This is a genomic window from Holdemanella biformis DSM 3989, assembly GCF_000156655.1.
GTDB classification, from domain to species: Bacteria; Bacillota_I; Bacilli_A; order Erysipelotrichales; family Erysipelotrichaceae; genus Holdemanella; species Holdemanella biformis.
Map to the genome: position 1 here is coordinate 101,567 of NZ_DS996850.1, position 40,738 is coordinate 142,304.

Genomic DNA, 40,738 nt, shown 5'->3' on the forward strand with positions numbered 1-40,738 from the left:
CTTTGTATTTAGGCATATACATTACAAACTTTAATCACAAAACGCATCAATGCATATAAATCTTTATACGTTTCCTTATTTATACGAACTGTACAATCATATATCTTTTTCCACATTATTCATTTTCTTATATGATAAAATAAAATATAAGGAAGAAGGTGCTCCCTATGTGGAATCGACAACAAGTTAAAGAACAAGCTAAACTCATTATGAAACGAAACTATTGGAAGATGTTTGTGGTAACTCTGCTTACAGGAATATTAACTGGTGGAAAAACAACGATTATTGAAAGAGTACAAGATTTTGCTTCAAACAATCTTTCTTATGATGCCCAACCTATATTCTATTCATCTAATTTCCAATATATATTTTATTCCTTTATTTCTGTTGCTAGTATTTTAGGAATCCTCTATACAATCTTTATTGGTAATGTTATTGTAGTTGGAAAAAATGGATACTTTATAAAGAATAATAACGAGAATCCTGAACTAAGTGAAATATTCAAAGGGTTTAAAGGCAATTATTTAAATGTGGTAAAAATCCTGTTTTTAATGGATTTAAAAACCCTGCTATGGCTATTCTTATTCATAGTACCTGGAGTTATTAAAGCTTACGAATATTCTATGATTCCATATCTATTGGCAGAAAATCCAAATCTTTCGGCTGATGAAGCCTTCTCTTTGTCCAAACAAATGACGACTGGACAAAAGATGGATCTATTTGTCTTAGATTTATCTTTTTTAGGATGGATAATTCTAGGCGCAATTTGTTGCGGAATTGGACTTCTATTTGTACAACCATATCCAGAAGCAACAAAAGCCGAAGTTTATTTAATTTTAAAACACAGAATATAGGAGGAATTATATATGTTTGAAAAAGTTGATATTCATAGTCTAAACTTCAATCCTTTTGATAAGATTGGAAAAGACTGGCTACTTATCAGTGCTACAAAAAGCGGTAAAACCAACACTATGACCGCTTCTTGGGGGACACTTGGTCACTTATGGAATAAGGATGTTGCGATAATCTTTATTCGACCACAAAGATACACAAAAGAATTCGTTGATGAAAGTGAGACGTTTACCCTATCTTTCTTTGATGATAAGCATAAAGAACTATCTTACTTAGGCACAAAATCAGGTAAGGATGAAGATAAGATTTCAAAAGTGAATTTCCATATTGAAATGGTAGATGGAAATCCTACATTTGAAGAAGCTAAAGAAGTCTTTATTTGTAAGAAGCTCTATGTTGGAAAACTCGAAAAAGAATATTTCTTATTGCCTGAAATTTACGAAAAAAATTATCCACTCGATGATTTGCACTATGTATATATTGGAGAAATTACAGATGTCTATTCAAACAAATAAAATTATTCATGTCAATAACGAACACATATTTGGTGCTACTACACTAAAAAATATTGCTCTTCCTGAAAAGAACAATACCGCACTCCATGTATGTATCGATCCAGAAGCTGTTATGATCAACCGCAAAAGATTAGCTGAAGAACTAAATATGCCTCTAGATAACTGGGCACTTCCTTGGCAAAAGCACACAAACAACATGGCCCACGTTACTTCTAGTGATAAAGGTAAGGGTGCCTATGACAAAAATACAAGCATTATGAATGTAGATGCCGTATATACGACAGAGCCAAACATTCTAATTGGTGTATTTACGGCTGACTGCTTAGGTATTCTTGTCATTGATGAAACAACACCATGCATATGTGCCATTCATTCTGGATGGAAAGGAACTACTTTAGAAATCACAAAAAAATGCTTGAGCGAATTAATCGAAAAAGATTTGATTCACCCCAAATCTTGTCACGTATATTTTTCTCCAAGTATTCAATTTGATTCTTTAGAAGTTGGCATGGAAGTTGTTGAACAAATGAAACAAATCAGCATTGATACAACACCTTTCATTCGTTATATGCCAAATGAAAAAGCCTATATTGATAATCAAGGTATCAATATTGAAATGTGTAAAGAATTAGGGGTTCCGGCACAAAACATTCATCCAAGTGTATATGATACAAAAAAAGAGCTCAATACATGTTTTAGCTATCGTAATGATAAACAAACAGGCGAACACTTTACCTTTGGATATATTAAATAAGCCCAAGCAATCTAGCTTGGGTTGTTTTGTCTTTCGCGAAGGCGATTATCTAAATTGACCTTACGATAGATTTCGGCATGCAGTTCATAAAAATCCATCGATTTCAGCATGTCCTTTTTTTCTTTCGAACAATCCGGTCTGTCTAAGTAGTATAGGAAATGCGAATCTTGACACATATAGATAATTACGGCAAGCCCACAATCGAGGACATACGTTCTGGCATAAACATTTTTTTGATTATGAACTAATTCTCTTGCGAAATCTTCTGGTTCAAGATGGACGACAGTACACATTTCTTATACCCCCTTTGACACCTGCATTATGTATGAATTATGGATTCTTCTCAAGAATCTAATTTCATTTTTTCGTTTTCCAAGTTTTTATTTAAGATTCAAAAAATTTTATCTCAATTTGAGTTGGCTACAAAAATTTTAATCTTTAACGCTATTTCTTGCCTCAATTCCATTACATTCATTTCTCTTAATTCTTCTTTTTTAGAAACATCGACATCAAGACAATTCAAATAATAAAAATCATCCCCATCATAATATCCATACACAATACCGGCAATTCCATTATCTAAAACAATCGGTGTGGGAATCAATTGTTTCTTCTTTTTCATCATTGCCTTCGCAAATTCAACCGGATTCAATCGAACTACCATATCTATCACACACTTTCTTTAGACAGTCTCATTATGCACAGAAACAATATTGAATTCATTACTCACTTTCAAATTATTTGTATTCCCACTTTTTATTCTGTTTTCAAAATATTTCGTTTATAATTTAATTGGATTCAAAAGAAAATAGGTGAAAACATGTCAAAGAAGAAAGAAGAAAGACAACTTCAAATTCGTCAAATTCTTGAAGGAAAAGAGAAAATAAAAGTCGCAGAACTTGCCAAATTACTTTCTGTTACTCCAGAAACACTACGTAAAGATTTAGATGAACTACAAGAAAGAAAAATATTAATTCGAGAACATGGATACGCCAAGATTCAAAGTTCTTCTGTCGAAACATTTGTCGAATTAAAAGCACAAAAAAATAAAGAAATGAAAAAAATTGTGGCCCTAGAAGCATTTAGCCGAATTGAAAATGGCATGATCGTATATTTGGATTCTGGAAGCACAATTTTAACGGCTATAAGTGCTTTACGAAACAAAAGTGACATCACCATTGTCACCAACTCTATTCTTGTAGCTTATGAATGTGCCAACATGAATTTAAACATCATCATGGCTGGTGGTTTATTATTTAATATAGGGAAAAGAACCTATGGACATTTCGCAACCGAAATCATCGACCATTTAAGCATTGATTTAGCCATCATGGGAACAGATGCTTTCACTGAAAAGAGTCATGGATTTACCACCATTTCAGCCGATGAACTTGGTTTTAAACGTCATGTTATGAATCAATCCGCAAAAAAAATCATGATCAGTGATGCAAGTAAAGTTAATAATAAGGCAGATATTGCGCCTTATGCCTTTTGTAAATTTAATGAGTTTGACGAATTCATCACAAACCATTTAACAGCAGAACAATATGATGTTGTAAAAACAGTCAAGAAAGTCACACAGGTGTAGCTTATGTCAAAAAAGAAAGATGAAAGACAATTCAAGATTCGTCAACTTCTGCAGGAACATCCAAAAATCAAGATATCCGATTTAGCTGATTACTTTCAAACTTCAAGCGAAACCATTCGTAAAGATATTATTGAACTTGAAAATTCTAAAATCATAAAAAAAGAGCATGGCTATGCGCTACTTTTAGAAGAACCTGATGAAATGCCCATTTCATTAAGAAATCAAGAATATATTGAGGAAAAGAAACAAATCATGAAGAAAGCCTGCACCTTTATCAAAGAAGGAATGGTTGTCTATTTAGATGCCGGTAGTACATGTCTTGCAGGTATTCCTTTTCTTCAATCCATTCATAATATTACGATTGTGACAAACTCCATCTTTGTAGCCTACAAATGCGCTAAACTAAACATGCACGTTATTTTAATTGGCGGAAACATTTCCAACAATGCCTATCGCTCTTATGGAAACTTTGCCAGTGAAACTATCGATTATATTCATATTGATGTTGCGATTTTAGGAACCAAAGGATTTAAAGACAACAATGGATTTACTACTTATGAAAATGAATATGAATTAAAGCGACATATTCTTCAACAAAGTGAAAAAATCATTGTGGTAACTGACAAAAATAAATTTAATGCACAACCAGAATACACATACTGTAAATTCAAAGAAGTGGATGTATTTATTTCAAATACATTAACTAAAGAGAATAAATCTCAAATCCAAGTAATCCCAGAAATAATAGAGGCAGAAGTTTAAACCCTTCTGCCTTATGCGTATGGATGATCAATTGTGAGTACGAAATAAATCTTTTTATCCGATTGAATATGCTTTAGAAGCATATCTTCTATTTCTTCTTGTGAATACTTTTCTTCAAACGGAATTACCAAATCAAACACCAAATTTACATGTGTTGGTCCTGACACAATTCTAAAATCATGAAATCCCCATTTTGGATCAATTTGATGAATAGCTTTGACTACTTTTGCACGGTACAACTCTGTTTCTGGATCATTTACCTTTACTGGATCCATATGTAAAACTAAATCAATATTCATATTTTCTTTAACTTCACGCTCTATATTATCAATATGATCATGCGTTTCAAAAATATCTTTTGAGGAATCCACTTCTACATGGGCACTCGCAAAAATCTTATTTGGACCATAATTATGTAGCATCATATCATGTACACCTAAAATTGCAGGATGTGCCATAATCCTATCTACAATATTGTGTACAAGTTCAGGATCTGGTGCTTCTCCAATTAAAGAATTAATCATATCTCTTAATAAGCCATAAGCTCCATAAAGGATAATTCCTGAAACTACAATACCCATATATCCATCTAGATTAAAGTGAAGAACTGGAGACAATAATGTAGATACAAGAACTGCCGTTGTTCCACATACATCACTAATTGAATCTAATGCCGTTGCTTCTAATAGACTTGAATCATATGTTTTAGAAAGTTTCTTATTGTATGCATACATCCAAAATTTAACTATGATAGAAATTAAAAGAATAATGACGGATGCAATTCTAAAATCAATACTTCCCGGATGAATCACTTTAGAAATACTTTCTTTTGCGGTTTCAAAACCAAGAACTAAAATCAATATACCTACAAATAAAGACGCAATTGTTTCCGTTCTTTCATGACCAAATGGATGATCCTTATCTGCTGGCTTATTTGCGAGATGAAAAGATAAAATCGAAATAATATTCGAACCCGCATCTGTTAAGTTATTTACTCCGTCAGCTTGAATAGATACCGAATGTACAATGGTACCAATCATAAACTTAATCACAAATAAAAATAAGTTACTAAATATACCCACAATCCCCGATAATTTACCAACATTTGTTCTTACATTGGCATCTTTTGTATCTTGATAATTCTTTATAAATCTACGCACTAAAAAATTCATTATTTACCACCTTCACGTCTCTAAAGTATAGCTTACCTAAAGACAAAATACAAAACGAAACAGGTAGTACAATATAACTTTCAAGTTGCAACTTCATATGAAATCGTATACATTTTATGTAATGGAGGTACATTTTATGATTAATAAAATTAAGGTCTTGGCTGCAGACGTCGATATGACTTTAAGTTCGAAAAGCAGTCCTTTACCTAAAATCACAATACAGGCTTTACAAGAATTGCATAATAGAGGCGTTAAGCTTGGCTTGGCAACCGGAAGAGAAATCACCGAAATGGAAAAAACAAAAGGAATATTTTGGAAATTAGGGTTTGAATTTGATTTCATAATCGGAATGAATGGTGGCATGATCTATGATCGAAACCTGGATAAGACATTTACAATGGACATGATGAGTATTGAAGAAATGAAAGAAGTCTTAACTTTCTTGATGCCAATCATTGAAGAAAATAAAGTGTCTATAAACGTTGAAGGAAATCAACTACACAACGTTATGAATATCAACGAGGATTTGTTAGATATGTCAAAACGAAGAAACATTCCACTTATTGATAAAACAGGTGATATTGATGGTTTTTGTGAAAAACCTGTTTATAAGTTCTTATTTAGAACAGACCCAGAAACAACGCAACTTATCCGTGATCAAGTAGAAGTACAATATAAAGGGAAATACCAAACTATTGAAACATTCCCAGGAACTATCGAATTAATGTATAGTGGTTTCTCTAAAGGTAGAGGTTTAGAAATGTATTGCGAATGGAATCAAATCCACTTAGAAAATACAATTGCGTTTGGTGATAATGAAAACGATAATTCTTTACTACTCACAAGTGGATGGGGAGTCTGCCTAAAAGATGGCAATCCAAACACAAAGGCATTAGCCGACAATATTACTGACTACGATTGTCTTGATGGTGGTGTAGGACATTACATATTTGATCATATATTAAACAACAAGGATGTGGAATTCTAGAAATCCACACCCTTTTCATTAAAATAACTCGCTTTTTTTATTCTCCATATATTATCTTTTATCCTGTATTCTTGCTATTAGTGTACACCAATTTAAAAGAAAGAAAACCCAATCAGCATAATGCGGATTGGGTTAACAATACTTAGTTATTAGAATGCAGTAATTTATTTGGAATATACATTAAACCTCGTTTAAACACATCCCAAAAACTCAATGATCGAAGCATTCGATCTGCAGGTACATATTCTCTTATAGCACGAAGTGTTTTTTTGTTGTCTTTTGTAGAGAAAGTAAAGTATGTTTTCTCATTTATGAAAATCACAAATCGAGAAATACTTTTGTTAAATAAGACACTCGCTTCTACTCGATCAATTGTATCCCATGGAATTTGAATACAATCTTCAACATTTCTTTCATTGTAGAATTCAAATGCTTTATTTCCAACCATGACATTTCCATTGGAACTCAATCCTGCAAAAGATGTTGCCTTGATTGTTAAATCAACTTTTGAATTTAATGATTGTGCCATATGTACCTCCTCAAGCTATTACATAATTCCGATTACACGACCAATAATACCAACTACGAATAATGCGATAATAATTGTGATTGGAGAAACTTTCTTCTTCAATAATTTACAGCATAATAAAGTTAATAATAAAGCTGCAAGACCTGGAATCAAAGAATCTAAGTTTTGTTGTAAAGTTGTAACTTTGATTTGATTTAAACCAGTAGCTCCTAATGAAGAATATTGTTCTAATGCACTCTTAATTCCGTCAGCATTTCCTTTAATTTGTGACCAATCAATGTATGCACCTTCAGATTGAGTAACACTTGAAACAACTGGAGTAAATGAAATACTTACCCAGCGTTGAACCAATGCACCAATGATAAACATACCTAAAATACTTGCACCTTGAGTAATTTTACCAAGAAGTCCACCAGACATATCTTCAGCAATTTTAGTACCTACATTGTAACCAAATTCTTGTGTATACCACATGAACGCTAAACGAATTACGTTCCATAATACGAAGAATAAGATTGGTCCTAAAATGTTTCCACTTAATGCTAAAGAAGCACCTAAAGCACCTAAGATTGGACGCATTGTAAACCAGAATACTGGGTCACCAACACCAGCTAAAGGACCCATCATACCAACTTTAACACCTTGGATTGCTGTATCATCTACATTTTCACCATTTGCTTTTTCTTCTTCCAAAGCAAGTGTAACACCCATTACTGGACTTGATACATAAGGGTGAGTATTATAGAACTCCATGTGACGTTTTAAAGCGGCAATTTGATCTTCCTTGTTAGGATATAATTTTTTGATTGCAGGAATGATTGAATAGCACCATCCACCATTTTGCATACGTTCATAGTTCCAAGAACCTTGAAGGAATTGATGACGCCACCAAACTTTTTTACGATCTTGTTTAGTTAATGTAATTTTTTCAGCCATTTTCATTTACCTCCTTCAAAATCCTAGTAATCATTCAAGATGTCGCCTAATGGATCACCAGAACCAGTATTTGATCCTCCACCATTATTTTTAGCAGCATCTTTCAAACCTAAATAAACGATTGCGATAACAACACCAATTACACCTAATGCAATTAATGTAAATTCACTTACACAAGCAAATACGAAACCTAAAGCGAAGAATGGCCAAGTTTCCTTTGTAGCCATCATGTTGATTACCATTGCATAACCAACAGCAGCAACCATTCCTCCACCAACTGTCATACCACCAGATAACCAAGCTGGCATTGCATTTAATACACTTGTTACAACTGAACTAGGCACGAAGCATAATGCAGCAGCAGGAATCGCAATACGAATACCTTGTAAGCAAATACCTACGATTTGCCAACGTTCAATGGCTCCAAAATCACCTTTTTCAGCAGCACCATCCATGAAGTGAACAACTGGAATTGCAAGTGTACGGCAAAGCATAGTTAAGAATAAACCAGCAACTGATAATGGAATAGCTACGGCAATTGCTGTAGAAATAGCAGTTGTAGTATCTGTTGTTCCACCATTTAAACCTAAAACCATGATAATTGCAGAAGCAACTGAAGCTAGTGCAGCATCTGGTGCAACCGCTGCACCAATGTTTGCCCAACCTAAAGCCATCAACTGCAAAGAACCACCTAACATAACGCCTTCTTTTAAGTGACCAGTAACCAAACCAATTAATGTACATGCTACTAATGGTTGGTGGAATTCATATTGGTCAAGAACCCCTTCCATACCGGCTAAGAAGGCAACAATTACAACTAAAATAACGCTAATCGCTGACATAATAATCTCCCTCTAAATTTACTTTAATTCTGTTTTTGCTTTTTTAAGAATTTCATCGAAGTTTTCAGGTGAATCCGTTGGAACCTTACGAACATCGATTTTAATTCCCATTGCTAATAATTCATCAAATGTTTTTACATCATCACTACCCATAGAAACGGCCTTTGTACATACAACCTTTCCTTGTGAGTGTGCCATTGAACCTAAGTTCAATTCTTTAATATCAACTCCACCTTTGATAGCCCTTAATGCATCTTGTGGTGTTTCAAACAACAACATTGCTTTTGTAGCTCCAAAACGAGGATCTTTTGCGACTTGGATCATCTTGTCAATTGGAACGACATTCGCTTTTACTCCTGGAGGAGCTGCCTGTTCGATCATGCTCTTTCTTAAATTGTCATGAGCTACATTGTCACTAACAACAATGATACGGTTTGGACCAACTGTCTTTGTCCAAGCTGTTGCTACCTGACCATGAAGTAAACGTGTATCAATACGTGCTAAGCCATATTTGATATGTCCATCTCCAAGTACTGTTCCTTCTGGAATAGCTCCTTGAGGTGCTGCACTTACTTCCGCTTTCTTTTCTTCTTTTGGTTCTAATTCTTTTGGATTGATCTGTACACCCTCTTGTGCAGTCTGCATTACGTGTGCTGCAATTTCGTGTGCCTTCTCCATTGAGAATCTAGAAGCATACGTTTCAATCAACATAGGCAAATTCAATCCTGTGACAATTGCCCATTTGTCTTCGTGACCATCTAACAAGGCACTTGCCTGATTGAATGGAGTTCCTCCCCATAGGTCAACTAAGAACAATACTTCTTCTTGATTTTCAAAAGAAGCGATCGCATCTTCCATCTTCTTTCGAATGTCTTCAGGTCCTTCACTAGGCATCAAAGTACAAGGCTTTACATTGGCTTGTTCACCAAAAATCATAGCTCCTGACTGGAAGATACCATTCGCAAATTCACCATGACTTGCAAGAATAATTCCTACCATATATTTTCATCCTTTCTTAGAAATTCAATACGCAAAAAAAAGACAGACATATACATTTAAACTGAAGATATACAATAAACCAATAAAGATTATATCTTCAATTAAAATAGTAAATGCCTGCCTAACCAGTTACACGCTATTGAATATTCACTTTTTACATCAAAAATGTACCACCATCTGAAAGCGTTGTCAACAATAAAATCAAGAAGTTATCGTACTCGATAAGATTCTCTCCAAGTGTAAAGCCAAATAACCCAACTCTGAATCCGGCAAATCTTTATGTAAGACATGGCTCAATTGTTCACATAAAACACGAGCCTGCTCATATGCGAATGGAAACTTTTCTTTTGTGAATTCTGTAATATCCATCTGCAATTCCTCATCATTATTCAGTCTCAACAACAAAAACTTAATATGATTCATTAAACGAATATATGACAATGAATTCGCATCAATACGAATATTTAAATCGGCCTGTAATTTCATGAAGAATTCACGAATCACACGCATAACTTCCATCGAATCTCCTACTTTATTTACCGATATAGCTGAGTGAATGTGTAAAGTAATAAAAGCAATTTCCTCTGCATTAATTTCTTCATGCGTATATTTTTCAATAACATCTTTTGCCTTTAATGCCACTGAATATTCATCAGGAAACATAAGTTGAATATCCATATTAAATGGATTGGATGGAAAATCTTTCTCTTTAATTCTTTTTACCGCAAAATAAATATGATCTGCTAAAGATAATAAGATATCATGTTCTACTTTACCAAATTTCTCTTTTGTTAAAGTAATAATCTCAGATGAAATTTCAATATACATTGGATCAATGTAATCAAAAATATTATTCGACTTCTGTTTCGCCTGATATGACTTTTGCATCTTATATTGCTTTGCATTTCGCGGAATTTCCACATTTTCCCCTTGCTTTTTACCAAATCCAATTCCTTTAGACATCACAATTATTTCTTCATTTTCTTTTAAAACCAAGATTGTATTATGATTCAAAATCTTTAAAATTTCACACATATATCCATTATCCCTTTACCCTTAACATCATATCATGACATTGCATTTTTCCATATTTCTTTTCTAATTCAGCACCATCTTTTATTTTTGTGAATACAACTATGATATTTTCATCCAACGCATTTTCTTTGATATACGTTAGATCTGCATTCCACAATACATCTCCAGCTTTTACTTTCTGGTTTGGTTTTACCAACAATTCAAATCCCCTGCCATTAAGTTTTGCCGAATCCGTACCAAAATGAATTAAAATCTGCGTATTATCATCAATTGTAATACCAATCGCATGTTTTGTTGGATAAACCATTGAAATAACACCATCACAAGGTGCTACAACCACACCATCACTTGGACGAATCATAATTCCATCACCCATTAGTTTATGGGCAAACATAGAATCCGATGCTTCCTCTATAGGCATTACTTCCCCATTTACTAAACATTCAAGTTCAAACTGTGTTTTTGTTTCCAAAACAACTTCTTTATCATCAAAATCATAACTTTCCGGCACATTCAACATATACTCATCCAATTTTGTTTTTATATTTGAAGCTTGTGGACCATAAATAATTTGAATCGCATTTGGCTGGCACATAATAGCTGCAGCCCCCGATTTTTTTAAAACCCCCTCATTAATTAAAGAATCATCTTTGATAGTCGCTCTTAATCTTGTGATACAACAATCTAAATCGGTAAAGTTACTACGTCCTCCTAAGCCTTGAACAATCATCTGGCTTCTTGGATCAATCAAAGATTTATCAAAACTAAAATCATACTTTTTCTTATCAAACACCTTAATACTCTCATCTCTTCCCGGCGTTTTTAAATCGCATTTAACAATCAGAAACTTAAATACCCCATAATACACAAAGAAGTATACTAAGCCAAGCAAAACCACAGTTATCCAATTTGTCTTCGCATTTCCTTGTAATATTCCAAACAACGTAAAATCAAGTAAACCTGCTGAAAAAGTAAATCCAATCGCAACCTGTAAAGCTTGTGCAATTACAAAACATGTGGCAGCTAAAAACACATGAACAACATATAACAATGGTGCCACAAACAAGAAAGAGAATTCAATCGGCTCTGTAATTCCTGTTAATGCACTTGTTAAAGCCGCCGAAAGCAATAAACTCGCCGTCTTTTTCTTTGCTTCTGGATTTGCACATTGATACATAGCTAAAGCCGCACCAGGCAAGCCAAAAATCATAAATATAAATTCTCCCGAGAAAAATTTAGTTGCGTTCACACTAAAATGAGTCACACTTGGATCGGATAATTGCGCAAAGAAAATATTCTGTGCACCAGATATCATTGAACCATTTACCATTTGTACACCGCCCAATGCACTCTGATAAAATGGCATGTACCAAACGTGATGCAAGCCAAAAGGAACTAAACTACGCTTAATAACTCCATAAATAAAAGTTCCAAAATAGCCAGAATCCGATATCAATCGGCCTAAATTATAAACGCCATGTTGTAATGGTGGCCAAACAAAATACATAAGCACACCTACAAATACATATGTAACAGCGCAAACAATTGGAACAAAGCGTTCTCCTTCATAAAAAGAAATCACACTTGGTAGTTGAATCTGATAAAACCGATTATGTAAATAACTCACACCAAGTCCAACTATAATTCCGCCAAACACACCCATTTCAAGCGACAACATACCGCATACCCAAGTAATGGATCCATCTAAAGCCTGGCCTGAAACTACACCATTCACTATACTTCCATCTAAACAAAGTAACGCATTAATCGTGGCATGCATCACAAAAAAAGCAATAATAGCTGCAAGTGCCGCGACTTCCTTTCTTCGCTTAGACATTCCTAAGGCAATAGAAACCGCAAAAATTAATGGTAGATTATCAAATAAAATTTTGCCCACTTGTTTTAATAAAATTAAAACACTATATAAAAAGGTTCCTTGCCCTAATACCGATTCTAAATGCAATGCAGCTATCGTTGTTTCATTGGTTAAAGAACTTCCTACACCCAAAAAAATACCTGCTACAGGAAGTACTGCAATAGGCAACATAAAGGATTTTCCCATTCTTTGCAAAAAGCTAAATACATGATGTTGTTTCATTTATTAACACCTCTACTGTATTTATGATGATAAATGACATTTGTCAAAAAGTCCATAAAAAAAGGTAATGCAGAATCATTATCTTGAAATCTTCATTACCCAATAGCCCTTATCACGAGCTACTTTCTCTACTTCATAGCCTTTTTCTTGTAAATAATTGATTGCACTTTGTGCACCATGCTGCTTGCGCATTACGATCCAGAAATGACCATCTGTAGCTAAATGTTCCATACATTGATCAAACAATGAATAAATCATTGCCTTTCCCGTACGAATCGGCGGATTTAAAAGAATGCAAGCATACTGGCCTTCATTTATACCAGACTGACATATTATCTTTGCCTTACGACGATACTTTTTCATGTTTGAATCAGCAAGCTGACAAGCTCTTTGATTCACATCAATCATTGTCATTTCGGTATACTTCCAATATTCCATTAAAATAAGCGCAATAGGACCAATTCCACAACCTAGATCTAAACATGAAACTGGTTCTGACTGATTGTCTAATACAGTTTCTAATAGGATGCGTGTTCCTTCATCTAGCTTATCTTTACTGAAAACTCCAGCATTCGAATTTAACTTATATGTAAAATCACGAAAATGTATCGTAATTTCTTCTGGTGCATCTTTTACAATATCATTTGTGAAATAGTGTGCCATACTACTTTGTACAAGCTTCTACAATCGCATCTGCATCAATTTTGTATTTTGCGAATAATTGAGCTGGTTTTCCACTTTCACCAAATACATCTTGAACACCGACACGAACAAGTTTGCATGCCGTTCCTGCTTCAGCTAATACTTCGGCAACAGCACTACCTAAACCACCAATAATTGAATGTTCTTCGCAAGTTACGATTTTATCGTGAGTTTTTGCAAGTTCAACAATCAATTCTTTATCGATTGGTTTAATTGTATGAATATTTACTACAGTTGGAGCTGTTTCCATTTTCTTAGCAGCCTCTAATGCTTCTTGAACCATCAATCCAGTCGCAACTAGAGCCACTTTTTCACCTTTTTGAAGGACAACACCTTTTCCTAGTTCAAATTTATAGTCATCGCCATTTACACTTTCAACGCCACTACGACCTAAACGAACGTAGCAAGGACCATCAATTTCAGCTACAGCCTTGCATGCTTGTTTAGCTTCATTGTAGTCACATGGAACGATAACTTTCATACCTGGAATGCCACGCATTAAGCTAACATCTTCAATACATTGGTGACTAGCGCCATCTTCTCCAACACTAATTCCAGCGTGAGAAGCACAGATTTTAACATTTAATTGAGGATATCCAATACTGTTACGGATTTGTTCAAATCCACGTCCAGTCGCAAACATTGCAAAAGTTGATGCATATGCAATTTTTCCACTAGCCGCAAGACCAGCTGCAACACTCATCATATTTCCTTCAGCAATTCCCATGTCAAAGTGGCGAGCAGGATCTACTTTTTTAGCTTCTCCACTCTTTGTACTACCAGCTAAGTCCGCGTCTAATACAACGACATTTTTATTTTCAACCATTAATTCTTTTAAAGCATCACCATAAGCGACACGTGTAGCTACTTTTGCCATTATTCTGCCTCCAATTCTTTCATTGCAGCATGGTATTGTTCTTCATTTGGTGCTACTCCATGCCATCCTTGTTGATCTTCCATAAATGAAACACCTTTACCCTTAATTGTTTTGGCAACAATTACAGTTGGCATTCCTTTTGTTTCACGAGCCTCTTTTAGTGCAGCACGCAATTGATCAAAATCATGACCATCTATATTGATTACGTGACAGTTGAAAGCTTCGAATTTTTTATCCAAAGGATAAACACTCATACCTTCATCTACATGACCATCAATTTGAAGGTTGTTGTTGTCAACAATAATACATAAGTTATCTAACTTATAGTGAGCTGCTGACATTGTAGCTTCCCATACTTGTCCTTCTTGGCATTCGCCATCTCCAAGTACAGTATAAATACGATGATCATTTTTATCTAATTTATTTGCCAACGCCATACCTACAGCACAAGAAATACCTTGTCCTAAAGAACCTGTAGACATATCTACGCCTTCTACATAATTCATATTAGGATGTCCTTGTAAACGTGAATTGATAGCTCTGAAAGTAGTCAATTCTTCTTCTGGAAGGAATCCTTTTTCAGCAAGTACTGCATATAAAGCCGGACTTGCATGTCCCTTACTCAATACAAAACGATCACGATTTAATGTATTTAAGTTTTCCTCATTAATATCCATTTCTTCAAAGTATAACTCTGTCAAAATGTCAGTTGCACCTAAACTTCCACCCGGGTGTCCACTTTGGGCACTATACACTTCTTTCACAATATTTCTACGAATATTTTTTGCGTGCAATGCAAGTTCCTTGTTTTCCATAATATTTAAGTTATCTCCTTTTTGCGCATACATTATAACAAACTTTTCATCACAATACACCCTTTTCAAAAATCAATTATTTCACAAATGCGTATCTTGCCAAACATAAGCTGCTTCATTGATCATTTCTATATCATTTTGTGAAATTCCAAGCAATTCTAAAACCTCAATCACATCCATCCCCTTTTCATACAACCTTTTAAAACAATCCATTCTCGCATTTGTCTGTTCTTGTTTGATTACTCTTTCTAACACTTCTTGAATCATATTTGATTGTGCATAATAGAACATACCATCCAATTTCATAGATAGTTTTTCATCTACATCCAAAAATAATTTCCTTAGTGTATCAATATCACATCCTCGATTCATTAAAAGTAAATAAAAATCACGGACCTGTAAGTTGTACACTCTTTTGCGAAACATTTCAAATTCTACATCTAATTTTTCCATTTTATATTCTCCTTTTTTTCTACACTCTCTTATACGTAAAAAAAAGGAGAAATTCACAAAAAAAGTGAGAAATTAATCTCACTTTTCAACTTCATAAATCATAGCACCAAAACTAGGTACGTTGACTTCAATCATATATGGCTGATTATGTCTTGCTAGACGCATAGCTTGTACTTCTTGAGGCGTATGGTCTTTTAAATTTCCATTATATTTATCCCACTCTGTATTTAAGATTTCCTTATATTTACCTTTACAAGGAACACCAAATTGTTGGTGATCATATGGATTTGTAGAGAAATTCATAATAATGACAAAGTCTTTCTTTGACCCTCTACGAATAAATGAGAACGTATTTTGTCCAACATTATCTGCATCAATCCAACAGAAACGACTCGGATCATAATCCTGATTGAAGAATGCATCATTTTCTGTGTAGATCTTACCTAAATCTTCACACAGATGTTTAAACGCATCATGCATTGGATAATCCAATAAGAACCAGTCACAACTCTTTTGTTCATCCCACTCACGCAATTGACCAATTTCATTACCCATAAAATTCAATTTTTTACCAGGGTGTGCAAACATATATACATATAAAGCTCTTGCCTGGGCAAATTTATCTTCATAGCTTCCCCACATCTTATCTACAATGGTTGCCTTACCATGTACAACTTCATCATGACTAAATGGCAAGATAAATCTTTCAGAATAGAAATAAGCCATTGAGAATGTAATATCGTGGTGATGCCACTTGCGATAAATTGGATCTCTTTTCAAATAAGACAATGTATCGTTCATCCATCCAAGATCCCACTTGTAGTCAAATCCTAAGCCTCCTGCATAACTAGGTTTCGTCACATTAGGGAAATCACTAGAGTCTTCTGCAATCAACATGATTTTTCCTTGATGTTCTTCATTCAACAAGTGATTCATACGCTTCATAAAATCACATGCACCTTCATTTACTCCATTATTTTTATTTCCATGCCAGAAAATCGCATTACTGATCGCATCCATTCTCAATCCATCTACATGATAAACGTCTATCCAGAAATTAGCTGCAGACATTAAGAATGAACGAACCTCTTCTTTCCATAAGTCAAAGTTAGCTGTTCCCCATTCACTGTTGGCATCTTCTGGTTTTGCATATTCATATAAAGGCGTACCATCAAACATGCCTAATGCATAATTATCCTTCACAAAGTGCACTGGAACAAAGTCCATGATAACACCGATACCCGCTTCATGAAGTGCATTCACAAAGTGCATCAATTCATGATTTGTTCCATAACGAGATGTACTTGAAAAATAACCCGTACATTGATATCCCCAAGAACCATCAAATGGATATTCACATAACGGCATAACTTCTACATGTGTAAAGTGATGTTTTTTACAGTGTTCAATTAGATCCTTTTCAATTTCATGATATTGTACAAATTCTTCGTTCTCATCCTCTTTTTTCCACGAACCAACATGCATTTCATAAATATTCACAGGAGAATCAAAACCCTTATTTCTTTGATTCAACCACTCTTTGTCAGTCCATCCATCATAACTTAAATCCGATATGATACTTGCCGTGTTCGGTCTTAATTCACTATAAAAAGCATATGGATCCATTTTATCTACCAATTCACCATTTGCCTGCCATACACGATATTTATAAGAATCCTGATTCTTTGCACCTTGCACAAAGCATTCCCAAATACCACGTTTATCTTTTTTCATTTTACTAGCTTGATCATCCCAATTATTGAATGTCCCAATTACTGATATATTTTTTGCGTTTGGAGCATATACTCGAAAGCGAACGCCATCCCCTTCTAAATGTGCACCAAAAATATTATATGCATGTATATCACGCCCTTCAAAAAAGGCTTTTGTCTTTCTTTGATCCATAATGATATAACCTCCGTACATATATTTTATACCGGAACGCAAGAAACTTAAAGCAGATTTTTTAGATTTTGAAAACGCTTACCAATACACAAAAAGATGCAACTATCGTTGCACCTCCATGAATTGATGTAATATATTCTCTAAATCTTCCAATGTATTCATTTGTGACATCTCATTCTTAAAGATTCTTGAACTTGGAAGCCCCTTTAAATACCAGCTAGCCAAACCTCGCATTTCACGAATAGCTACCTTTTCACCTTTTGTATCCGCTAATCCTTTGGCATGGTCCATACAAATCTCAATGCGATCTTCCATTGAAAATTCATGTTTCTGACCTGTAATCGAATCCACGCATTCTTGAATCAAAAATGGATTTCCAACAATTCCACGACCTAACATAACGGCATCACACCCTGTTTCATTCATCATACGATGAAAGTCTTCTACACTGCGAACATCCCCATTTCCGATAACCGGAATCGACACAGCATCTTTTACTTGTTTAATATAAGACCAGTCGGCTTTTCCTTCATACATTTGATTACGTGTACGTCCATGCACAGCTACAGCACTAACACCTACACTCTCCATAGCCTTCGCCATTTCAACACAATTGATATGATACGTATCAAAACCTAAACGCATCTTAACTGTTACTGGCTTACTTACATTTTGGACAATATTGGATACAAGCTCTTTGGCATAGTCAATATCCTTCATCAAAAAACTTCCTGCCTGAGCTTTGATTACCTTATTTACCGGACATCCCATATTAAAGTCAATAATGTCACAATCTGTTTGTGTATCCAAATATTTAGCTGCATACACAACCGTATCAATGTCATGACCAAACAACTGAAAAGATACTGGATGCTCATTTTCATCAATGGCACACATTTGTTTCGTCTTTAATGAATCATAGTACAATGCCTTGTCACTTACCATTTCATTACAAACTAAACCGGCACCAAAACGTTTCGCAATTCTTCGAAATGCGATATTACTAATACCTGCCATCGGCGCAATGACTACAGGATTTTCAATTTCTACATTTCCAATCTTAATCATGCATCTTACTCGCAATCGCTCTTAATTCTTCTTCTGTAAAATGATACGATTCATTACAGAAATTACATGTGATATCACAACCATGTTCTTTATCGGCCATTTCTAACACATCTGATTTTTTAATAGTACCCAAAGCTCTAGCCATACGTACCTTTGAACAAGGACAATCATATGCCACTGGTTGTGTTGTTAAAATCTTGGCATCTTCAAACATATCATTTGCCAAAGCTTCTAAACTTGAATCATCATATTCCTGAATCAAAGTACTCATTGGTTTCAACCCTTCAAGCACGTGTTCACAAATAGAAATATCTGTTTCTGTTGCATCTGGAAGCATTTGTAGAATCATAGCTCCTGCACTAGCAACACGACCATCTGTACCAATTAAGACTCCACAAGATACCGCTGTTGGCGTTTGTTCAGATAAAGTAAAGTAGTAGGCAAAATCATCCCCAATTTCACCGCTTTGTAACTCAACCGAACCAGAAAAGTTTTCTTCCATGCTCAAATCTTTCGTAACTGTTAAAGTTCCATCTGTACCTACAACAGCCCCTACATTTAATTTGCCTGGACGAATCAAAACATCCTCTACATGTGGATTTGAAACAAACCCACGAACATTTCCATTCGCATATGCATCTACCACAATCGAACCAATTGGACCATGTCCATTAATTGTGATTGATAACATTTCCTCTTCAGATTTCAACATAGCACCCATCATACTCGCTACGGACAACGTTCTTCCTAAAGCTGCACAAGCACATGGATGTAAATCAAAACGATCTTGCGCTTCCTGTACTAAATCAGTTGTGCGCACAATATATAAACGAACATGCTCATTTAAAACAAGAGCTTTTAAAAGTTGATCTTTCATAATATCCTCCACAATAAAATTCACTAGCACCATTCTACTGAATTCTTGTATCCATTTCAAGCCAAACTAAAAGCCATCAATCGATGGCTTAAGTATGTAATTAATCTTTTTTCTTAGTTAATTCATTGAACGCATCATCCAAATCCTTTTGATCTACACCAGTTGAAGTTTCTGGAATCTCTGGAACTTGAACTACTTCTTGTTCTGGTTTTTCCTCTTCTTCACTTGTTTCAACATTAGGATCTGTTAACTGTCCATAATTCATTAAGTTCGTGATTTCTTCATTTGTTAATGTTTCATGTTCATATAAATTATTCGCAATCAAATCCAACAAATCTTTATTTTCTGTTAAGATCTTACGACAATTTTCATGACACTCATCCACAATTGCACGAACCTCTTTATCAATTTCAGCTGCTACACCTGCAGAATAATCACTACCCTTTGTATAATCTCTTCCTAAGAAGACATTTCCTTGAGGATCCGCATATTGAATAGGGCCCAAACTAGACATACCATATACACGAACCATGTTCTTAGCGATTTCTGTTAATTTTTCAATATCATTTACGGCACCCGCACTAATTTCTCCAAATTGAATTTCCTCAGCTGTACGACCACCAAGTAAACCAGTAATCTGTGCAATAAACTCAGATTTTCTGTGGAAATACTTCTCTTCACGAGGTGTCATCAAGTTATATCCACCCGCATCTCCACGAGGAATAATTGTAACTTTCTGAACCATATCTGCATCTTCAAGCTTCAAACCAATAACGGCATGTCCTGCCTCATGGTAAGCCACAAGAATTTTATCTTTTTCAGTATACTTCTTACTCTTTTTCGCAGGTCCCATCATAACACGGTCAATCGCTTCGTCTAAATCTGTCATAGTGACCTTAGCTTCATTTTTACGAACCGCTAAAATTGCACCTTCATTCAAGACGTTAGCTAAATCAGCCCCAGAAAATCCTGGAGTACGTTTTGCCAAGTTTGCAAGTGAAACATCACTCGCCAATTTTTTATTACGGGCATGCACATGTAAAATAGCTTCACGACCCTTAATATCTGGCAAGCTAACCGTAACACGACGATCAAAGCGACCACTACGTAACAATGCTGGATCTAATACATCAGGACGGTTTGTAGCTGCAATTACCACAATACCCGCATTATCTGTCATACCATCCATTTCAACCAACAATTGGTTCAATGTCTGTTCACGCTCATCATTTCCACCGCCCATACCAGCTCCACGCTGACGTCCTACGGCATCAATTTCATCAATAAAAATAATACATGGTGCACTCTTTTGTGCTGTTTTAAACATATCACGAACACGACTCGCACCTGTTCCGACAAACATTTCAACGAAGTCCGAACCTGAAATCGAGAAGAATGGAACATTGGCTTCTCCAGCTACGGCTTTGGCAAGCAATGTCTTACCAGTTCCTGGAGGACCTACCATTAAAATTCCCTTAGGAATATGTGCTCCCATATCCGTAAATTTCTTTGGTGAACGCAAATAATCAATAATTTCTTTTACTTCTTCTTTTTCTTCTTCACAACCCGCAACATCTTTAAAACGAACTTTTACATTTGATTCAACACGAGCTTTTGATTTTGCAAATTCGAAGGCTTTATTGTTGCCTCCACCACCCATTTTTGCGAACATGAAATAGAAGAATACCGCTATAATTAAGAATGGAATAATTTGAGAAAGAATCGAAATCCATACACTGCCTTGATTAGGATCTTCTACAGTTAATTTTCCACCATTTCTCTGTAAAGACTTTTCTAACTTTTCAATATTCTTTTCTGTTCTTGGAACAATAACCTTGTATCCAACTGTCTTTGAATTCTGCTCATAAGTTCCTTCCAAATGGATTACAGTGGAACTAATTGTCATAGAACTCTTTTTAAAATCAACTTCATCTACAATTTTCTCAAATTGTGTATAATTCATTTGTACAGTACTGCCCTGTGAACTATAAAAAACTAATGATAATACAATTGATAAAATGAAGATGGTTGGTAAATAATTTAACCACTTCTTCATAATCTTCCTCCTACTGATAAATTTCCGGCTTTAAAACACCAATAAATGGTAGGTTACGATACTTTTGGTTGTAATCCAATCCGTATCCAACTACAAATTCATTTGGCACTTCAAAGCCAACATAATCCGCCTCAATTTCACAAACACGACGGCTTGGTTTATCTAATAATGTTACACAACGAACATCTAGACAACCTTTATTTTTAAACATCTTTTTTACTTCAACCAAAGTTCTACCTGTATCAATAATATCTTCTACAACCAAAATAGAACGGTTTTTACAAGATAAGTCCATATCCTTTAAAATACGAACATCGCCAATAGATTCTGTTCCATCGTATGAACTAACTGACATAAAATCAATTTCACATGGAAATTCAAAACGCTTGATCAATTCAGCCATGAAAGGAACACTACCCTTTAATAATCCAACTATGATTGGAGTATCTCCAGATTCTTTATAATCTGCTTCTATTTGATGTGCTAGTTCTACACAACGATTTTCAATTTCTTCTTCACTTAATAAAACTTTTTCAATATCTTGAGCTATCATATGGTGTTTTTTCTCCTTAAGTTACCTACACATTGTAACATAAACATTTAATCAAGACCATTTATTTTAAAATAGAACTGTTGATTTTGTGAATAATGCCCTACATCACAACCAAGTCCTGGTACAAAAATCACATTGCCCACATTATTTTCCACAACCAACCAATATTTTCTATATATCTTACTGATTTTTCGATCCACAAAAAACCGGTGTACATTCTTATTTCCAAATCGCATTTGAATTGTGTCATTTGCTCTAACGCGACGTATAACCAAAGGAAAGTCAGATGCATCTACACTAAACATTTCAATCGTCTTGCCCTCGTTTTTAACCACAAAATCCGCATAATCCTTAAATTCTAATTCATCCAATTTATAATACACATCTTTAGGACTAGGCATAAAATACAACTTACCACCATGTCTTTCCAATAAATAATTCTCTATTTCAATTAACACATTCCTTTTTAATTGAACACATAATTCTTCCATATATTTTTTTGAGAAATGATGATGCAAAGAATGAAATAAGAAAGTATCTAAATAAAGCCAAGCATCTTCTTGATCCAACAAGGAATCTACATCCTTGTTCCAATCCTTAAAAAATTCTTCTATGGCTTTTCTTTTTATTTGCCATACTTCATTCTCATTTTGAATTTTTAATATCCACGCTTCCTTTTCGTCTCGACTCATCTTTTCAATTTGTGTATGACGAATTACATTACGCGTATAATGATTGGTTAAATTTGACTCATCAATCCCAAAAGATACGCCATTCTCATTACAATATTGTTGCAATTCACTCTTCGTGAAATTAAGTAAAGGACGAATAATTTGATACCCCTGTCGTATACTCTTTTCTTTTAATCCATACCAGTCACAAATCATATTTCTATTCTTTTGAAACAAATATGTTTCAATCACATCATCCATCTGATGAGCTACATATAATATTTTTGCATCAAACGCATCCGCCACTTCTTCAAAAAAAGCATAACGAACATCTCTTGCCCATGCCTGAAAATTTCCTTTCTCATGTACCGGATAACAAACACGAACAGGAATATCATACTTTTCACAATAATCTTTGACTATATTCTCATCCCTGTCTGCTGTATCTCGATGTTTATAATTCACATGCGCAACAACAATGTCTTTGCCTTGTTTATTCAATTGATCTAATAAAGCCATACTGTCAGGTCCACCTGAACAAGCCACTACACATTTTGACATACGCCTATTATAGCATCATTTGTAAAACGCATTTCTTTATTTTATCAAACAAATATGAATTTGGATCAATATGCGCCTTAACATCGATCACACGAGCTGAATTGATCCATTTTGCATCATTCAAAAACAATACGCTCGATTTATTCAACCCCTCAATTTCTGGTAAACGCATTAAATGACGTTTCCCTACACGCAAGACAGGATCGTATGCCTTATGATATGCACTACTATTCCCACTCATAGGTACCACAAAAATTTTTCCATGCTTCATTGCCAGAACTAAGCCAAAATGTTGATAACCAACCTCACTTAAATAAGCTAAACCAAAATCTGTAAAACAAATATCTCCTACCTTTACATATACTTTTGCCTCTAGACTCGAATACATTTGTTTCCTCTGACAAAAGTTCAGTTTAGAAAGCATATAATCATAAACCTCACTTTCATTTAACCCTGATAAAAGTTTTTCCTCCGCAATTCTAGCTTGTGATGTGATCCTTTGCGTATATTCTGTTGTTTTATTATTTTTCTTTTTTTGCCATTCATTCGGTTCCATAAACCCTATTCTAACAACCCAATGTGAAAATAATATTAAAAGTAGGCATTTTAGCCTACTTTTTTAAAAATTTTTCTAGATTTTCTTTGAATACGATGCCACAACCCAATCAAAGGATGGAATTTTTCACTAATCATAGCCGATTTTTCAATAAATATTTCCACCGCTAACAAAATAGCTACCATGACAAAGAACCCAATATTTCGATTGATCATATACGCAAATGCACTCAGACCAAACAGTGACGTTAAACCACACATAATGATCACCGTATTTCGATGGCCAAATTGACGCATCAACAAATGATGAATATGACTCTTATCCGCTTCCATAAATTTCATACCCTTTAAAGTACGTCTTAAAATTGCAGAAAGCGTATCAATAATTGGTAACATCAACAATAAAATTGGCAATGCCAAAGTTAAAATGGTACTTGATTTAAACCCAAGCAAGGATATGGCTGAAATCATAAATCCCAAAAATAAAGATCCACAATCTCCCATAAAAATACTAGCAGGATGGGCATTATAGGCTAAAAAGCCAAACGTTCCCGACGCAAGAATAAAAGCTATACTCAACAAATCTAAACGTCTTTCAATAATTGCGATAGAACCAATGACAACAAGTACAATAACACTCATGCCACCAGCCAAGCCATCCAATCCATCAATTAAATTGACTGCATTGGTAATACCTGCCACCCAAATAATTGTAAAAACAAATGAAATAATGCCCGTATCAATTTGTATACCCAAAGGTAAACGAATAATATCTACAGAAATCCCAAAATAAATTAATACTAAAGCCGCAATGACTTCTAAAGTCAATTTTACCAGTGGCTTTATATCAATCAAATCATCAATCAGCCCTGTAAAAAACATAATACTGCTTCCAATTACCAATCCCTTAATTTGTAAATCTGCCTTCACAAATATAGCCATTGTGATAATAAAAGATAAATAAATGGCAACACCACCAATACGTGAAATTTTTCCATGATGAACTGTACGTTTATTTTCCTTCGCATAAGCACCACAATATATCGAATATTGTTTCACAATAGGTGTTAAAATCAAAGAAATTAAAAATGGTAATAAAATCATTCTATAATCAATCACGCTGACTTTACCCCCTTTAATGCATCTATCATATCGTATTGTCCACGTTTTGTACAAAGAACTGGACACGAAATATTCTGAGAAATAAATTGCGAAGGGCCAAAACAATCTGCCATGCCCCCACTCAATTCAATTCCATGCATTAAAAAATATTCCTGTAAAGAAGCTGGAAGAGTATCAAAACAATGCTTAACCCACAAAGAAATTTGCGATGAAACCATTTCAATGGCAGGCCATACTATACTTGATTCAATCTGAATTGGATGTAGGTTTTGCCTTGAATCAAAACCATAGCACATCAACAAAGTATTTTTCTGCTGCCAAAATGCATCACTTGCCATTTCCTTTAAATGTGCCGCATCCACTTTTGTGATAAAATAACCCGTCTTCATATAAACGATCCTTTGAATTTGTTCGTCTACTTGTGCTCCAGCATAATAAATCGTTTTAGATACAAGCACCTTATCATAAGCACATATATGAATTTCCGTATACGAATGCCCACTATGAACTAAAAAACAAGGATTTTCTTCTTGTAAAACTTCTAAATTTGAAATAAATTCAACCTTACGTACTCCACAATTTAAAAATGCCTGCTGCCAAAGCTCACGTTGTCTTTGTGACAATTCACTTGGAACACTGACAAGTACGCTAGGTCTTAATAAACCATCAAAAGCATGAAGCTTATCAAGTCCTTCATGAATCAAAGGCTCAATCGAATGAAGAATTTGACCATGAGAAATTGGATACTGAATTTGAATCGTATCTAGATCCTTATATAAATAAGCAATTGCCTGATCGGATACGCCAAGAACTTCAGATCCCTTTTGTGCGATTATCGTTTTCAAAACTATTTCTTTCTGTGTAGAAAAATCATAAAATCGTGCAAGATACGCCCCAATATCCAGGGCAATCCACTTATCAAGCAAAGCCATTATAGATTGTTAATTGTAGAATTGCCTGGCTTGATACATACGCAAGACAAAGCGATAATAGAAACATTAATATCTGCACTTTCTTAGGATTTTTTACACTACATATTTTTTCAAACTGAATACTTGAAATCGCATAAAAGCTTAAACCAAAACACGCAAAGAAAACGAAATAAGAAATTACTGAAGCCGCCATATTAGCCACCTACATGTATGATTTTGACAAAATCATACTTTTCTTTTAACTGTTCATATGCATTTAAAATCACATCTTCATCCACACTAAAGCCTAACATACTCGAACCTGATCCTGACATCAATATACGAACCAAACCAGCATCTTCCATATCCATTTTTACCTGATTCAATTCAGGCTCAATTTCAAAAGCGATAGGCTCTAATGCATTAGCCATAGTCTGATACAAAAGATCCATATTCTCTTCTCGAATACTCGACTCTACTAAATCCACATCCGGATGAAAAGGACGAGACTCTTTCCATTTAGAGAACGCATTCGCAGTAGAAATTCCAAAATCCGGTTTTACAACCACAACATCAAATTTCCAATCACTCTCAATTGGCGTAATCTTTTCGCCAATCCCTTTTACCCTTGCCCACTTATCATGAATACAGAAAGGAACATCTGCCCCTACCTGTTTTGTGATTTCATATAAATTTTCTTCTGTTTCTTCAATACCTTCCATTTTTAAAATAGCTTTACACACAGCCGCTGCATCAGCACTTCCGCCACCAAGACCTGCCTGAGCCGGAATATGCTTCTTGATTGATACTTTAAAACTAGAATCTAAATGATATGTATCCTTTAATACCTGAATCATCTTTGAAACTGTATTATTCTCAGGTAATTTCATACCTTCACATTCAACCATGTCACAATCGCTTTTCTCAATCTCAATCTCATCATAAATTGAAATAGGTGCCATGATCATATCTAAAGAATGATATCCATTGTCCATTCTTTCTACGACATCTAATGCTAAATTAATTTTTGCCCTTGCCTGTACCTGCATAAGTCACCCCATATAATCGAATAAAATCCTCCAATGTACATTGTTGCGCACGCGTACTTGGATCTATATTTACTTGTTCTAACAATTGTTTTGCCAAAGTCTTATCTTTCACAAAATTTTGAAAATTATTATAAATTGTTTTTCTTCTTTGCGTAAAACAAGCCTTCACTAAATCAAAGAAGTAATTTTCATCTTCTAAATGATACTTATGATGAAAAGAGAATTGAATAACCATTGAATCCACATTTGGACTTGGCCAAAATACTCTACGAGATACATCCATGACTTTTTTTACATCACAACGATATTGCGTAATTACACTTAACGCATTGTATTCTTTATCATTTTCATGTGCCAAGAAACGCTCTCCCACTTCTTTTTGCATCATAACCGTAATTCTTTCAATTTCTTCATTTGCCTCAAACAGCTTAAATAAAATTGGTGTTGTGATGTAGTAAGGAAGATTGGACGCAAACACAACCTTTTGCCCAGGCTTTCTAAATTCACGAATCTTTTCATCAATATCCACCTTTAGAATATCTTCCAACACAATCTGAAGATGATCAAAACCAATCTCATTCTCTAATACAACCGGTAATCTTTCATCAATTTCAAAAGCCACAACCTGATCACTTTTTTCACATAAAAATTGAGTTAATGCCCCAATTCCAGGACCAATCTCAAAAACCAATTCATCTCTTGATTGAATCGCTGCATTCGCAATTTTTTCAACAACCCCAGGTTCAATAATAAAGTTTTGTCCAAAACTTTTCTTTGTGAAAACCTTATATTTTTCTTGAATTTCTTTTGTCTTTTTTACTGTCGCAATCGCCTGTTTCATGAAAAAATCCTTTCTTCTATCTTTTTTCTTGTCATCTTCATCTGGTTTAAACGCTTAAAACATGTTTTTGCATTACAAGGACCAATATGAAAAGACTCACACACTTGAAAACGTAAAGCTTTGTTTCCAACTAAACCTAAATCAATAAAGTCTTGCCAACTTAATACTTCTTCTTTATTCTCAAACGTTACATAATTACATAAGGCATCCCATAAATCTTCTCTGTTCGCATGCTCTACGCCTACTTTTTTTGGTGTCTTTGCCTTTTCCTTATTAATAAACGCATGTTTACATCCTGGCACACTACCACCAATCAATCTACGAATATGTTCTCCTGGCGTATCAGGATCCGTAAAGATAATGACTCCTCTAGTCTTTTGAGCTTGTCTTACACGCTCAATCGTTTTTTCATTGACCTGATCCCCACCTGTTTCTATCGTGTCACAATCAAAAAAAGACTGCAACGTATTTGTGTCATTTTTTCCTTCAACGACAATAATTTCCTTAATATGTTGTTTCATTTGTCTCCACCACATGTTTCGATGTAAAACCAGCACCATGTACCTGATGTACATCATTCACAATAATAAAAGCTTTTGGATCAATTTCTAAGACGCTTGATTCCAATAATGGATATTGTTTTTGTTTAATAACACACATCAACACAGGTTTAGGTGCTTGTGTATATCCGCCGCTTCCATCTAGAATCGTTACACCACGATCCACTGTTTCCAATAGAATGCGACGAATCTGTTTCCATTCTGTTGATATAATCATAACATTTTTTGCGGATTGCATGCCAAGCATGACCGTTTTATCAATGGCCACACCACAAACAAATACAGACATAATACCAATCAAAGCTGGTGTTAAACCGTGTGTTACAACACCTAATAATACAGTTAAACCATCAACAATCATTACACTTGTTCCTTCAGGAATCTTAAAATATTTATGTAAGATCAATGCTAATATATCCATACCACCCGTACTTGAATTGACTCTAAACACCAATCCTAAGCCAATACCTACAATCACTCCGGCATAGATTGTAGCTACATAAGGTGGCATCACAAATGTATCTTTAGGAAACATAGTAGCAACCTTAGATAAGCCTGTTACGAAAACTGGATATACAATTGTGGAAATCACAGATTTCATCGCAAACTGCTTTCCTAATAAAATAGCTCCCAATATAAATAGACCAATTGTCAAAGCATCAATCATTAAAACTATATCAACTGGAAGAATTGGATGTAATGCGACAGCCACACCAGCAACGCCTCCCGTTAATATATTATTAGGAAGTATAAAAAAGGAAACCGAACATGCGACCACAAAGTTTCCAAGTATAATCATTATTAAATCATGTATTCTATTCTTACTCATATGCACACCTCTACTAGCCTACATGATTATAGCATTTTTTTATGTATCATTTTAAAATTATTTACTTGCATAAAATAAACTTTATCCGTATAATAGTCCGGGTTATATAAGTTCATGATATGGTTGAACGTTCTTACCTACTACCGAAAATAGTAGACTATAGCCTTCAAGCAGGAGGAAAATAAAATGCAATACGATATCATTATTATTGGTGCTGGGCCTGGAGGTATTTTCTCAGCATATGAGTTATTAAAAAACAAACCTGAATTAAAAATTGGTGTATTTGAAGCAGGTGCTCCATTAGAAAAAAGAAAATGTCCAATCGATGGAAAGAAAATCAAATCATGTATCCACTGTAAATCATGTGCTATCATGAATGGTTTTGGTGGAGCCGGAGCATTCAGTGATGGAAAATATAATATCACAAATGAATTTGGTGGAAACCTATATGAATATGTAGGTGAACAAGAAGCTATCGATTTAATGGAATATGTGGATGAAATCAACTGCAAGATGGGTGGAGAAAAAACGCGTTTATACGCAAACTCAGATGCAGCTATCGCTAAAAAATGTCTTCAAAATGATCTTCACTTATTAAAGGCAAAAGTTCGTCACTTAGGAACAGATATTAATTATGTTGTACTTGAAAACTTATACAATGATTTAAAAGACAAAGCCGATTTTCATTTCTTTAAACACATTGATATAGTCAATAAAATTGAAGATGGATATGAAGTTGTTTGTGGAGATGAAACATATACATCTACACAATGTATCATTTCTACAGGTCGTTCTGGAAGTAAATGGATGGAATCTGTATGTTCAAATCTAGGTATTGAAACAAAAAGTGATCGTGTAGACATTGGTGTTCGTGTTGAATTAAATGCCGATACATTCTCAGAATTAACAGACTCATTATATGAATCTAAAATTGTATATCGTTCAAAGAAATACCAAGATCGCGTTCGTACATTCTGTATGAATCCTAGAGGTGTTGTCGTAAACGAAAACACAAACGGAATCATCACTGTAAATGGTCACAGTTATGAAGATCCAGCTCGTTTCACAAATAACACAAACTTTGCCCTATTAGTATCAAACCACTTTACAGAACCATTCTCACAAAGTAACCAATATGGTGAAAGTATTGCCCGCCTATCCAATATGCTTGGTGGTGGTGTTATCGTACAACGCTTTGGTGATTTGATTCGTGGACAACGCTCAACTCCAAGTCGTATTGCACAAGGATTCGTAACTCCTACATTGAAAGCTACACCAGGAGACTTATCTCTAGTTATTCCTAAACGTCAACTAGATGACATTATCGAAATGATTTATGCCCTTGATAAAGTATGTCCATCAACAGCAAGTGATGATACATTATTATATGGTGTTGAAGTTAAATTCTATAACATGCAAGTAAAAGTAGACAAAAACTTAGAAACAAAACACAAAGGACTATTTGTTATCGGAGACTGTTCAGGTGTAACACACTCATTAAGTCATGCCAGTGCATCTGGTGTATATGTCGCTAGACACATTACAGAAAATCTATAATACAACACAAAGTGGATCGCTTGATCCACTTTTTTTATTAACTCCAAAGTTATTAACTCTCGAGTTAATAATAATGATGATATAATAATCTAGGTGATAATTTTATGATACAAATTCCAGACAACAGTACAATATTAGCTCCGGCTACCCTACATTTATCTTTATACAAAGAGATTTTAAAACAAAAAAGAGATTGCCTTGGCATACAAGTTTTAACTTTATCAAGCTGGCTATCTTCTTTTTATCATGGACAAACAAAATCCGATATTGAAATTCTTTATTTATACAAAGAAGCTTTAAAGAACACATCCCTTTCAAATGCCTTCTACTCCAGTAAAGAAGACTATGATTTTTTAAATGCCTGCCTAGACTTTATTAAAATGGCCAAAACCTATCAAATCCATAAATTTCCTTGTTCAACCCAAAAAGAAAAGGATTTAAATGAAATTTTAAATCTTCTATATCCCATTCAGCTTAAAGAAGACCAAACTAAAGATGTTCTTTCAAGTTTACCAAATTTAGAAAATGTTTATATTCTTAAAAAAGAATATTCACAATTAGACAACTATTGGATTCAAGTATTAATGGATCATGGGGCAAAATGGCTTGGTGAAAACCAATTATGTCAAACCCATTATTATAGTGTTGCCAATGCCAGAAAACAAATGGAAGTACTTGCCAATCTTATTATCGAAAACGATTATTTGGCGGATGATATTTTCGTTGCCTTAAATAATGCGAGTGATGAAAGTGTTCTAACACAAATTCTTACAGCTCATAAGATTCCATTCACAACTATACAAGAAACACATATTACATCGATTTATAATGAATGGATCAGTTACTTAACATGGATAAAAGATATGGATCTTAAAAGTTTTATAAACCTCATTCAAACTTTATATCCACATGACAACTATCTAATACAATACTACACGTTATTCCCGGAAAAATTTTTTAAGTTTGAACCGCACCTAAGTATTATTTCTTACGAAGAAAATGAAATCATTAATTCTTATCAATTTGAATCCTACCAAAGATTAGAGCAACAAGCATTGGAATGGATACATAATCATGCATTTTTATTTCATGCGTTAGACTTTATTGAAATCGCAAAACACATCCAAAATCTACATGAACATGTTTCAAAAGAAGATTTGAACGCCTTTAACGATGTAATGTCACTCATTCAAGATGTACATACACACATACATAATGCGGATGATTTAGATATTTTGATTCATCAAATCCAAAACCTTTCTGCCAATCAAAAGGCCAATACAATTGAAGGTGTATTAATTGGATCAAGACAAGACATCACATCATTAAGGCCCATTGTCTTTTTAACTGGAACAAATGCCAATGCATTTCCTAGTTTAAAACTACATTCAGGCATATTTGATGAAGCTTATGTAAAAAGCACAAATTTACCTAACCTTGAAACACGTATTCAGAATCAACAAACGCAAATATTTGATTGTTTATCCTTATGTGAAACACTATACATTCTATATCCACAAAGTGATTATCAAGGAAAGAATTATGAATCTAGTTCAGAAATCGAAAACTGGATACAAACAAAACCAAAGTTTATCACAACCCCAGATTCTTTTAATTGGACTACCCCAAGCATTGATTTAAATGAAACAAGCGCAAAAGCTATATTCTTTAAAGACAATCACTTTAAAGGTTCTATTTCAAGACTCGAATCCTATGCAAGATGTCCTTTTTCTCATGCCTTAAAATACGGCTTGTTCTTAAAAGAGAAGGAAGATATTACCGATATTCGTATTCGTGGAAGCATTTTACATCACGTTTTAGAAATGATTTCTAAAGATAAACAAGATTATACTTCTTTATCCAAAGAAGAGATCTATCAATATGTAAGAAAAGAATTTGCGTTCGCAAAAAAAGTACTTTTGCAGCAAGTCACTTGGTTTAATTCACAAATTGAAGAAATCACAGACAAACTTGTTTTAATTTTTGAACAGCTTCATAGTTTTGAAACCAATTGGCACATGAATATTGATAAACAAGAACATAAGTTTTCCTATTCATATCCATGGAATGAATATACTATCGATTTATATGGATATATTGACCGTATTGATAGTTCAAATACATCCTTTTGTATCTTTGACTATAAATCAAGTGACAAAGATATTAACCTAAATGAATTTGAATCTGGTCTTGCCCTACAGTTAGCTACATATACTTTGGCTTATGAAAAAGAATCGAATTTAATTCCAGTTGGATGTTTTTACATTGCCCTAAGAACTTCACCAGAAACTCTTACCTATGGTAAATTAAATTATCGTAAAAAGGTTCCTGAATTAAATGTCATAAATGAACCCGACATGTTAGAGACATTCACAAAAAATCGCAAACTCAAAGGCTGGCATTTTAATGATGCAAGTATTTATTGTGATGACATTAAACAATATATGCCTGTAAAAAAGACAAATCCAGCTTTAGAAACGATCAAATCCGAATGGAGCCAAGTTATTGATAGTCTTTTAGAAGATATTTCTAGTGGCCAAGCCCTTCCAAATCATGTAAAAGATGCATGTAAATATTGTGCATATAGATCCATTTGTAGAAATTCAGCGAATGAAGTTGAACCAAAACTTCGTGTAGAAAAGGAGGAAGAATAATATGGATTTTTCAATTCCCCAAAAAAAGGCTATAGACATTCGAAATACGAACGTTGTTGTTTCTGCAAGTGCAGGAAGTGGTAAAACTGCCGTTTTAGTTGAACGCCTATGTCAATTGGTATTAAAAGACCATATTTCGATTGATTCCATATTAGCCATGACCTTCACAAAGGATGCTGCGGCTGAAATGAAAGCTCGTTTACTTTCGAAATTAAAAGAACAACCAAAAACGGACTATATTCTGCAACAAATGGCACTCCTTGAAACGGCTAGCATTTCAACAATTGATAGTTTCTGTTTATCTATTGTACAAAATTATTACTATAAGATTCCCATCTCTTACACAATGTCTAAACAAACGGCATCCTCAGCTCAAACACGCATTGCCTTTGAAAATGCCTATAAGCATGCGATTCAAGATTTAGACTTAAATGCCTATACACAACTAAAAATGTATTTCCATTCTTTTGGCAAAACCGAAGAAGATATTCAAAAATACATTGAAGATATTTTGGCAATCATTAACTCTAAATCCGAAGAAGATGCAAAGGCTTGGATAGAAAATATTCAAGAATCTTATACATATTTAAATCCTAAAATAATGGAATATGCCTTAAAGTATTTCCATAATCATTGTCTAGCCATGACTGAAATTTTAGATGAAGTAATCGACCAGATTTCAAAGCCTGAGGATTATGAAATTAAAAAGGAATATTTATCCAAGTGTTTAGATACAACATCCTATTCGGATTTTAAATCACAATTCGAATTGTATTTAAAGAATACTATTGGCTTTAAAAAGACCATTGATAAGGTCGATTATTCTAAATATCAAACTTCTTTTAAAGAACATGAAACACGTATTGTAGAAAACTTATTTGATGAAGCATTCTACCTAAAGGATATTCAAAGTCATAAAAATTTAGTTGATACATTATTTGATCTCACAAATAAAGTAAAATTGTATTTTCAATTAGAGAAGAAAAAAATGGAAGTAATCGACTTTAATGATATGGAACACTTTGCGTATCAATTACTTCAAGATCCTATGATCAAAGAGGAGATGTACAATAAGTACCAAATGATTCTAGTCGACGAATTTCAGGATACCAATGAGTTACAGGAAAAAATCATTGCGTCTTTCTGTCATGAAAATAATGTGTTTAGAGTGGGGGACATTAAACAATCTATCTATGGATTTAGACAAGCCAATCCAAAAATCATGCAAGCTTGGATGGAAAAAGAAGATGACAATAACACTCCTTTGTTACTGCAAGAAAACTATCGTTCCAATGCGAGCGTTATTCAATTCAACAATGATTTTTATAGTAAGATCATGAACAATGAATTGTTAGGAGAACAATTTGAAGAGATTGATATTGCCAATGTAGGTACAAAAGGGCAAATGGAAAGTCCTCAATATCCAGTTCGTTTCTTATATACAGAATATAAAGATGAGGAAGGCAATAAAGCTACAATCAAGAAAAATCACAACGAAAATCGTTTTGATTTAATTGCACAAGACATCATAGAAAAGCATAATGCGGGAATGCCCTATAAATCGATGTGTGTATTGACCCGTAATCATGCTCCACAAGAAAAACTGAAAGCTGTCTTTGAAGCCTATAACATTCCGGCTATGATTACCATTGATCATGGATTCTTTACAAATCCTGCCATTCAAATCGTCATTTCTACTTTAAAAGCTTTAGAAGATTTAACGGATGACATTTCTTTATGTGCCTCTTTAATGTCTCCATTATTTAATGTATCTTTTTCCCAAATTGCGAAGTGCTGTATTGATAAAGAAAAAGGCACATCTTTATATATGAGTATTAAAAACGAAGATTTTATGAAGCCATTCTTTGAGTTATACACAAATAAAAATAAAACAATCACACAACTGCTACAATATATTTATGCATATAATAATTTCTATTACGCTTCTACAACAATTCAAGATAAGAATAACTTAGATTATTTATTAGAACTTGCAGGGCAATTTGAAAATCAAAATGATATTCATAGTTTTGTCTTACAATTATCTAAAGATGCAATGCAAGATCAAACACAAGAAGCAAGCTTGTATGGCAAAGAAGATGATGTTGTTCAAGTAAAGACAATGCATCAATCTAAAGGTCTGCAGTTCCCGGTTGTATATATTCTTTCGCAACACGAGCAAAGAGATAAACATGGCAGTTCTTGTATCTTGCTTGATTCAACATTAGGATTATCTTTAAAAGGATTAAGTTTAGATTATAAATTAAAATACAATTCGATCTATCATTTAGCTCTACAAACGAAAAAAGAACTCAATGATCTTGCAGAAGAAATGCGTGTATTCTATGTGGCGACAACCCGCCCTCAAAAAGAACTTGTCATTGTAGATACGATTGAAAGCATAGAAGATTTTTATAGTCCATTAAACGCCTATACTTTATTAGAAGATGAAAGCTATACAGGATGGCTTTTACATACATATGCCAATACGAGTGATTCTCTAGTGGTTTTTGATAAAAAATCAGAATTATATGAAAGACCATTAAAGGTGCGTCAAAATAACACGCCTTATACACTACCTACATATTCAAAAGCATCTAAGGCTTTTTCAAGTCAAACTGCAAGTGGTGCAAAAATTAAATTAGATTGGAAAGAGGTTTCTCTTTCTAAAAACATGGGAACCATTCGTGGAACTTTATTTCATGAAATTGTGGCACAATGCGCATATCCTTATCAAGAAAAGGAAATTATTTCTTATGCGACTTCTTATGGATATACTTTAAAAGATCATGATATCAAGCAGATTCTAGCTTTAAACGAAGATTCTCTTTACTCTTCTTGGATGAAAGAAAAGCATGTATTTGAACAAAGTTATATTATCGAAGAAAAAAATCAAGTTGTTCATGGCTTTATGGACTTAGTTATCTATAAAAAAGATGAAGTGATCATTGTCGATTTTAAGACAGATGCAACAGATAACGAGAAAAAATTAATTGATTTATATGCGATTCAGCTTCAAACCTATAAAAAAGCCATGAAAAAACTAACGAATTTGCCAATAAACACGTATATTTATGCTTTTCCTTTATCAAAGTGCATCTATTTAGAATAACTTATGTTACAATGGTAAAGTCTTTTTAAAAAAGAGAGAAGGAGAGCAAATCGTGGAAAAATTTTTTAAATTGAACGAGAAAGGTTCAAACGTTAAGACGGAGCTTATCGCTGGTCTTACAACATTCTTGGCTATGGCCTACATTCTTGGGGTTAACCCTTCAGTTTTAGCAGATGCTGGTATGGACAAGGCCTCTGTATTCCTTGCGACTGCAATTAGTGCGGGTGTCGCAAGTATTATTATGGGTCTTGTTGCCAACTATCCAGTCGCATTAGCTTCAGGTATGGGTGTAAACGCATTGTTTGCCTATACAATCTGTGGACAGATGGGCTTTAGCTGGGCAGCTGCATTAAGTGCTGTATTCATTTCAGGTGTTATCTTTATTCTTATTTCTGTTACTGGTGTTCGTAAAGCTATTATCAATGCGATTCCAGTACAATTAAAGTTGGCAATTGGAGCTGGAATTGGTTTCTTCATTGCGTTTGTTGGTTTAAAAAATGCGGGTATTATTGTTGCTAGTCCTGCAACATTTGTGACAATCGGAAACTTAACAGATCCAAAAGTATTACTAGCTATTGTTGGTTTATTAATTACGATTGCATTAGTTATTAAAAATGTTCCTGCTGCCGTTTTTGTAGGTATGGTTATCACAGCTATTATTGGTATCATCCTTGGATTCATGGGAATAGCTGAAATGCCTACTTTACCTGAACGTTTTATTTCGTTCGATTTTGAATTACAAGCCTTTGGAGCTTGCTTCTCAGGAATCTCTGAATTGTTCGCAAATCCATTCCAGGCTTTCGTTGTGATTTTCTCATTCTTGTTCGTTGACTTCTTTGATACAGCAGGAACACTTGTTGCGATTGGTAACCGTATTGGTTTAATCAATGATAAAGGTGAACTTGAAAATGCTGAACAAGCATTGGTTGCAGATGCATTTGGTACAGTATTTGGTGCTGTTTTAGGTACGAGTACAGTAACTAGCTTTGTTGAATCTAGCTCTGGTGTTGGTGTCGGAGGACGTACAGGTTTAACTGCATGTACATCAGGTGTTTGTTTCTTACTAGCCGTATTCTTATCACCACTTATCTTAAGTACAGTTACGAATGCAGTTACTGCACCAGCATTGATCGTTGTTGGTATTATGATGGCTCAACAATTAAAAGGTATTGATTGGGATGATATGATTTTTGCAGCAGCTGGATTTGTCACTGTTATTATGATGATCTTAATGTATTCTATTTCAAATGGTATCGCATGTGGATTTATCGTTTATACAGTTGCCATGATTGCTGCAGGTAAAGCAAAAGAAGTTCACCCAACGGTTTGGGCATTAATGGTTATCTTCGTATTATACTTTGCAACACCTTATATTATGTAAAAGAAAAAGTCGGTTCTCCGACTTTTTTAATACGTATTATTCTTTTCATATTGATTTTCAAAGGCATTCTTAAAAGTTGGGATGCCTTTTTTTACATCATAAAATGATGCTAGTAATTGTACAGCTTCATCTGTGCTCATCTTTGATGTATTGATCATCAATGTATAATTACGTGCATTTCCCCATTTTTGATTGGTATAGAATTCATAAAATCTTGCCCTTTGCGTATCTTTTTCCTGCACAATTTTCTTGGCTTGTTTGGCAGGCACTTGATATTCGTCTATCGACCATTGAATACGTTCTTCTACATCACTGTAACAGAATACAGAAATAACATCCGGATTATCTTTTAAAATATAATCCGCACATCTTCCTACGATAACAGCGTCTTCTCTTTGGGAAATCTTTTGAATAAAATCACTCGCCATATCATAAATTTGTGAATTTACACTTAATTCCGTAATATTTCTAAGTCCTAAAAGACCTTTAGATTCTATTGTAAATAATCCATTCGCATCTTGATTCTGGTCTTTAAAGAAATCTGCACAAACCCCCATATTCACTGCAATTCTTTCCAAAATTTCTTTATTATAATAACTAATATCCAAATATTCAGCTAACTTACGTGCAATTTCTCTTCCATTTGAACCAAATTGTCTAGATATCGTTATAATCACATTCTTTTCCATGCCAATTCCCTCTTTTTTCTTATATCATACAATAATATGTTAAAATATTGTAGTGGAGGAAGGTTATGAAAAAAATTATTTTTTTAGATTTAGACGGAACTCTATGGACATTTGAAAAGATTCCTAGTTCTGCATTAGAAGCGATTGAACTAGCAAGAAAAAATGGGCATAAAATTTATATAAACACAGGAAGAACACGTTGTGAAATCCCTCAATTTTTATTCGATATGAATTTAGATGGCTATTGTTTGGGATCTGGAAGTGAAATTATTATAAATAATAAACAAGTTCTTTTTAAACCATTAGAAAAAAGAGATACAAAATTTATTCAGCACATTGCTAAAGACACAGGCTATTCTTTAGAAGGAAGTCAAACAACATTCACTAGTGAAAAAAATAGAGAACGTATGCGCCAATTTAACACAGACAATCGCATGGGAAATCGTTTCTTGTCTTTTCCAGATATTTCAACAATTACAGATTCCGATTATGGTCAAGTCATGAAGGTCAGTATCCATTTTGATTCCCTTTCACAACGAGAAGAAATTTTAAATCAAATCCCTGAACATTTAACTTTCACAAATTTCTTGCATCTAGGCGGAGAAATCACACATTCAGAATACAATAAAGCTACGGCTATTCAGTTTGTCAAAAACTATTATAAAGAAAAATATGATACAGTTGCGATGGGTGATTCTGAAAATGATTTGCCGATGTTAGAATATGCTGATATTTCTATTGCGATGGGAAACGGTGTCAAAGAGGTAAAAGAAAAAGCCGATTATGTCACAGATAAAATTGACAATGACGGCTTATACAAAGCTTTTAAACATTTAAAGCTATTTTAGAATCAGAAATGATTCTTTTTTTTACTGTTGTTGTTCCTTCATTACATCTGCGTATTTTCTACGACCTGGGTGTAAGTTATCAACATAGTAACGAACTGTTAAAGTTCCAGCAACCTTAGTACGAATCTTAGGCTCTACAATAAAGCCGTCTCCTTCTAACATTGCATCTAACATAGCTTTGCAGCATGTAGCTAAATTTTTTACGCCTGGTTCACATTCATTCATAAACTCTTTGGCATTCACTTCGATGTATAACCACATTTTATCATGAGCTTCTTGTTTCATTTCCTGTAAACGAGCAGCGTATTGTTCTTGAGTCCATTTTTCCATAATCACAACATCCTTTCTTATATCCTAATCATACAACATTCTACCTAATAACTCAAACTTTGGCCTTTATTTACAGTTACATTGGTCACATTTTTCACAAAGTGTGTAAAATAAACACAATTGGAATCGTTACCACACACGCAACACTTGTTAAAAATATAGCTTTACTTGCTAGCGTTGCATCTTCACCATACATAAGTGCATATACACTAGAATTACTTGCCACCGGCATACACATAATGAGTATAAGTGTATTTTCAATCAATGGATCAATGTGAAATAAAGAAAGAGAAAACATATAAAACAAAGGTAATAAAATCATTTTAAATATAGTAAATGCCCATACTTTTACATCCAACAACTCTTTGATATCCATATTCACTAAGCCAGCACCAATAACCATCATAGATAATGGTGTAGTCACATTACCTATATATGTGCATGTCTGAGCTAAAACATATGGAAGTTTAATATTAAAAATACAAAGTATTAGAGCAACAATGGATGCGATCATAGGTCCATTCATAAATTTCTTAAAAGAAAAGCCTCCCTTACGAAATAAACTCTCTCCATATCCATACATCAAACAGTTGAGCGGTATTGAACCTCTCATCACTGAAGTGACGAGATTCTTGGGAACAGGTTTCTATCGAAACCTTTCTTACCAAGCTATCCCCGCAGTTCCTGCGGTT

41 protein-coding genes and 1 riboswitch are annotated in these 40,738 nt (G+C 34.1%); of the genes, 11 read left to right on the top strand and 30 right to left on the bottom strand.

Translation table 11 applies throughout. The annotated features are described in order from the left end of the window. The first annotated feature begins 167 nt into the window (after window positions 1-167). The 3 genes from EUBIFOR_RS11035 to EUBIFOR_RS11045 are packed head-to-tail and all read left to right on the top strand — an operon-like array spanning window position 168 to window position 2,121. The gene (locus tag EUBIFOR_RS11035; RefSeq protein ID WP_003866151.1) at window positions 168-854 is read left to right on the top strand and encodes a DUF975 family protein; all 687 of its coding nucleotides are present in this window, start codon (window positions 168-170) and stop codon (window positions 852-854) included. A gap of 12 nt (window positions 855-866) precedes the next feature. Continuing rightward, complete coding sequence (locus tag EUBIFOR_RS11040) at window positions 867-1,367, top strand: flavin reductase (protein ID WP_003866152.1); 501 nt, start codon at window positions 867-869, stop codon at window positions 1,365-1,367. Continuing rightward, the gene (locus EUBIFOR_RS11045; protein ID WP_040466531.1) at window positions 1,348-2,121 is read left to right on the top strand and encodes a purine nucleoside phosphorylase YfiH/LACC1 family protein; all 774 of its coding nucleotides are present in this window, start codon (window positions 1,348-1,350) and stop codon (window positions 2,119-2,121) included. Before EUBIFOR_RS11040 ends, EUBIFOR_RS11045 begins: the two co-directional genes overlap by 20 nt. Before the next feature lie 11 nt (window positions 2,122-2,132). Here EUBIFOR_RS11045 and EUBIFOR_RS11050 read toward each other — a convergent pair whose 3' ends face one another. Further along, the gene (locus EUBIFOR_RS11050; protein ID WP_003866154.1) at window positions 2,133-2,414 is read right to left on the bottom strand and encodes a hypothetical protein; all 282 of its coding nucleotides are present in this window, start codon (window positions 2,412-2,414) and stop codon (window positions 2,133-2,135) included. Window positions 2,415-2,527: 113 nt separating this feature from the next. Continuing rightward, on the bottom strand, window positions 2,528-2,785 hold the full coding sequence (locus EUBIFOR_RS11055) for a hypothetical protein (protein ID WP_003866155.1): 258 nt from the start codon (window positions 2,783-2,785) through the stop codon (window positions 2,528-2,530). 156 nt (window positions 2,786-2,941) lie between these two features. On the opposite strand from EUBIFOR_RS11055, the gene EUBIFOR_RS11060 reads away from it, so the two are divergent. Together EUBIFOR_RS11060 and EUBIFOR_RS11065 are read left to right on the top strand one after the other, a co-directional pair. After that, window positions 2,942-3,709 (top strand): DeoR/GlpR family DNA-binding transcription regulator, encoded by a 768-nt coding sequence (locus EUBIFOR_RS11060; RefSeq protein ID WP_003866156.1) that lies wholly within the window; start codon window positions 2,942-2,944, stop codon window positions 3,707-3,709. 3 nt (window positions 3,710-3,712) lie between these two features. Further along, entirely contained in the window at window positions 3,713-4,471 is a 759-nt protein-coding gene (locus EUBIFOR_RS11065) for a DeoR/GlpR family DNA-binding transcription regulator (RefSeq protein ID WP_003866157.1), read from the top strand. Between the two features lie 11 nt (window positions 4,472-4,482). Here EUBIFOR_RS11065 and EUBIFOR_RS11070 read toward each other — a convergent pair whose 3' ends face one another. Next, a complete protein-coding gene (locus EUBIFOR_RS11070; protein WP_003866158.1) occupies window positions 4,483-5,643 on the bottom strand; it encodes a cation diffusion facilitator family transporter in 1,161 nt (386 codons plus the stop codon). 136 nt (window positions 5,644-5,779) lie between these two features. Here EUBIFOR_RS11070 and EUBIFOR_RS11075 point away from each other — a divergent pair, with 136 nt between their 5' ends. Further along, complete coding sequence (locus EUBIFOR_RS11075; RefSeq protein ID WP_040466533.1) at window positions 5,780-6,631, top strand: HAD-IIB family hydrolase; 852 nt, start codon at window positions 5,780-5,782, stop codon at window positions 6,629-6,631. 142 nt (window positions 6,632-6,773) lie between these two features. On the opposite strand, the gene EUBIFOR_RS11080 is transcribed toward EUBIFOR_RS11075, so the two are convergent. From EUBIFOR_RS11080 to EUBIFOR_RS11195, 24 genes are all read right to left on the bottom strand, one after another. After that, window positions 6,774-7,160, bottom strand: coding sequence for a DUF956 family protein (locus tag EUBIFOR_RS11080; RefSeq protein ID WP_003866160.1), 387 nt, complete (start codon window positions 7,158-7,160; stop codon window positions 6,774-6,776). A gap of 18 nt (window positions 7,161-7,178) precedes the next feature. Then, entirely contained in the window at window positions 7,179-8,096 is a 918-nt protein-coding gene (locus EUBIFOR_RS11085) for a PTS system mannose/fructose/sorbose family transporter subunit IID (RefSeq protein ID WP_040466534.1), read from the bottom strand. A gap of 23 nt (window positions 8,097-8,119) precedes the next feature. After that, entirely contained in the window at window positions 8,120-8,938 is an 819-nt protein-coding gene (locus tag EUBIFOR_RS11090; protein ID WP_003866162.1) for a PTS mannose/fructose/sorbose transporter subunit IIC, read from the bottom strand. 18 nt (window positions 8,939-8,956) lie between these two features. Next, window positions 8,957-9,937, bottom strand: a complete 981-nt coding sequence (locus tag EUBIFOR_RS11095) for a PTS sugar transporter subunit IIB (protein WP_003866163.1) — start codon at window positions 9,935-9,937, stop codon at window positions 8,957-8,959. Window positions 9,938-10,138: 201 nt separating this feature from the next. Then, window positions 10,139-10,972, bottom strand: a complete 834-nt coding sequence (locus tag EUBIFOR_RS11100; protein ID WP_003866164.1) for a PRD domain-containing protein — start codon at window positions 10,970-10,972, stop codon at window positions 10,139-10,141. A 7-nt stretch (window positions 10,973-10,979) separates the two neighbouring features. After that, window positions 10,980-13,070, bottom strand: coding sequence for a PTS sugar transporter subunit IIABC (locus tag EUBIFOR_RS11105; RefSeq protein WP_003866165.1), 2,091 nt, complete (start codon window positions 13,068-13,070; stop codon window positions 10,980-10,982). 78 nt (window positions 13,071-13,148) lie between these two features. Beyond that, window positions 13,149-13,733, bottom strand: a complete 585-nt coding sequence (locus EUBIFOR_RS11110; protein WP_003866166.1) for a class I SAM-dependent methyltransferase — start codon at window positions 13,731-13,733, stop codon at window positions 13,149-13,151. Window position 13,734: 1 nt separating this feature from the next. Further along, on the bottom strand, window positions 13,735-14,649 hold the full coding sequence (locus EUBIFOR_RS11115) for a transketolase family protein (RefSeq protein ID WP_003866167.1): 915 nt from the start codon (window positions 14,647-14,649) through the stop codon (window positions 13,735-13,737). Then, on the bottom strand, window positions 14,649-15,497 hold the full coding sequence (locus EUBIFOR_RS11120; protein WP_083783561.1) for a transketolase: 849 nt from the start codon (window positions 15,495-15,497) through the stop codon (window positions 14,649-14,651). The genes EUBIFOR_RS11115 and EUBIFOR_RS11120 overlap by 1 nt, the downstream gene beginning before the upstream one ends. A gap of 48 nt (window positions 15,498-15,545) precedes the next feature. After that, window positions 15,546-15,917, bottom strand: coding sequence for a hypothetical protein (locus tag EUBIFOR_RS11125; RefSeq protein WP_003866169.1), 372 nt, complete (start codon window positions 15,915-15,917; stop codon window positions 15,546-15,548). Between the two features lie 78 nt (window positions 15,918-15,995). Further along, window positions 15,996-17,822, bottom strand: a complete 1,827-nt coding sequence (gene glgB / locus EUBIFOR_RS11130; RefSeq protein ID WP_040466535.1) for a 1,4-alpha-glucan branching protein GlgB — start codon at window positions 17,820-17,822, stop codon at window positions 15,996-15,998. Between the two features lie 102 nt (window positions 17,823-17,924). Next, window positions 17,925-18,890, bottom strand: coding sequence for a tRNA dihydrouridine synthase DusB (gene dusB / locus EUBIFOR_RS11135; RefSeq protein WP_003866171.1), 966 nt, complete (start codon window positions 18,888-18,890; stop codon window positions 17,925-17,927). Continuing rightward, a complete protein-coding gene (gene hslO / locus EUBIFOR_RS11140; protein WP_040466536.1) occupies window positions 18,883-19,767 on the bottom strand; it encodes an Hsp33 family molecular chaperone HslO in 885 nt (294 codons plus the stop codon). The genes dusB and hslO overlap by 8 nt, the downstream gene beginning before the upstream one ends. Before the next feature lie 100 nt (window positions 19,768-19,867). Further along, complete coding sequence (gene ftsH, locus EUBIFOR_RS11145; protein WP_003866173.1) at window positions 19,868-21,823, bottom strand: ATP-dependent zinc metalloprotease FtsH; 1,956 nt, start codon at window positions 21,821-21,823, stop codon at window positions 19,868-19,870. Between the two features lie 10 nt (window positions 21,824-21,833). Continuing rightward, window positions 21,834-22,376 (bottom strand): hypoxanthine phosphoribosyltransferase, encoded by a 543-nt coding sequence (hpt, locus tag EUBIFOR_RS11150; protein ID WP_003866174.1) that lies wholly within the window; start codon window positions 22,374-22,376, stop codon window positions 21,834-21,836. Window positions 22,377-22,423: 47 nt separating this feature from the next. Beyond that, on the bottom strand, window positions 22,424-23,608 hold the full coding sequence (gene tilS, locus EUBIFOR_RS11155; protein WP_003866175.1) for a tRNA lysidine(34) synthetase TilS: 1,185 nt from the start codon (window positions 23,606-23,608) through the stop codon (window positions 22,424-22,426). A gap of 7 nt (window positions 23,609-23,615) precedes the next feature. Next, window positions 23,616-24,164 carry a hypothetical protein gene (locus EUBIFOR_RS11160; RefSeq protein WP_003866176.1) on the bottom strand — a complete coding sequence of 183 codons (549 nt, stop codon included), beginning with the start codon at window positions 24,162-24,164 and terminating at the stop codon, window positions 23,616-23,618. A gap of 50 nt (window positions 24,165-24,214) precedes the next feature. Then, on the bottom strand, window positions 24,215-25,282 hold the full coding sequence (locus EUBIFOR_RS11165) for an MraY family glycosyltransferase (RefSeq protein ID WP_003866177.1): 1,068 nt from the start codon (window positions 25,280-25,282) through the stop codon (window positions 24,215-24,217). Beyond that, window positions 25,279-26,217: a rod shape-determining protein gene (locus tag EUBIFOR_RS11170; RefSeq protein WP_003866178.1), complete on the bottom strand. Its 939-nt coding sequence runs from the start codon at window positions 26,215-26,217 to the stop codon at window positions 25,279-25,281. The genes EUBIFOR_RS11165 and EUBIFOR_RS11170 overlap by 4 nt, the downstream gene beginning before the upstream one ends. Then, on the bottom strand, window positions 26,204-26,410 hold the full coding sequence (locus EUBIFOR_RS11175) for a DUF1146 domain-containing protein (RefSeq protein WP_040466537.1): 207 nt from the start codon (window positions 26,408-26,410) through the stop codon (window positions 26,204-26,206). The genes EUBIFOR_RS11170 and EUBIFOR_RS11175 overlap by 14 nt, the downstream gene beginning before the upstream one ends. Before the next feature lies 1 nt (window position 26,411). Then, entirely contained in the window at window positions 26,412-27,245 is an 834-nt protein-coding gene (ispE, locus tag EUBIFOR_RS11180) for a 4-(cytidine 5'-diphospho)-2-C-methyl-D-erythritol kinase (RefSeq protein WP_003866180.1), read from the bottom strand. Beyond that, entirely contained in the window at window positions 27,217-28,086 is an 870-nt protein-coding gene (gene rsmA / locus EUBIFOR_RS11185; protein WP_003866181.1) for a 16S rRNA (adenine(1518)-N(6)/adenine(1519)-N(6))-dimethyltransferase RsmA, read from the bottom strand. The genes ispE and rsmA overlap by 29 nt, the downstream gene beginning before the upstream one ends. Next, window positions 28,083-28,607: a ribonuclease M5 gene (gene rnmV / locus EUBIFOR_RS11190; RefSeq protein WP_003866182.1), complete on the bottom strand. Its 525-nt coding sequence runs from the start codon at window positions 28,605-28,607 to the stop codon at window positions 28,083-28,085. The genes rsmA and rnmV overlap by 4 nt, the downstream gene beginning before the upstream one ends. Continuing rightward, window positions 28,591-29,475, bottom strand: a complete 885-nt coding sequence (locus EUBIFOR_RS11195) for a YitT family protein (protein WP_003866183.1) — start codon at window positions 29,473-29,475, stop codon at window positions 28,591-28,593. The genes rnmV and EUBIFOR_RS11195 overlap by 17 nt, the downstream gene beginning before the upstream one ends. Before the next feature lie 82 nt (window positions 29,476-29,557). Further along, a riboswitch (purine riboswitch) is annotated at window positions 29,558-29,655 on the top strand. Between the two features lie 6 nt (window positions 29,656-29,661). On the opposite strand from EUBIFOR_RS11195, the gene EUBIFOR_RS11200 reads away from it, so the two are divergent. The 4 genes from EUBIFOR_RS11200 to EUBIFOR_RS11215 all read left to right on the top strand — a co-directional run bounded on the left by EUBIFOR_RS11200 (window position 29,662) and on the right by EUBIFOR_RS11215 (window position 38,179). Continuing rightward, window positions 29,662-31,032, top strand: a complete 1,371-nt coding sequence (locus EUBIFOR_RS11200) for an NAD(P)/FAD-dependent oxidoreductase (RefSeq protein WP_003866184.1) — start codon at window positions 29,662-29,664, stop codon at window positions 31,030-31,032. Between the two features lie 104 nt (window positions 31,033-31,136). Beyond that, window positions 31,137-33,686, top strand: a complete 2,550-nt coding sequence (locus tag EUBIFOR_RS11205; protein ID WP_003866185.1) for a PD-(D/E)XK nuclease family protein — start codon at window positions 31,137-31,139, stop codon at window positions 33,684-33,686. 1 nt (window position 33,687) lies between these two features. Then, window positions 33,688-36,798: a UvrD-helicase domain-containing protein gene (locus tag EUBIFOR_RS11210; protein ID WP_003866186.1), complete on the top strand. Its 3,111-nt coding sequence runs from the start codon at window positions 33,688-33,690 to the stop codon at window positions 36,796-36,798. A gap of 49 nt (window positions 36,799-36,847) precedes the next feature. Next, window positions 36,848-38,179: an NCS2 family permease gene (locus EUBIFOR_RS11215; protein WP_040466538.1), complete on the top strand. Its 1,332-nt coding sequence runs from the start codon at window positions 36,848-36,850 to the stop codon at window positions 38,177-38,179. A gap of 26 nt (window positions 38,180-38,205) precedes the next feature. On the opposite strand, the gene EUBIFOR_RS11220 is transcribed toward EUBIFOR_RS11215, so the two are convergent. Next, window positions 38,206-38,868: a cytidylate kinase-like family protein gene (locus EUBIFOR_RS11220; RefSeq protein ID WP_003866188.1), complete on the bottom strand. Its 663-nt coding sequence runs from the start codon at window positions 38,866-38,868 to the stop codon at window positions 38,206-38,208. A gap of 65 nt (window positions 38,869-38,933) precedes the next feature. Here EUBIFOR_RS11220 and EUBIFOR_RS11225 point away from each other — a divergent pair, with 65 nt between their 5' ends. Beyond that, entirely contained in the window at window positions 38,934-39,716 is a 783-nt protein-coding gene (locus EUBIFOR_RS11225; RefSeq protein ID WP_003866189.1) for a Cof-type HAD-IIB family hydrolase, read from the top strand. A 21-nt stretch (window positions 39,717-39,737) separates the two neighbouring features. Here EUBIFOR_RS11225 and EUBIFOR_RS11230 read toward each other — a convergent pair whose 3' ends face one another. Together EUBIFOR_RS11230 and EUBIFOR_RS11235 are read right to left on the bottom strand one after the other, a co-directional pair. After that, window positions 39,738-40,046: a hypothetical protein gene (locus tag EUBIFOR_RS11230; protein ID WP_003866190.1), complete on the bottom strand. Its 309-nt coding sequence runs from the start codon at window positions 40,044-40,046 to the stop codon at window positions 39,738-39,740. A 94-nt stretch (window positions 40,047-40,140) separates the two neighbouring features. Beyond that, the gene (locus EUBIFOR_RS11235; protein WP_208853818.1) at window positions 40,141-40,572 is read right to left on the bottom strand and encodes an AEC family transporter; all 432 of its coding nucleotides are present in this window, start codon (window positions 40,570-40,572) and stop codon (window positions 40,141-40,143) included. Window positions 40,573-40,738 lie beyond the last annotated feature (166 nt).

Excerpts from the sequence above, each read along its gene's own strand:
- EUBIFOR_RS11035 (WP_003866151.1), top strand. The coding sequence starts at position 168 with ATGTGGAATCGACAACAAGTTAAAGAACAAGCTAAACTCATTATGAAA.
- EUBIFOR_RS11040 (WP_003866152.1), top strand. The coding sequence starts at position 867 with ATGTTTGAAAAAGTTGATATTCATAGTCTAAACTTCAATCCTTTTGAT.
- EUBIFOR_RS11045 (WP_040466531.1), top strand. The coding sequence starts at position 1,348 with ATGTCTATTCAAACAAATAAAATTATTCATGTCAATAACGAACACATA.
- EUBIFOR_RS11050 (WP_003866154.1), bottom strand. The coding sequence starts at position 2,414 with ATGTGTACTGTCGTCCATCTTGAACCAGAAGATTTCGCAAGAGAATTA.
- EUBIFOR_RS11055 (WP_003866155.1), bottom strand. The coding sequence starts at position 2,785 with ATGGTAGTTCGATTGAATCCGGTTGAATTTGCGAAGGCAATGATGAAA.
- EUBIFOR_RS11060 (WP_003866156.1), top strand. The coding sequence starts at position 2,942 with ATGTCAAAGAAGAAAGAAGAAAGACAACTTCAAATTCGTCAAATTCTT.
- EUBIFOR_RS11065 (WP_003866157.1), top strand. The coding sequence starts at position 3,713 with ATGTCAAAAAAGAAAGATGAAAGACAATTCAAGATTCGTCAACTTCTG.
- EUBIFOR_RS11070 (WP_003866158.1), bottom strand. The coding sequence starts at position 5,643 with ATGAATTTTTTAGTGCGTAGATTTATAAAGAATTATCAAGATACAAAA.
- EUBIFOR_RS11075 (WP_040466533.1), top strand. The coding sequence starts at position 5,780 with ATGATTAATAAAATTAAGGTCTTGGCTGCAGACGTCGATATGACTTTA.
- EUBIFOR_RS11080 (WP_003866160.1), bottom strand. The coding sequence starts at position 7,160 with ATGGCACAATCATTAAATTCAAAAGTTGATTTAACAATCAAGGCAACA.
- EUBIFOR_RS11085 (WP_040466534.1), bottom strand. The coding sequence starts at position 8,096 with ATGGCTGAAAAAATTACATTAACTAAACAAGATCGTAAAAAAGTTTGG.
- EUBIFOR_RS11090 (WP_003866162.1), bottom strand. The coding sequence starts at position 8,938 with ATGTCAGCGATTAGCGTTATTTTAGTTGTAATTGTTGCCTTCTTAGCC.
- EUBIFOR_RS11095 (WP_003866163.1), bottom strand. The coding sequence starts at position 9,937 with ATGGTAGGAATTATTCTTGCAAGTCATGGTGAATTTGCGAATGGTATC.
- EUBIFOR_RS11100 (WP_003866164.1), bottom strand. The coding sequence starts at position 10,972 with ATGTGTGAAATTTTAAAGATTTTGAATCATAATACAATCTTGGTTTTA.
- EUBIFOR_RS11105 (WP_003866165.1), bottom strand. The coding sequence starts at position 13,070 with ATGAAACAACATCATGTATTTAGCTTTTTGCAAAGAATGGGAAAATCC.
- EUBIFOR_RS11110 (WP_003866166.1), bottom strand. The coding sequence starts at position 13,733 with ATGGCACACTATTTCACAAATGATATTGTAAAAGATGCACCAGAAGAA.
- EUBIFOR_RS11115 (WP_003866167.1), bottom strand. The coding sequence starts at position 14,649 with ATGGCAAAAGTAGCTACACGTGTCGCTTATGGTGATGCTTTAAAAGAA.
- EUBIFOR_RS11120 (WP_083783561.1), bottom strand. The coding sequence starts at position 15,497 with ATGTATGCGCAAAAAGGAGATAACTTAAATATTATGGAAAACAAGGAA.
- EUBIFOR_RS11125 (WP_003866169.1), bottom strand. The coding sequence starts at position 15,917 with ATGGAAAAATTAGATGTAGAATTTGAAATGTTTCGCAAAAGAGTGTAC.
- glgB (WP_040466535.1), bottom strand. The coding sequence starts at position 17,822 with ATGGATCAAAGAAAGACAAAAGCCTTTTTTGAAGGGCGTGATATACAT.
- dusB (WP_003866171.1), bottom strand. The coding sequence starts at position 18,890 with ATGATTAAGATTGGAAATGTAGAAATTGAAAATCCTGTAGTCATTGCG.
- hslO (WP_040466536.1), bottom strand. The coding sequence starts at position 19,767 with ATGAAAGATCAACTTTTAAAAGCTCTTGTTTTAAATGAGCATGTTCGT.
- ftsH (WP_003866173.1), bottom strand. The coding sequence starts at position 21,823 with ATGAAGAAGTGGTTAAATTATTTACCAACCATCTTCATTTTATCAATT.
- hpt (WP_003866174.1), bottom strand. The coding sequence starts at position 22,376 with ATGATAGCTCAAGATATTGAAAAAGTTTTATTAAGTGAAGAAGAAATT.
- tilS (WP_003866175.1), bottom strand. The coding sequence starts at position 23,608 with ATGTCAAAATGTGTAGTGGCTTGTTCAGGTGGACCTGACAGTATGGCT.
- EUBIFOR_RS11160 (WP_003866176.1), bottom strand. The coding sequence starts at position 24,164 with ATGGAACCGAATGAATGGCAAAAAAAGAAAAATAATAAAACAACAGAA.
- EUBIFOR_RS11170 (WP_003866178.1), bottom strand. The coding sequence starts at position 26,217 with ATGGCTTTGCTTGATAAGTGGATTGCCCTGGATATTGGGGCGTATCTT.
- EUBIFOR_RS11175 (WP_040466537.1), bottom strand. The coding sequence starts at position 26,410 with ATGGCGGCTTCAGTAATTTCTTATTTCGTTTTCTTTGCGTGTTTTGGT.
- ispE (WP_003866180.1), bottom strand. The coding sequence starts at position 27,245 with ATGCAGGTACAGGCAAGGGCAAAAATTAATTTAGCATTAGATGTCGTA.
- rsmA (WP_003866181.1), bottom strand. The coding sequence starts at position 28,086 with ATGAAACAGGCGATTGCGACAGTAAAAAAGACAAAAGAAATTCAAGAA.
- rnmV (WP_003866182.1), bottom strand. The coding sequence starts at position 28,607 with ATGAAACAACATATTAAGGAAATTATTGTCGTTGAAGGAAAAAATGAC.
- EUBIFOR_RS11195 (WP_003866183.1), bottom strand. The coding sequence starts at position 29,475 with ATGAGTAAGAATAGAATACATGATTTAATAATGATTATACTTGGAAAC.
- EUBIFOR_RS11200 (WP_003866184.1), top strand. The coding sequence starts at position 29,662 with ATGCAATACGATATCATTATTATTGGTGCTGGGCCTGGAGGTATTTTC.
- EUBIFOR_RS11205 (WP_003866185.1), top strand. The coding sequence starts at position 31,137 with ATGATACAAATTCCAGACAACAGTACAATATTAGCTCCGGCTACCCTA.
- EUBIFOR_RS11210 (WP_003866186.1), top strand. The coding sequence starts at position 33,688 with ATGGATTTTTCAATTCCCCAAAAAAAGGCTATAGACATTCGAAATACG.
- EUBIFOR_RS11220 (WP_003866188.1), bottom strand. The coding sequence starts at position 38,868 with ATGGAAAAGAATGTGATTATAACGATATCTAGACAATTTGGTTCAAAT.
- EUBIFOR_RS11225 (WP_003866189.1), top strand. The coding sequence starts at position 38,934 with ATGAAAAAAATTATTTTTTTAGATTTAGACGGAACTCTATGGACATTT.
- EUBIFOR_RS11230 (WP_003866190.1), bottom strand. The coding sequence starts at position 40,046 with ATGGAAAAATGGACTCAAGAACAATACGCTGCTCGTTTACAGGAAATG.
- EUBIFOR_RS11235 (WP_208853818.1), bottom strand. The coding sequence starts at position 40,572 with ATGAATGGACCTATGATCGCATCCATTGTTGCTCTAATACTTTGTATT.